Genomic DNA, 57,671 nt, shown 5'->3' with positions numbered 1-57,671 from the left:
TGGTGCCTTTGAAAGCACGAATACGGGGACGCGCAGCAGAACCATCGTCCTCACCGGTAACAGCGACCAGGCAGGCTCACGGACCTGCGCAGTTCGGGGCGACTCCCGACCTTCTCCCCTTCCGGCCACCTCGCGTCATCTCCCGGACAGGCTGGGCGGGACGAGAATGGTGCGGCTATAGGGTTCCGAGGCACGGAACAGCACCGTGTCGCCGTTTCGGCGGTGGAAGGCACGATCCGGACGATTTGCGAAAAGGCATGCGACGGTTTCTGCGTTCGCATCCACTACAGGAAGTGGAGGCCGCAGCTAGCATTGACTGCCCACGATCCGCGGATCTGGCACCGATGACCGACATCCTCGGCCGGGCGAAGCAGACTGGAGGCGGAGGATGCAAAGCGCAGCGGCGGCGCTACAGCCTTTTGTTGGGGGAACCGGGGTTGGCGGCGCAAGCCGCCGGGTTTTTCACTTCGCTGCCGATCAGCGTGAAAACAAGGACACGCCGAGGGCATTCAGATTGACCATTGCCGCGATGCCGATGAACAGCCCGGCGCTGCCGGAAAGCAAACTGAGCATCAGGCCGGGGTCGATGGCGTTCTTCGCTACGCCGTGGACGAGTGCATATCCGGCGATGACGGCCGGTACGGCAAAGACGGCGAGAGCGATCAGCCGCAGAGCCGGATTCCTGGCGAAGCCGAGAACTGCGATGACGAGGCCAATCGAAACCAACGCCGCGCCGATGGCGGCCAGTCCCGACAGGAGGATGCCGCCTCCGGCGCCCCAAGTATATTGGGCAGCGGACAGCCCAACCATGAACGGTAAAGCGTAGATCGCAAGGTTGTAGGCAAAGATTCAGAACGCGATCGTCAAAGAGATGGCGAGCAGGATGAGCGACATGGAAGCCTCCACATGATCGATTGAGGATCACGACAGGCTGCCCGTAGATACGCTCCGCCTGCGACTATGCTACTGTTCCGGTTCTGCAAGGATGTTTCATAAGAGCTATCAACCTCTCCGATAGTCAAGTATTGGCGGCTGGAACAGCCAGAGGCGGCGCTTACGCGCCGCCATCGAACTTCATGACCGGGATGCCGAGCTTGCGGGCCTTGTCCGCAAGATTCTCCTGAATGCCGGTGCCGGGGAAAACGAGGACGCCGACCGGCAGGACGTCGAGCATCGCGTCGTTGCGCTTGAAGGGCGCGGCCTTGCCGTGCTTCGTCCAGTCGGGCCGGAAGGCGACCTGAGCAACCTTGCGGCTATCTGCCCAGCGGGAGGCGATCAGTTCAGCGCCCTTCGGCGTGCCGCCGTGCATCAGCACCATGTCGGGGTGCTTCGCATGGACCTGATCGAGCTTTGCCCAGATCAGGCGGTGGTCGTTGAAGTCGGCGCCTCCGGTCAGGGCAACCTTGGGACCGGCGGGCATCATCACCTCGGTCTCGGCCCGGTGCTTCGCGGCGAGGAAATCCCGGCTGTCGATCATCGCGGCGGTGAGGTTGCGATGGTTGACCATCGAGCCGGTACGGGGCCGCCAGGCGCTGCCGGTGTGGTGCTCGAAAGCTTCGGAGGCGACGTCGCGGAAGAGTTCCATGCTGTTGCGCCGCTCGATCAGGGTCTGACCTTCTGCCGTGAGGCGCTCCAGCTCGACCGACTTCACCTCGCTGCCGTCCTGTTCACGCTGGAGGCGGCGCTGCGCCTGCTCGTTGTCGTCGAGATCGCGTTCGACCCGGCCCGCGGCGCGGTGAAAGAGATTGACGGTCCCCCAGAGCAATTCGTCGAGGTCGGGTTCGAGGCGGGTGTCGCCGAGCGTCGCGACGAGGGCGTCGAAGATATCTGCGACAGCGGCGGCGACGGCGTTGCCCTCCGGGAGCGGCCTCGGATCAGGTTCGTCCTGATATGGCCGCCAGCCATAGAGCTGGAGTTCGGTGAGGATATGATCGGTTGGGGACGAGGTGTGGTTCGGCTCGAAGCTCAAGTTTTCGTCTTCGTTCGTCATCGGAAGCGTCCTTTGTCTGGAGACCGCGCCCATCGCGGCCTTCGCAGGCGTCGAAAGCCCACGGGCGGACTGGACTGGCACCCTCGCGCTCTCGCGAGGGCTCCGATGGCCGGGTTCGGGCTATTTTGTTTCGCGCTGCAAAGGCGGCGCAGCCGCCGGCGGAAAATAGCCCAAACGCGGCCATTGCCTGTCCGGGCCGTTTGTGGGCCGATCGCCCTCTCAGAAGGCCGTGGGCGCCGCTCTCTCCAACTTCAAAGGATGCGTGCGATGATGAATGGAGACGGCGGGTGGAGACGCCTCGACCGCGCCTCGTCCCCGCCATCTCCTCACCCTTCCACGAAACGGTGGACGTCATCAGGATGAAGCTGCTCCATCAAGGTCGTCCGGAGGGCGTCGATGCCGCGCCAGCGCAGATCTTCATTGAAGTCCTCACGCGTAGGCGACACCGAAATCGCCTCGATCCCGACGCTCCTTGCTCTGGCGACCAGGCTGTCTCTTGCGCCGTCCCCGGCCGGGTCGCGATCTCTGAGGACATAGAGCCTGCGCAGCGTCGCCGGGAACAGGACGGCAGCGAGGTGAGCAGCGGAGAGCGCCGCCATCATCGGCATGTGGGGCAGAACCTGACGGGGCGACAGCACGGTCTCGATGCCTTCGCCGGCCGCGAGCACCTCACCGGCGACCCCGAAGCGGACCGCGTGCCCGAGAAGGTCGCCCATCGCCCGCCGTGGTGACTCGACCGGCGCCTTGCCCGAACCGTCCGGAGCGAGCCAGGTGCGGTGTGCGCCGGTCTGGTCGCCGTGAAGATCGGTGACGGAAGCGACGATCGCCGGCCAGATCTCGGTGGGCGAATGCTCATCGGGTTTATAGTAGCACCGCGGATGGTAACGCAGTGCGGCGGTTCCCGCGAGGGAGGTGATCGCCCGCCCGTTGAGGTAGATTTCCGCGAGTGTGCCGCCGATCGGCTGCGACATGGCGAAAAGCCGCCGCGACGCTTCGAGCGAACCGACAGCGATGTTCGACGTCCTGCCGATCGGAATCCTCGTTCTCCCTGGTTCGTGATGCGGGAGAGCGAGGAAGCGGCGCGCTTCCTCGGCCACGTCCTTGAAGTCAATGAGGCCGAGCGCTTCGCGGATGACGTCGAGCAGATCGCCATGTTCCCCCGTTGATGCGTCGGTCCATTTTCCGGCAGCTCCCTTGCCGCATTCCGGCCCGGTCAACCGCACAAACATCGAACGGCCGGGACTGTTCTGAACGTCGCCGACCACCCAGTATCGTCCGGCGCGGTGGCCGGACGACAGGTAGTGGCGGCATACCGCCTCGGCATTGCGGCCGAGACGGGATGCCAGTTCGGAAGCGTCGTGACGGGCCATCACGCTGCCTCCTTCTCGCCGATACGCTCCACCGGCCAGCGGTCGAGCACTCTTGCGAGAACCACGGGACCATTGGCATCGATTGGCACGAACATGCGCAGCTTCCATGAGATGATCTCGTGGAACAGGCCGTAGGCCGTGAGGCGCTCGCGCATCGTGTCGTCGAAGCCGGACAGCTCGATCCGGTTCGCGCCCATGACGCGGACGCGGCGAAGCTGAAGACCTTCGGCCAGATCGAGGATCGTGCGGCCGTCCATCAGGGCGGTGAACGCATCATCCGGCGTAATCGCGGCTGCGCCGGTCGCGGTCGCATTCGCGGCCCAGGCCGGCGAGACCTTGCGGCCGATGATACGCTCGCCCTCGTCGGTCTGAAGCCGATAGACGCGCGTCGAATCGTTCGGCAGCCGCTTCCAGATGGGCAGAAGCAAGCCCGTGACCATGTGAAGCGACGCATCGGTGAATTCCGGCACCTCGGCAATCTCGGCGTTCCATGCCGAGGCGAAGGTCTCCCGGTCAGCGTCGACCCAACGGGTCTCCCCCATCATCCTCACCGGGATATTGTGGGCCTCCGTCGGCCGGATCAGCCGGACGCGGCGCTCGATCTCGCCATCGTCGAGCATGATGCTGGTGGCCGGGATCTGAACGGCAGCGCGCCCCGAGCGCTCATTGACGAGCAGCTTGGCGCGCGGATCGCCGAGTTCGGCCAGAGCGGCGTCAAGCGTCACAGGACGGTTGCGCCTGCGCTCGTTGATCGTCAGCAGACTGGTTTCCGCACCGGTGCGCGGATGGGTGTAGATCGTCTGGCGATCGACGACGACGAAGCTTTCGGCGCGGAGCGTCTCCAGCCCCGCGTCATAGGTGCCCGACGCGATCGCGCCCTCGATGCGGGCGGTCAGAAGCTGTTCGAAGGCCGTGAAGAGGATGCCCTGAAGCTCGATGGTGAGCGCGAGCAGCCGATTGAGGAACGTCGTGATCGGCGGCAACTCGTCCTTGATGCCGGTCGAGTCCATCAGCTTCAGGCCGGTGGCTTCCTCGAAGCGCTGGAGCGAGCAGCCTTCGACCTTGCCGCGCACCAGCAGCATATAGAGCTGGCGGAGTGCGTCGCGGGCGTAGTGACTCTCCAGATTGTCCTCGGGGCGGAACAGCCCCTGGCCGCCGGTCTGGCGCTGGCCGCGCGTGATCGCGCCCAGCGTGTCGAGGCGGCGGGCAATGGTGCTGAGAAAGCGCTTCTCAGCCTTCACATTGGTCGAGATCGGCCGGAAGAGCGGCGGCTGCGCCTGGTTTGTGCGGTGCGTGCGGCCGAGGCCCTGAATGGCGGTGTCGGCTTTCCAGCCCGCCTCGAGCAGGTAGTGGACGCGGAGCCGCGTGTTCTTCGCCGACTTCTCCGCATGGTAGCTGCGGCCGGTGCCGCCGGCGTCCGAGAAGACGAGGACACGCTTCCGGTCGTCCATGAAGGCTTGCGTCTCGGACAGATTGGCAGCGCCGGCGCGCGTCTCGACCACAAGGCGGTCGATGGTGACGCTGTCGCCGCGCTTGCGGACGATGCGGCGCGACCGGCCCGTCACCTCGGCAACCATATCCGTCCCGAAATGCTGGACGAGCTGGTCGAGCGCGCCGGGAACCGGCGGCAGGCTGGCGAGCTTGGCGATCAGCGCATCGCGGCGCGCGACGGCCTCACGGCTTTCGACCGGCTGGCCGTCGCGATAGACCGGGCGCGACGACATATTGCTCTCCGAATCCGTGAACGGCTCGTAGAGCTGGACCGGGAAGGAATGGGCAAGATAGTCGAGAAGGTATTCGCGCGGCGTGATGTCGATGCGGACGTCGTTCCACTCCTCGGTCGGCAATTCGGCCAGCCGGCGTTCCATCAGCGCCTCGCCGGTCGAGACGATCTGGATGACGGCCGAATGGCCCGCCTCCAGATCGGCGGCGATCGAGCGAAGCAGGGTCGGTGTCTTCATGCTGGTCAGCAAATGGCCGAAGAAGCGCTGCTTGGCGCACTCGAAGGCCGAGCGGGCGGCGGATTTCGCCTGCTTGTTGAGCGTGCCCGAACCGCCCTCGCCGCCGCCGGTGATATTGGCGGCCTGCATCGCCGCATCCAGATTGTCATGGATGATGGCAAAGGCGCCGGCATAGGCATCGTAGATGCGAACCTGCTCGGGCGTCAGCTCATGCTCGACCAACTCATATTCGACGCCGGCGAAGGAGAGCGAGCGGGCGGTATAGAGGCCGAGCGCGCGAAGATCGCGGGCGAGCACCTCCATCGCCGCCACGCCGCCGGCCTCGATCGCCTCGACAAACTCGGCGCGCGTCGCGAACGGGAAATCCTCGCCGCCCCACAGGCCGAGCCGCTGCGCATAGGCGAGATTGTGGACGGTGGTCGCGCCGGTGGCGGAGACATAGACGACGCGGGCACTGGGAAGCGCGTGCTGAAGGCGCAGGCCGGCGCGGCCCTGCTGCGAGGCGGCGACGTCACCGCGTTCTCCCTTGCCGCCAGCGGCGTTCTGCATGGCATGCGCCTCGTCGAAAATGATCACTCCATCGAAGTCGGAGCCCAACCATTCGACGATTTGCTTGACCCGCGAAACCCTCTCTCCGCGGTCGTCGGAGCGCAGCGTGGCATAGGTTAAAAATAGGATGCCCTCGCTCAGCGTGATCGGCTTGCCCTGCGGAAACCGCGACAACGGCGAGACCAGCAGGCGCTCCATGCCGAGCGCGCCCCAGTCGCGCTGCGCGTCCTCGATCAACTTGTCCGACTTCGAGATCCAGACGGCTTTGCGCCGTCCCTGGAGCCAGTTATCGAGGATGATCGCAGCCGATTCCCGGCCCTTACCGACGCCGGTGCCGTCGCCGATCATGAAGCCCTGACGCAGCCGGACGGCGCCCTTGGCGTCCTCAGACGCAGCGGTCAGCTTGTCGAGGGTGTCGTCCACCGTCCACGCACCGGCGAGGAAATCCGAATGCGCCTCGCCGGCATAGATCACCGTTTCGAGCTGCGCGTCGGACAGGAGATCGAGGACGTTCCCCGGCAGCGTCGGGCGATAGCTCGGCTTCGGCGGGGCGACGCTCGCCATGGCCGCCGACTGCACGAGCTGGGTCGGATGCGCCTGAGCCCCGGAAATCCGGACGGTCTGGAGGGCGTATTCCTCATAGATCGCATCGGAAAGGCGACCGGCATCCGCCGGCCTCCAGTCAACGGTTTCGTAATCGAGCGGAGTGCCTTCCGGCTCGGCATGCGCCACGACGGGCGCGGCCCTTGCGGCCCGGTTGACATAGGCGCGGACGGTGCGAGGCGCGACCACAGGGGCCGAGACGGCCGGATCAATTGGCAGTCGTGGCGGGAGATGCTCGGTCAGCCATCCAAGCAAAGTGGCCACACCCGTCGCGACGCCCAGCGCGGTCGGGAATACGGACGGGTCGTCCGCCGGCACCTTGTCGATGATGGTCAGGCGGGTCGGAAAGGTCGTGCCGTGCTTCGCATAGACCGAGCCGTCGAGCGCGGCGGAGAAGACGACGCGGCCGCGTTCCTGCAGCCGGCCATAGGCTGCGGCCCAGGCCGAAGCGTCGGGAGCGAAGTTCGCGCCGGTGATGGTGACGAGACGGCCGCCGGGTGCGAGACGCGCCAGCGCCGAGGCAACGTGGCGGAAGGCGGCGTCTGCCATCCGCCCTTCAACATTGGCCATGACGGAGAACGGTGGGTTCATCAGCACGACGGATGGCAGAATGCCGGTGTCGAGATGATCGTCGATCTGCGCCGCGTCGAAGCGGGAGACGGACAGGGCCGGAAAGAGAAGAGACAGGAGACCGGCGCGGGTCTCCGCGAGTTCGTTGAGCACCAGCGAGCCTCCGGCGATCTCGGCCAGGATGGCGAGAAGCCCGGTGCCGGCTGACGGCTCCAGCACGCGGTCGGCGGGCGTGATCGCCGCCGCCGTCACGGCCGCGAGGCCGAGGGAGAGCGGAGTCGAAAATTGCTGGAAGGACTGGGATTCCTCTGAGCGGCGCGTATGCATCGGCAGGAGGCCGGCGATCTTGGCGAGCTGCGGCAGAACCGTCGCCGGAGAAGCGGATTTGCGGAAAAGCGCCTTGCCGTATTTGCGCAGGAAAAGCACGGTCGCCGCCTCGCAGGCGTCATAGGCCGTTTTCCAGCTCCACGCTCCGGTCGCGTCGGAGGCGTCGAAGGCAGACTCCATCGCGCTGCGCAGCATGGCGGCATCGACGCGCTGGCCGCGCTCGATATGAGGCAGGAGGATCTGCGCCGCGGCGAAGACGGCGGCAGGAGTGTCTGTGCAAGGGACAAGTGAAAGCGGCGCGGTGGCGGATGCCGCCGCGGATGCGGGGATCATGTTCATGGAAGAAGCCTCGGGAGAGCGGGACAGGATCGAGCCCGTGCAGCGCTCTCTCTCGACCGCACAGGCTCAAATCCGTCCCGGCCTCGCTCTCACTCTCACTCCATCGGCCAAAATCGCCGAAAGCCGCCGATCGCGGCCCCTGGCGGCCGAAGGGTGAGTGGCAACATGGCCGGCCTTGCTTGCCGACCAGACCATGGCAGACACAAAAAGAGCGCCCCGCCTGTAGAGGGGGCGCTCAAATGGCGTCAGCCGAACCGGCGACCTGTTTCGGTAAAGGTGTATTCATTGGCGATGATCGTCTCATCGACTGCCTCGTCCGAGGACAGGTATTCGTATTCGCGCTCCAATTGGCGATAGAGCCAGCGGGCCAGATCGCGCAGCGCCTCGAGGACGATCTCCTCGGCGTCGGCGGTCATGTCCTGATAGGTGGGGCTGTCACGTTCGACCGAAATGGACATGCAATACTCGTGATAGTAGTGCCCACGATGGCTAGTCTCGGCGCGAAGCTGGTAGAAGTTCCGGCGCTGGATCGCCAGCAACGCATCGGCAATCTCATGCAGCTTCTTGTCCTGCGGCGCATAGGATCGGATCTCGGCCGCGGCATTCCTCCGATACGAATAATAGCATTCGAACGATGCGCCATCGCCCTGCGACCAGAAGCCTGTAAAGGCGACACGAGGCTCCTGACGTGTGCCGTCGGCCATGAGGCGGACGGTGCGGGTCTTGAAGCGGATTCCGAGGATTTCCGCGATCTGCTGGAAATCCTCATAGACGGAATCGTACCAGTCATAGTCGAAGCCGCCTTCACGATATCAGGCGCGGGCCTTGTCCTTTGCGGCATCGGAAAGCTCGTCGAGCCGATAGACCGTGGTTTCGATGATCTCAGGCATCGGGATCACCTCCATCCAGCACTTCGGCAAGCCAGCCGTCGGTGTAGGTCCAGGCTACGGTTTCCCCTGTAGCGAGATCGAGCACATGAGCGCCGCCGCCGAAGCCGTCGACGCGCGGCTTCGAGCAGGCGTTGGCATACTGAAACCCCCAGCGGCCGGTCAGTCCGAATTCGGCGGCGCAACGCTTCACAAACTGAATCAGGCGCTCCGGGTCGCCCGTGACGTCATCGCGCATCCAGAGTTTGGTGCCGCCATGCTCGGGCTGGATTGACAGGAGGAAACTGTCGGACGGCGGCTCTTCCGAAGCGTTTTCCTCGGAAAGTTGATTGTAGAGATCGAGGGCGCGAGCGGCGTTGTCGGACGTCCCCACATCGAGCAGGCAGGAAAAATGGGTGAAGTAGTCGGCCATGTCAGGCTCCTGAAACGACAAAGCCCGGCGCGAAGCCGGGCTGATTGAAGGAAGGGAATGGAATCAGGCCGCCTGCGGTAGCCTGAGCAGCTCGGCGGCGGTCTCGCGCCAAAGCGGATCGACCAGCCGCGCTTCCAGCAACGCCGCTCCGAATCGCAGGACGCGGGCCGACACATGATCGCCTCGGCCGGAGGCAGCGAAGGCCAAGCCGCGCTTTCGGCTGGCTTCGATGATGATGCGGCGGGCCTCGCCGTCGCTGGCGACCGGCTGCCGCCAGAGAATGATCCCGGCTCGGATTTCGCCACCGAGAACCAAGCCGAGCGCGCTGTCCTGAATGACGATCAGGCGCGGCTCGAAGCGCAACCCGGTGTCGTCGCCGGGGCCGAGATCGCCGCGCGAAACGTGGAGCGCGGCAAGAGCAATGGCGTTTTCCGGCGATGCCGCCTCGCCAAGCGAGACGCTGCGGTCGCGGTAATCGGCATCGGTGGCGTCGGCATAGCTGATGGTGCCGAGGCAGGAGATGCGCAGCGGCAGCTTCTGCGTCCGCTGAAATCCGGACAGCACCCGCTCGGCGAGAATCCGCTCGATCGGGCCGAAGGTGGATTGGCTGGCATGGGTCATCGGGATCGCTCCACAACGGGCGCCGAGAGCCCTTCTCTCAGCATTCAACCCGTCATGGCCAAAGGCGCGACCTCTTCCTCTCCTCTGCCGAAGGCCTTGCCTCGGCGATGGACAGCTCCAGCGCAAGGCGGAAGGCCCGGACGCTCCTAGGCGTCCCGAGCCATCGGAATGAGGCGCCTGCGCGCCTCAGCTCCATGGGTCGATTTCCAGTTTCACCATCTCGTCGTCGCCATCGAATTCGTCGGCGGGCATGGCGCCGTGGGTTCCGTCTCCGGCCTGGAACACAACGATCGAGACCATCAGCGTGGTAGCGAGGCTGGCGGCAAAGGCGGTGGCATCTGCGTAGGACATGGGTTCGGCTCCTGTCTTGGGAGGCGGGGGACCATCCCCCGCGCGACAGGCGCCCGAAGTGTCTGAACGGGTCTGCAATCACCCTCGCGCGTTCGGGCATGTCCCGAATCCGCGAGGGCGGCACGCTCGCGTAAGCCGACCCCTCGTGGGTTGATTGACAAGGAAACGGCTCAGACCAAGGTCAGCGAATGGAAGCGGGGGTGGTGTTCTGCCTCTGACAGGATGCCGAAATCCCGTCGCAGATGCCGCGCCGCGCCAGCCCACCTTCATGCCGGTCTCACCCGGATCGATGTGCTCCAGGCCGGAGACGGAACCCCACACGGTTGCGCAAGGATGGCCGGTGCAGGCGAAATTGAAACTCGACCGGGATGACGGTCAGCTCCAATTCTCCTCGGCGATCTCGCAGATGATCAGGGCGCGGGCCTTCAGCAGCAGGTCATCGCCACAGGTATCGATATGGCCATAGAACCGGGCGCGCGCACCGCACCGGTTTCAGTCGGCATAGTAGCAATATTCGCGGGCATCGAGGCGGAAGGCCCGCAAATCATCGGCCCAATGCGGCTTGGGCTCGACGACGACGGTGATGCCGTCGCACGTCTCCTCCCAGGGCAGCGACCGCTCGGCCGGGGGACTTTTGCGGTCGGCCCGAAAGATGAAGTCGATGTCGATGTGATCAGCCATGACGGCTTCCATAAAAAATGCCCGGCGCGATGGCCGGGCGAGTTGAAAAACGGTACGGGGCGGCCTGCGCCGCCCTGTATGCGGTCATTCCGCAGCGACGAGGTGCTGCCGGTCTTCGTCTTCTTCAGCCGCTGCTTCCTCGTCGTCACCGTCACCGGCGAGGAAGTCGGGCAAAGCCTCGACCTCGCCATCGGTGTCGGCGGCCGCATCACCATCGAGATCGACCAGGCGCAGCGGTTCGGGCAGCCAGCCGGTATCGGCCAGCAGGCGCTCGGCTTCCTTGGCCATGTCACCCTTTTTCAGATGGTCGATAAGCTGCGCCGCCCGTTCGCCCGCGCCTTCACGCACCGCAGCGAGGATCTGGGTCTTGGTCACGCGACCCAGATAGTTCTCGACCGTTGGCCGCCATCCCGCATCGACCACCATATCGAAGCCGGTGGCGCGGGCGATCCGGTCGGCCCCGGCAAGGCGACGATCAAGGCCATGCTGCGAGATGCCGGAGGCGCTATGGGGGTTCGGACGCTCATAAAGCGCATTGACGCCATAGCTGACGCAATGGGCGAGAAGCGCCATGCGGCTTGCCTCGTCAAGTGCAGCGATCCAGTCCCAGAGCGCCGCTTCGTCGGAAGGCAGATCGGCCTTCCAGGCGTCGAAGCGCTCGCCGATCGCCTTGACCGACTGGCTGTCGGCGAGATCGGAGCCCTGCGAAGACAGATACCTGTGGCGAACGGAAACCTCCAGGCACCCGGTCGGCGCCGAGTAATGATAGCGCTCCATCACCATGCGGTGGAGCAGCGCCGTCATCGCGACGTGCGGGTTGCTGGCGAGCGCTTCCTGAAGCGCGACGGTGCGATGGGCGGTCAGCTCGATGACGAGCCGCTCCGGCAGCGGCTTGATCCCGTCGTCGTCATCGTCCTCTTCGGGTTCGGCCGGCTGGCCGCCGATGGTGATGACGGCACGCTGCACGTCGCGGTCATTTCCGCCGGCGACGATGGTGTTTTCGTTCTCGCCGTCCCCGGCATCGGCCACCGGCTCGTCCTCGGCCCGGACATAGCCGCGCTCGATGACAGGCTCGCCGTCGCGGTCGATGCTGATGAAGACACCGGCGCGGGCGATCTCGGCAGGATCATAGATGACGGGGCGCTTCTCGAAGTCCTCCAGAGCGGCCTCGATCTCGCCGAGGCGCCGATCGATCTCGTCGGGCAGCTCGTCGTGCTCGGAATATTCCGATTCAAGATCGTCGTACTCGTTGCGCAATGCCTCGCGCGCGGCGCGCTCCTCGTCGGTGAGATCGGCGAAGCTGCCGGTGATCTCGCGAAGGCCGTTGTCGTAACCGTAGGGATGGCTGGTATCGACAGCGATCCACTTCCAGCCCTCGGCCGCCACTTCATCGGCGATCGTCTTCAGCTTCTCCGAGACCAGGCGGTCGAGAAGCGCCACGTCTTCGAGCCAGCCGCCATCGTCCTCGGAGAAGAGGTCGCGCAGCATCGCGCCGCCGGCCTGCTCATAGGCGTCCACGCCGACGAAGCGCACGCGCTTGTCGTCGGTTGGAACGGTGGTCTCGGTCAGGAGCTGGCGGACCTGCCAGGGCTGGACATTGTAGGAGCGCTGGACAGCCTCCCAGACCTGTTCCTGGCGGGCATGGTCGGGATTGACGGTGAATGCCTCCAGCATCGCCAGTGGCATGCCGTTGCGTGCATAGACTTCCAGAAGAGCCGGCGAGACCGAAGCCAGGCGCATACGCTGCGTGATGTAGCGCGGCGTGGTGCGATAGGCGTCGGCGATCTCCTCCTTCGTCATGCCGTCGTCGAACATGCGCTTGAACGCCCGGAACTGGTCGAGCGGATGCAGGCCGAGCCGGAGCATATTTTCCGCGAGCGAGTCGTCGACGGCCGAGGTCTTGGCGTCGGCCTTCTTGACGAGGCAGGGAACGAGGCCATCGGCGGGAAAGCGTCCGGCCTCGACCAGCCGCGCGATCGCCCGGAACCGGCGGCCGCCGGCCGGGGTCTCGAAATCGCCGGTCTCGTTGCCGTCGGCATCGAGGATGGCGCGGACATTGATGCCCTGCACGATGTCCTCGCGCCGGTCGATGTCGTGGGTGAGATCGTCGAGACCGGCCTCGACGTCGGTTTCGCGGACATTGCTGTCCGAGAGGCGGATGCGATTGAAGGGAATGTCACGCGAACGCGAGAAGACGATCATCGCGACGGCAGGCTTCTTCGACTTCCTGGCAGCTTTGGCCATGGTGGTTTCTCCGTGACGGGCGGCCGAGACCCTCTCTCGACCTTCCAACCCGTCACGAAATCACCAGCCCCTCTCTCACTCTCGACCGGGCCGCGGGCGCGACGCTACCAGTCGAAGCGCTGCGGTCTCTCCTCATTCACCCGGTATTTCCGACGCAACGCCAGGATCGCCGCCTCCTGCCGGTCGATCTTGCGCCGGAGCCGGTCGAGGTCCGGCCCCACAACCACCAGGAGCCGATCGAGCACTCGCCGATACTCCGCCTCGTCCGCGCCGGTCCACCGGCTCATGCGCCGGTGGTAGTGCCGGTATTTCGGGCGAAGACGGATCGTCTCGCCCTCGGCGCAATTGCTGAGTGCGCGTTCGGCAAGTCCGAGATTGCGCCGTACATCTGCAAGCGCGTCCTCCATGCGCGCCAGCAGCGAGCGCACATGATCAGGAGGCATCATCGTGCGACCCTCCTTCGTCAGGCGGGCCGGGATCGAGCATGTCCTGAAGGAAGCGCGGCGGGATATTCTCCTCCGGTCCCTGCCAGGCGATGCGGCCGTTCCTCCAGATCGTGACGAAGTCGCCCCCGGTCGAGCGGACGGGGAGCGGCTTCGCCTCGAAGTTAAGGCATCCGAACTCGGCCGAGGTAGCCGAGAACACGGTGTTTTTGCGACCGGGCGGAAGCACGCGATCACAGGTGCCGGACGGGCGCTTCACGCGGCGGCGAGAAAGGCCGAGGTGGAACCATTCATAAGCGCGCTGTTCGTTTTCCGGCGGCGCGTCCCAGTGGATGCAGTGCTTGCACTGGCCGGAGCGCCGGTCGACGGGCTCGTCAAGCGGCGGCCCGCCATTGTGTCCGCGTTTCGTCGGCCCGATCATGACGGGCCTCCCATGACGACACGCTGGACCACGACGGGCCGCGTCTCGGTCGCCTGCGCCAGGCGCTCGATCAGCGCCAGCTCGGCATCTGAGCACGCGCCGCGCACCTCGATTTCGAGCCGCTGGGCGGCGTTGGCGTGATGACACGCGGCGATGTGGACGTTCCCGCCCGTTTCGACCGGGCGCAGCCGCGACTGGAGAAACAGGATGCCGGAGCCGAGATTGCCGCAGTAAAGCAACTCGTCCACGTCCGGCGCGCTCGAACCGATGCCGGCCTTGCGGCCGCCGATCCGGCGGAAGGCTTCGCCGAAGGTCGACGGATCGCGGGTGATCCGCGCAGTTCGCTCCGGATGGAACTGCCATGGCGGGCGCCAGGGATCGAGCTTGCCAACCGCGATCTGGTGCAGGTAATCGGCGAAGCTCGCCGGGTCGGCCGGATATGGGCAGGTCCGCCAGATCTCGCGGACACGGGCGCGCAGCCTGTCGGGCAGCGCGAAGAGCCGGGCGCGACCCTTCCGCCACCACGCGGCCCGCTGGCCGCGACGTTCACGTTCGGCCTCGTCCCACCAGACAGCGCGGCGGGCCATTTCCTCGTCGACGTCGTGCTGGCCGGCGGCGATCTCGTCGGCGAAGAGCGGCAGCGCCTCGCGTTCGAGGCGCTGCTTGCGGAGAAACGCCGCACGCTTGCGCGACGTGTCACCATAGGGTTCGGGTCTATGCCAGCGGCGGAAGCGCATCAGACGTTCTCCCGCCGCGCACGCGCCGCGGCATAGATGATCCGTTCGGCGCGGCGGATGCTGCCGGCTTCCCGTGCAGCCTCGGCCCAGACCGAAATCGGAAAGTCGCCGGAAAAGAGGACGTCGCGCTCGATGCCGAGTCCGAAAGGCAGGCGCACCGAAGCCATCTCCTCGAGCGAGAAATAGCCAAGCTCCGGCTCGCCGAGATCGGCCAGACCAAAGAGGATGTCGCCGTCGGCATCGAGTTCAGTCGCCAGCCAGACGCCGGCGCCGAGCGGGTTGAAGAATTTGACGACCGGCACATGATCGGTGTCGCGCTGGCGGCCATTGGCGAGAAGCTGCACACGCAGCTCGTCCGTCAGGAGGATCATGCTGCCCTCCTGTCGATAGCGGTCTCGGGCGTGGCAGGCCGCTGCTCGTCTTCTGGCAGGAAGGACAGCAGCCAGTCGGCCGCCTTGCTCGCCTGCGAGGCCGCGCGCATGATGGCGCGGGAATCCTCGCGCATGACCTCCAGCCAACTGCCAATGTAATCGGCGTGGCGCACCGTCGGCACGATGCCGAGAGCGGCGCAGCTAAAGGCCGAAATTTGTTCGGCAATTAGCTCCTCGAAGGCGTATTTCTTCGAGCCGAACGAGCCGGTCAGGTCGCGATTCAGCCGGCTGTGATGGCCGCTGGAGTGACCGAGTTCATGTAGCGCCGTCCGGTGCCAGTTGATCGGCTCGAAATACGCCTGGGGCGGCGGGACCATCACAAAGTCCTGCGACGGGACGTAGAAAGCCCGGTTGCCGCCGATGCGGAAATCGACGCCGGTCGCCTTGATGAGCGCCTCGACCCTCGGCTCGATCAGGCCGGGCGGTGGCGGCGGCGCCACGGTGGCGATGTCGTCGGGTAGCCCGTCGCATTGCGCCACGTTGAAGACCGTAAAGCGCTTCAGGAACGGGATGGCATGCGCTTCCTCGCCGGTTTCGCGTGCGCGGCGCTTCTCGTCCTCGGGTGTGAAGCGGTCGGCATAGACGACCGTGGTGCCGTGCTCGCCCTTGCGGACATGGCCGCCGAGCGAAAGCGCCTGCCGGAATGTGAGCCAGCCCTGGCAGGGAAAGCCTTTCTCGATGACAGCGCCCCAAAGGATGAGCACGTTGATGCCGCTGTAGCTGCGGGAGGTAGCGGCGTTTTTCGGCAGGCCGAGCGGCGCCTTGGCCGCCGACGTACCCCAGGGCTGCACCCAGGGCACGCGACCGGCCTCCAGCTCAGCTATGATTTTGGTGGTGATTTCGTCATAGAGGTTCGTCCGGTCCGAGCCGGTGCGAACGCTGCGATCATGTCTGGACATCGCGCTTCTCCGCGACGGGCGCCGGAAGACTCTCCTCCGGCCCTCAACCCGTCGCGGCAATACCCGTCCGCACTCTCACTCTAGGGGGGCGTTGCGGGGAGGCTCCCCGCAGAAGGGGGTGTGCCGGCGACCGCAGCGCCGGCCAGGGGGAAGGCGTTCCCCTCCCCAAATGCCGAGGAGATCAACGTCTAAGGGTGCTGCCCCGACTGACCGCTCGCCCAGTGGATTATCCGACGAAATGTCCGGTCAGGTGCCCCACGCATCAATCACGGTATCGAGGGGAAATGGCGTGCTACTCTTTGACCATTCATGGAACGGAGCTGCAGTCTGGCTGTACGGACCCGGATCAGGCCGGTCGAACTGTACGCGTGTAGGGATATGGAAGGCACTGCCGAAAACAATCGCCTCACCGGAGGCTAGGATGGTCACCTGATCCAACAGTCGCCGCGCTTGCATGGGGATGATCCGGCGGAAATGGTCGATATCGTCGGGGTTCTGAAGCCGGTGGCTGATGAAGTTCGCGCATTGGCTAATGATGGTCTGGCTGATCTCGCTCGGCCGCTGGCTGGCAATGATAAGCGAAAGACCGAATTTACGTCCTTCCTTTGCGATCCGTTCATAAGTAAGACGCGCAAGGCGATGTCCCCGATCCTCATCGGATCTGGCTGGACGAGCATAATTGTGTGCTTCCTCGAGCACCAGAACCCAGGGATTCCTGTAGCGCGAAGCCGCCGGCAGCCGCTCACGCGCCTCCAGCAACACACGGCCGATTATCGCACAGGCGTAGGGCAGAACCTCGTTGCTGAGCATGGAGAGGTCGAGAACTGAAACCTTTGGTCCCATTGCCGCACCAAGCCCGAAGCGCCGGAACCAGCCTGAAAGATTCTCAATTTTCGTGTCGGTATCCTCGTAGTTGAGAAAGACCCGCCACCGTTTATCATCCAAACGAGTCTTGAGGCGCAGTTTCAGCGTCGTCAGATGGGCGTCAACGCGAAACGTATCCTCCTTCGAGACCGCGCGGTTGATAAGGGAAGGATCGGTCAGGGTAGCCCGGCCAATTGGCAGCGGGGAGTCGGCTGTTCGCACTCCGGCTTCTGCAGTCGCGCTCCCTCCCACAATCTTACTGCGGATAGCGTCCTTGAGCTTTTCCGCCTCGGCCGCAATTGCGGCTTGGTTGTTCATGACCTCAGTGTTGAAGTCGTTGGCGAGGCGATGGCTCTGAAACAGCGCCTCGAAGGCTACGGTATCAATGCCGGTATCTGCCAGATGCCCTGTCACAGCATCACAATGAGAACCTGCTGCCTTTTTCTTGATCTTGGTCAGCTCGCTGAGAAGCTGATCGAGCGCGCTCATAGCGTTTTGGAGGGAGTTCATGTTGACAGCGGCCGCGGCATCGCCGCCCTTGGCGATCGCCCACCAATCTTTCAACACAGGCTCTTGGGTCTGCTCCGCAGCACTGAGCCAGGCACAGATTTCTTCGGCATTCATGAACCATAGAGGGAGACTGAACTCCTTGCCATTCAGATAGATACGGTCTGGCAAACGCGCAGCCGTTGCCGCCGTTGGGAAGGCTTTGCCGTATTCCCCATTTATATCCAGAATGAAGACGTGCGGTTCCTCGGCCGCGCCATCCAGCGCCTTCATGGCTTTCTGAATCAAGCTCGTTACGGAGAAGGACTTTCCCGAGCCGGTATTACCCACGATAGCTAGGGGCCGCGAAAACAGGTCATTGTAGGAAGCGCGCACGACGTTGCGGGCCTGACCAGTCGGAAAGCCTATTCTGAGGTCACAGTCGAAGTCCTTATCTTCGTAGTCTTCCGGCTTATTGCGGCGGGGAGGAATCTCGAAGACCGCCCGTAATATGTCGGGCGATCCGATCTCGGCCGGCGTATCGAGCGTCGGCAGAACGGAAATGCCTGGGCTGAAGGAGAGTTCATCGTCCGCATGCTCGATGGTGCCCAGCAATTGTACGCTGGCGACGCGGCGCGGCTTCATCAGTTCGAGACTGAGATCATCGCCGCTGTTCGGATCGAAGGCCTCGCGGGCCTCCAGATCGGTGATGATGCCGATGACGGTCTCCCCCGCTCCGAGCGAGAAGGTCAGGTAAGCATTGATCGCGATCGCGACCTGAACGCCATCCAGAGTGGCACGTAACGCCGAACGGGTTTCGGGGAGCAACTCCACCTTGACCCGAAAACCCTGGACCGAGACGATATGGCCGACAAGCCGAGGATTATCCATCTAAGCCCCCACGCCGGCGTTTGGATCGGTTGGCGTTTCAGAGGAGGCAATCTGTTTCTCGAAACGCCGCAGCCGCAGGAAGTCGTCGAGCCATTGCACGTCGGGCATCACCGAGGTCGCAAAGTCGTCGAACGTCGCTAGTGTGAAAGGCGCGGCGGCGAAAGCATCTGTCGTGGGGCAGAGAACGAAGGCGCGTTTGCCGAGATCCTTGTAGCGTCGGATGCGTTCGATGACCGGACTTTCTGGATTGGGTTCGATTACCAGCATCACCAGCGAAGGATTCATCAAGGCATTCTCGATGATCCGGCTGACATGCTCATCCCCGAACCCATAACCGAGGACGAGCAAAAAGGTTTGGGGAATACCGAGTCGAACCTGGAACGACCGGAACAGATGCGCGTAGGGCATGGTCAGCGTCTGCGCGAACTTGTTGGCGGTGGGCAGGATGCCTACCGAGGGCGTCTTGTCAGCCAGTGGCACGAGTGCCGCCGCCTTGTCCGCCGGACTCTTCGCTGCATAGGACTGGAAAGGCGTCAGGTCGGGATGACGGGCGCGCATTTCATCGCCCTGCTCGAACCAGTGGATCGAGCCGTGCAGCTTGTAGAAATGCAGAAACTTGTCGAAACGGCGGACACGGCCTTCCGCCACCTCGCCGGGATAATAGATGTCGAGCCCATAGACGGACGGATCGAAGCGCGCCGCCGCGCGCCCCGTGAACCCATCGAAGTACTGGACGCCCAGAAGTTCCAGCGCCTGTTCGAATAGGGTGTCGTAGTTCAAGGTGAAAAGATGGGTTCGCCCGAGATTGCTATCGCGGGCAACCAGTTTTGATAGAAACGCCAATTGGGGTGCGATCCCCTTCGCCGAAGTCGCGGACGTGGTGTCCGGCATTGATAGCGCACATTCCGCGAAGATGGCGATCCGCAGGCGGCGAACGAACCAACCCAAATCGGCGGTATTTGGGGCCGGCGTTTCTGGCCAAGTGACAGCAGAAAACGGTGCGCCTGCAGATTCGGCGACGACCAAGGCGTTGGCGACGAAGGACAGCCATGCCTCAAAACCGATTGGTGCACCGAGAATGTCCGCAAACGCCACTGCATTCTTCCGCGATTGTATGATGGGCGCGATCGAGGGCGGGAGGTCGGGCAGCGCTTCAATGGTTGCGAGAACGTCCTTCTCCAGGTTGGCCATGGTCTTGCCGCCTGCCGAGACCGAGGTGCCCGATCCCGTCAGGACGACGAGATTCTCCATACGCAGCCATTCCGAGATCAACGCCTGTAGACGAATGCGCCCTTGCTTCTGATCAAGCCCGGAAAGCAGATCGCCAACGCCGCCGCCCTCCGTAAGGCCAATGAGCTGGTATTCTATCGGCACAGGTGCCGCTGTTGTCATGTCTCCTCCCCCTCTGCTCCACGGCGCAAGGGGTTGACAATCTGAAGCCCCCTGAAATCCTTTTCGTTATCTGTGACGACTACGCAGTCGTGTGCTCCCGCGATCGCGGCGATAATCATATCGAGTCCGCTTCGTGGACGACCCGCCGCCTTCCCTTCCGCCATCAATCGCGCCCAGATGAGGGCAGCTTTTTCATCGAACGAGAGAATGCGACCGGCAAACAGTTCCTGTGGCCCTTCCGGTCCCGAGAACCAGGCATCGAGCGCATCGCGCTTTTTCCCACGCGGCTTTTCCAGAATGCCACGTCGGATCTCAGCGATGGTCAACGTAGTGACGAAAAGATCCTCGTCCTGCTGCGCAGCCATCCAATCCAGAAGGGTTTCGGATGGCTGCGGTTTGACGATGTTGCTAATGATGTTGGTGTCGAGAAGATAACGCGTCACAGATCGACCCGGCGCCCTTCTTCGCGTGGACGCGACAGATCGAGATCCGCGCCGACAAGGGGGGAACGGCGAAGGGCAGACAGGATGCCACCGGATTTTGGCGGCTCACCTGCAACAAGGGCCGCCTTGACCGCAGCCCGCGCCTTTTCCGCTTCCGGCCCCTCCTCCGCCAGTTGGCGAGCAAGCGACCGGATTAGCTCGCGGTCGGATTCCAGTGCTAAGACCTCGAAGCGCTTGAAGCCACGCTGCGTCAAGCGTGCCCGGTAATTTTCGATCGCTCTCTTCTGTGCCGCATTGCTCATGACGGGCCTCCGTGCTATATCCTGACATATAGCCGATATTGGCCTTGCAAACAAGGGATGTCAGCGATGCCTTGGGCCGCCCACCGCAGTGAGGTAATGCAGAAGAATACTGTGCATTTGCGCCAGTATTTTCCATATGCTGCGGTACGAGGGAATACGCCAGACTTCACCGAAGCCGCCGAGAACAGGCTATTTGCCGCCCAATATACGCGTGTTATGTCAATTGCTTACACTGATATTTGGGTGAATGCTTGGATGTATGACCTCACGATCAATCCAAGCGTCGGCGAAGATGACAAGGAACGAGCGCGAAGCGCTGCTCGAATCCCTGCTCATCGACGAGCCGGAACTGACCTTTACTCCAAGGGGCGATCCCGACCCGCGGCTTTTGCGTCTGGTCGACCTTCTGGCGCGGCAGGCGGCACGGGAATGTTACGCGGAAGAAGTCAAGATGACGAGGCGACGGGGAAAGCGCACCTCCTGATGCCGAAAGGAGAGGTGCATTGAAGGTCGCGATCTACGCCCGCTACTCGTCCGATAATCAACGCGACGCCTCGATCGCCGACCAGTTCCGCATGTGCCGCCTTCATGCGGTGAAGCAGGGCTGGCAGATCGTCGAGGAGTATTCCGATCACGCGATCTCTGGTTCGTCTCTGCTGCGCCCCGGCATCCAGGCCCTGATTTCCGACGCCACGCGCGGGCGTTTCGATCTGATCCTGGCCGAAGCCATGGATCGGCTTTCGCGCGATCAGGAGGACATAGCGGGCCTCTTCAAGCGCATGTCTTATTCCGACGTGAAAATGTTCACCCTCTCCGAGGGTGAAGTCTCGCATCTGCATGTCGGGCTGTGATTAGGCATGGAATAAGGACCCCGCAAATGGGGTGATCGGCGTCCAAACGGGACCCCCATCTGCGATGGGGTTACAACAGCCTCCGGTTTCATCGGAGGCTTTTTGTTTGGATGCTTATTGTGGAAACAATTCTGAAGATACGGCGGCTAGCCCATGTTCAGGGCAAGTCGATCAAGGCGATCTGCCGGGAGTTGGGTATATCGCGGAAAGTGGTGCGGAAGGTTCTGCGCACCGATGAGACGGAGTTCAAATACGAACGGACCCGTCAACCTCAGCCGAAGCTCGGCCCCTGGCGCGATCAGCTCGATAGAATGCTGCTCGCCAATGAGGCCAAATCCTCTCGCGAACGGCTGACACTGATCCGGATATTCGAGGACTTGCGCGACCTCGGCTACGAGGGCGGTTACGACACAGTCCGGCGTTACGCCCGAACCTGGGCGAAGGAGCGCGGGTCCGTGACGGCGCAAGCCTATGTGCCGCTCTATTACGCGCCGGGCGAGGCCTACCAGTTCGACTGGAGCCACGAGATTGTCGTGCTGAACGGCGTGACGACGACGGTGAAGGTTGCGCATATCCGGCTCTGCCACAGCCGGATGATGTATGTGAGAGCCTATCCGCGCGAGACGCAAGAGATGGTCTTCGACGCCCATGACAGGGCGTTCGCTTTCTTCGGCGGGGCCTGCACGCGCGGCATCTATGATAATATGAAGACCGCGGTGGAGACGGTCTTCGTCGGCAAGGAACGGCAATACAATCGCCGCTTCCTACAGATGTGCAGCCATTACCTGATCGAACCGGTGGCCTGCACGCCGGCGTCGGGGTGGGAGAAAGGCCAGGTCGAGAACCAGGTCAATCTGGTGCGCGAACGCTTCTTCACGCCGCGACTGCGCTTCAAATCCTACGATGAACTGAATGGCTGGTTGCTGGACAAGTGCATCAGTTACGCCCGCGCTCATAAGCACGTCGATCAGACGGAGCGCACGATCTGGGAGGTGTTCGATGCGGAGCGGCCGCACCTGGTCGGCTATCCCGGCAAATTCGACGGCTTCCACGCTGTGCAGGCCTCGATCGGCAAGACCTGCCTCGTGCGTTTCGACAACAACAAATACTCGGTACTGTCTACGGCAGTCGGCCGCCCTGCCGAGATACATGCCTATGCAGATCGCATCGTCATCCGGCAGGATGGCGTGGAAATCGGCCAACACGATCGCTGCTTCGGCCGTGGCGAGACGATCTATAATCCCTGGCATTACGTGCCGGTCCTGACCCGCAAACCGGGAGCACTGCGCAACGGTGCGCCGTTCCACGACTGGGTTTTGCCCGCCGCCATGGAGAAGGTGCGCCGCCGGCTGAAGGCAATGCATGACGGCGACCGGCAGATGGTGTCGATCCTCGAATGCGTGGGCCTGGACGGGCTCCCCGCCGTCGAAGCGGCCTGCCAGGAGGCGATCGATCAGGGCGTGTTCTCGGCCGCCGTCATCATCAACATTCTGGCCCGCAAGCGTGATCCGCAGCCGGCCGCCATCCTTTCCATCCCCGATGCGCTTCGCCTGACCCATGAGCCTCTGGCCGACTGCGCCCGTTACGACAGCCTGAGGAGGGCAAGCTGATATGGAACGATCCCAAATCCTCGACATGATGGGCACGCTGAAGCTGTTCGGCATGCGTAGCGCCTATGACGAGATCATGGCCTCCGGCATCAAGCGACAGCACGAACCGCCGCGCATCGTCGGTGACCTGCTTCAGTCGGAGATCGCCGAGAAGCAAGCGCGCTCCATCAAATACCAAATCACCGTCGCCAAACTGCCGCTGGCCAAGGACATCGACGACTTCGACTTCACCGACACGCCGGTCAACGAAGGCCTGGTGCGCCAACTCGCAACCGGGGCCTTCCTCGCCGAGCAGCACAATATCGTTCTGGTCGGCGGAACCGGCACGGGGAAGTCCCACCTGTCCATCGCGCTCGCACGCGCCCTAATCCGCAACGGCGCACGCGGACGCTTCTTCAACGTCGTCGACCTCGTCAATCGGCTCGAAACGGAGGCACGCAGCGGAAAGCAGGGGCGGCTGGCCGACTTCATCACCAGACTCGACTTCGTCATCATGGACGAACTGGGCTATCTCCCATTTGCTCAGGCCGGCGGCCAGCTCCTCTTCCATCTCATCAGCAGGCTCTATGAGCGGACATCGATCATCGTCACGACGAACCTGGCCTTCGGCGAGTGGCCAGCCGTATTCGGCGATGCCAAAATGACCGCCGCTCTGCTCGACAGGCTCACCCACCATTGCGAGATCGTGGAAACCGGGAACGAATCCTGGCGCTTTAAAAACCGCTCTCAAAGCTCACATGAGGATTTCGTCGTCAAGATCAATCATCGTTTCATAGCGTGCCCCTTCGATTTCGTATCGAACCCATGGTCTGAGCCACCTTGCTTGACGCGGCACGTTTCCTTCACCGGTTCAAACTCACATACGGTCGCCGTTTTGTCCGGCAGCACCATTATCCCGCTTGCGTAGCGGCAAGGCTCAGGAGAACGGGACCAATCTAAAGCGCGGCATTTGAAGCCCGACTTCGAGGCGGTTCGCTCACCTGGATCCGCCAGGAGTGATCAGTCCTGGAAGATTGTGTGTTCGGCAATTTTTTGGTTGTCAGGCGGTCTTCATGACAGCCCCCTCGATGAGAACACCCGCAGTGACAAATTTCCACAGTGCGATAAGGAGTTTGCGCGCCAAGGCAACTATCGCGGCTTTCTTTAAGCGTCCACCATTCGACTGAACCCGATCCACAAACCAACGGCTGAGCGCTGATGCTGGCTGATTGCGTAGCCACAGCCACGATAGTTGGATCATCGTAGTGCGCAGCCGAGGGTTCCCTGCCTTTGAGACACCCTGCTCGTGGTCGATGGTCCCGCTCATCCATGGGGTTGGTGTCAAACCGGCATAGGCGGCAATCTGCCGCCTATTATCAAAATGCCGGGACAGGGCTTCGGTCCAAAGAACGGCGGCAAATTCAGCGCCAACACCCTTCAAGGACAGCAGCATCGCTGCGGGCGAGGTTGCCTCAACCGCTGGCTGGTCCTCCATCGATAGAAGAGAATTACGCTCGCTCTCCACTGCAGCGATCTGCTCTAGCAGCAACTCGAGACGGTCGAGTTCCCGATTGATTTGAGCCTTCAAGTGTTTCGGTAACTCACGCCCATCTCCAGTCTGAAGCTCCTCCAGCCGCTGACGGCGATCTTTACGGAGCGGCTGATAGCCGCTGACGCCTTGAGTAAAGAGTAGCCCCTTCACGCGATTGACATGCCTGACCCGCTCAGCAATCAAAACTTTGCGTTCCCGGCAAATCCGACGCCGATCTTCGTCACTCGGATCTGGCGCTCTGACCATCGCACATACGCGTGGCTCGCCGCGCTTGAACGCGAGCAATGTGCGCGTCAGAGCCTCTCCATCGATCTTGTCGGTCTTAGCACGCCGACGTCGACGGGAAGTCGCGATCGAAGCTGCGTCGACGACGTAACTCTCGATGCCGTGAGCCTCCAGCACGCGGTGTATCCAGAAGCCGTCCAATCCTGCCTCCTGGATCGTTACGATGGGAAATAATTTCCCTGTTCTCAATCGCGCCTTCTGCTGTAGCTGCTCAAATCGTTCCAGCAACTCGGCTACATTGCCACCGGCCACTACATGCTTCGACATCTTCTCGCCGCTGCCTGGCGACAACGAAGTGATCAACCAGGTCGATCGGCTCAGTTCCAATGACACAAAAATTGCGCCAAGATCGATGCGGACAGCGGTCGGTTGAATGGATGCAGGTTCCATAAACTGCTCCTCCTGAGCGAGTGTTTAGATGCAACCTCACTCTGCCAGAGCGGCGGCCGCTGTTCACTCCTCATGGGATCTAAAGCCGAAAAGACAAACAACCCGCGCCCGCAGGCCCCTGCGCTAAATGGAGAGCTCCGGGCCTACGCGCGCTGACCCGATGCAACCAGAGGCAGGGGTCCCTTTTGGGAGCCGATAAGGGGTCCCGTTACGACGCCGATTGACATGTCGGGCTCAAGGGCACGATGAACGCGCTGTTCCTGAAGGATCTGGCCGACAAGACCCGGCGCGGACAACGCGGCCGGGTCGAGGCGGGCAAGTCGGGCGGCGGCAATTCCTACGGCTATGACGTGGTGAAGAAGCTGGACGCTAACGGCGAACCGATCCGCGGCGATCGCACGATCAACGAAGCACAAGCCGAGGTCGTGCGCCGCATCTTCCGCGACTATGCCGCCGGCAAGTCCGCCAAGACCATCGCCTTTGCCCTGAACAGGGACGGCATCGCAGCTCCTTCCGGCGGCGATTGGGGTTTCAGCACCATCAATGGCAATCCGAAGCGTGGCAACGGCATCCTCAACAACGAGATGTATGTCGGCAAGATCGTCTGGAACCGCCAGCGTTTCGTCAAAGACCCCGATACCGGCAAGCGACAAGCCCGCCCCAACCCGGAATCGGAATGGGTCATTCAGGAAGCGCCGGAACTTCGCATCCTCGACGACGATCTCTGGAACGCCGTGAAGGCGAGGCAGGGCGAGAACCGCACCGAGCGCAACGAAAGCGGCGTCGCCGACGTCCGAACGATGAACTATCGCCGCCGGCCCAAATATCTGTTTTCGGGCCTGACCAAATGCGCTTGCTGCGGCGGGGGCTATTCCGCGATCTCGGCCACCCTAATCGGCTGCTCGACGGCCCGCAACAAGGGTACCTGCTCCAACCGGGTGAACATCCGCCGAGACGAGCTGGAGACGCGCGTGCTGAACGCGCTGCGCACCAAGCTCGTCGATCCCGTCATGTTTGCCCGCTTCTGCGAGGTGTTCACGCAGGAGATGAACCGCCTGCGCATGGAAGGCCGCGCCGGCATCGCCTCGGCCGAGGCTGAGATCGAAAAGACCGACCGTGAACTGGCGAAGCTGTTGACCGCCATTAAGGCTGGCGGGCCGATCGAGGCCATAGTGGAGGATATGAAACAGCTGGAAGCTCGGAAAGCAGAGCTGAAGGCGTTTCTGGCCGAAGCCGAGGAGCCACCTCCTCTTTTGCATCCCTCGATGGCGGTGCAATACCGCAAGCGGGTCCAGCAGCTCTACGAAGCCTTGCAGCACGAGGAAGAAGAGAAGCGGGTCGAGGCGGCCGACATTCTGCGCTCGCTCGTGGACCTGATCGTGCTGACGCCGGTGGATGGTAAGGTTGAGATCGACGTTCAGGGCGATCTCGCTGGAATCCTTATGATTTCCGCACAAACGAAAAACCCCGCCTTGGGGGCGGGGTCGTCGCAAGTAAAGATGGTTGCGGGGGCCTGAATGCAGCGAGACTTGTAATTCATCGTACTTTTTCAGATCCGACTATAAACATGGCTTGCACCTATTTTTTTGTCGGATAGATTGTCACTCTATCTAAAATGGGGACAAAAATGGCGACGGCAGTTCAATTACAGCATCCGCAATCAGGAGTAAGCAAAACAGGCCTCTATGGATTTAGCTGGACCAGTTTTTTCTTTGGAGGGTTTCCCGCGCTCCTTCGAGGGGACGTCGGCATCGGTCTTGGTATGTTGGTCGTCGGTTTCATTGCAGGCTTATTGGGCGTCGGATTTGGGTGGTTTATCGTGAATCTGATTTGGGCGTTCATCTACAACAAGATCTATACGAATAAACTCCTCGAATCCGGCTACAAATTGGCAGATACACCGGAACGAAATCAGGCGGCGCGGCTGGCACTGGGAGCGGGCGAACAAGCAGTTCTGAACAGGTGATCAAACGGATAGCGGGTCAGTGTCCAATGAACCGCTATCGGCTTGATTTTTGCGGATGTCTTGCGAGACCCTTCCCCCCTTTTAGGGGGCACACACTTTAATTCAAGCGCCCACACGCAACGTAACTTTCGCTTGCAGCACGACAAGTGGATGATCTTCCCAAATTCGCCACGGCACGCCGAAGGTTTCGCAGGTCATCCTCGTTGACCTGGTAGGATGACGGTTGTGGCAGTTTGGCGTCGCGGCGGAATTCCGCCAATGCGGACATCACGCCATATGTGGCAGTGCTTTTGCCGGATGGCAGATAATCGAGTTGACGGAGATAATCCTTTGTTTCCGAAAGCGTCTGGGCGGGAATGATGGAACGCTGCTCTGAAAGAGCTAGTGGCCGGACCGGAGCCCATGGGCCGCTTGAAGGATCGCTGTTCGGTGTCACGATGCAACTGCGGCCTGAATAGATCATTGTATCGAGGCCGCTATCCAACTCTATTGTCAAACTGTAATCGCGGCAGAAATCGATGCAGCGATCGCAAATCTCGCCTGTAGCACGCGAGATCATAGGCCGCGGCACAACGGTTGCGGCCACGGAGCCCGAGACTGTCTCGCGAACAGCAACATTGGATCGTCCACCCTTCAGCGTACGGTCCACAAACGCCGCTACTCGCTGCCTGTCTGCTTCCATCACGAATTCCTGCGAGGCTGCGGAGTACGGCGCACCGAAACACAAGATAGTGAAGTAGATCAGAGCGAAACAGTGTTTCATCGATTGCACCTTATCTTCACCACTGCGGCTTCCACAGAACCTGAACTCCATTGGCGGGAATATCGCAGGATGCGGTTCGAGAATGCCGAAACAGACGAAGCCACGGTCCCCACTCCATTCGCGCTGAACCGACCTGTCAATATCGCAACCACAGAGCCGTTCTCGTCAACCACAGGCCCGCCTGACATACCTGCCGGCACGTTGCTACTGAGTGCGACCATACCCTTAACAGATGTTCTAAGTCGTTTGGTTCGATATACATTCGGAGCGCCGGCAGCGTCCGCCGCTGCCGTATACCCCATGATCTTCAAGTGGCTGGATGCACCGCTATCGGCGAAACCAAGAAAGTTACGGGAGTTTGCGCCATCCACCAACAGAACAGCGGCATCACGGTTTCTATCGAGGCTGCCAAGCCTGACTGTAGTCAATTCGTCAACATACGGATTTTCGACCAGGAAAGACCTGCACCCCGCGATAACATGGCCGCTAGTCAGAACCGCTGACGGTGAAATGAAAGCTCCGGAACCGACCGCTATACTCCCTTCGGGAAGTTTTTCCCTTTCCGAGCGCCGGTAGACGTCTTCAAATATGCTGTCTGCCTTCGCGTTGGTGGGCAAAAATATCGTGCAAGACAGCACGAACATCAGCAAAATACGGCCGCCGGAAAAACTCCGGCGGTCTATAACATTTTTGGTCCTCAAAGCTTGCATCCTGATCAGGAGCAGACTGTCGATTCAGCGCTGATCGGCTCGCCATTCTTGACATAGCTCTCACGAATGACGCGGCAATTCTGTCCGTTCTGCACTACAGCTCGCAACGGCGTAATTGTGCCGCTATTGCCAGTCTGCGGATTACGCCAACTTACGCGCTTCGATTGCGAACGTGCCTGACGTAGCGCCGCTTCGCGACGCTCGCGGTCGCGTGCATCGATCTGCGCACCTATGCCACCACCAATAAGAGCGCCAACACCTGCCAGTGCGACGCAGGCTCCAGCTTTACCACCGGCAGCGGCACAACCCAAACCGCCGACCATAGCGCCAAGACCAGCACCGATTGCCGTGTTCTGGCCTACAGCGCCGCTCTGGCAGGACGCAAGCGTAACCGCGATCATCGTGCAGAACGCTGACGTGCGAAAAAATTTCCCAAATTTCATTTCTCTCTCCAGATCTAGGATTTGTTCAAACCGGTGGTGGTGGTGGTGGTGGTGGTGCGGCAACTTTTGGCAAAAGCGCCGAAAGAGCAACGACATCATTGACGCTGAGCCAGGTCTGGCTGCCTTCCGGGCATACCTTCATGTCAGCTCGCAGTTGTCCCAATTGCGCGAGCATCTGGAATGCCGGAATATCGTGTGGGCCGACAACCTGACCATCCTGACTGTATAACCAGAAACGCTGTGCAGGCGTGGCCGGGCTGCCAGGAGCCGACGCAAATGGTGCCGGGGGGGGCGAGGCAAAATGAACAGGTGCGGCCGCAGCAACCGTCGATATCTGCTCAGGCTCCCCGCTGATAATCCTCAGGAGCTCAGCGTCCGAAAAGCTCGGCCAGTTGATTGCTCGCTTGTCGGTTGCGCGCAGTTCGACCGGATCCTCAAGATCGCGACCGACCTCGCTGTCATCCACATCGTCCAAAGTACCGGTGAGGATATTCGTCCATTGATGGATAGCTTCGATCAAGCGATCCTTAGCGTCGGCGATGGACAACCCTGCCGGAAGGTTACCCCCAATTCGCTGGGCATGTGTAGTAAAGATATGCTCCAGTTCTCGGCATGTGTGATATCCAATACCGCCTTTTCTGACGAGCGCTCCTCGCTCCTGCTGCTGATAGGGCTTAGGCGTATAAACTCTCCGGCTGTACCATTGCGCCAGAGCTGCCAACGCCACATATTGAACGAAGGACAGCTTGTCTTCCGTCCGCTTGATCTGTTCGGACAGCATCGCGCGTTGGCTCGGTTGAAAGCCGCGCCTTCTCAGATATTTTTCGTCGCCGATACGGTCCCAATGGTGTCGTGTCGCCTCGATCTCATAAACCTTACGAGTGGCATTGAACCTCAGCGCACCGACAATGATCCCCTGAAGGAAGAGTTTGATGCGCTCGCGCAACTCCTCCAATTCAGCATTGCTAGGCACTATCGGATCGGGGAAACGCAGGTCATCTCGATGGTTGTGCAGCGGCAGGCCATCGGGCTTGCCCTGCTCTCGCTGATATGAAGGCCGCCATTCCGACTTGATGGACGCAATGGCATCAAGCGGAAGACCTGAAATTTCGCAATAGCAGACGATTTGCCCGGGGACACCGGACTCCTCATAGGAAAGAGAAGAGAGCCCAGATTGGCCCGGTAGACGGGAGCGCAGCATCTCGTCATACTCGGAGCGGAACGACTTGGCGCCATCCACCGCGATGAACATCTTGTAGTTTTCGTTGTCCGGTTTGAAGCCTTTGCTGAAATCCGTGTAGATCCAGGGCATGGCGCGAACAACGAGCAGCTCCATCAAGCGCTGCTGCTCTCCGACGGGTAACTGTCGAAGTGCGTCTGTGACCGAGGGGATACGCTGGCGATAGCTACCCAAGCGGCGGCTTGTTACGCCGCGTAGCAAGCCCAGTATTTCCAGACGTCCTTCCTCGTTATCGAGTTGTGCGAAAATCTCCTTCGATCCGCCAATGCTGGCGAAAGCCTCACGAGCCCACGCCAGATGAATCTCAGCATCTTCCTGCGGCAGGTCGACGCCCTTGTCCTTGATGACGAAGAACGTTCCACCATCACCCCTCAGCAATGCATCCTGAAGTCTCGCCGTATCGGCGTCGATGATTGACAGCAGGGATCTGACGCGCTTTCTGCCACCTTGGAATTCGCCGATGAGACCATTCCAAAGTGGTTCTCCGCGCTGATCGAGCCCCTGAGCCGTACCGAGGAACTGAGCAGTACGCTGAAGGAAGGCGATTGCTTCCTTGCAGGCGATGGCGCGAAGACGGGCTTGTAGCGAAGCAACAAGATCATCACGAACCTGATTGATATATTTTTCGCTTGCCTTGCGTCCACCGCCTGAAAGGAAACCACCCTGCGCCGCTTGGCCCAGGCGGTCGATAGAGGCGGACAATTGTTCCGCGTTGAGGCGATTCGCACGCTTTGCATAGGCCTCTTCAGCTTCTGCAAGACGGGCAATGATGCCGCTGCCGGAGTCGTCGAGACGGGACTGGATCTTGGTGATCAGGTCAATCGTGTATTCCAGTCCGCCGCGTTCCTGATCATCGAGAATACGATAGAAATCACCGCGAAGGCTACCTTCGTCGCTGCTCCGGCTAAGAAGCATGGCTTCGAAACGTTCACGCGACTGCGCGATTTCCGTTCCTTTTGGACCATATGTCGTGCCGGCACCAACCCGGCCATCGATATCCCTCTGCCGCATCTCAACGACACGGCGCACTTCGCCTTCCCAGGCCTTATGGTCCGGAATTCGCGCCTGAATGCCAGCAATATCCTGCTCGATTTCAGTAGCCAGCGTCACCGCAATAGAACTTTTATCCTCACGGAGAAGCAAATATTCAATCAACGCGTAGTCTGTAATGGGGTCCTGTTGAAAGCGACCGCGTTCGTCATATTCATCGCTGAAAGCTTTAGCCGTCAACCGAAGCCGTTCCTGCATGAAAGCGTCACGTTCTTCCGTCGTAGCAATCTTCGTTTGGCTGTCGAGCGCCATGCCAAAGAAGGCACGCACCATCGCGGAATTGTTTCGCGAAAGATGTTCCTCGACCTGCATGCTGGCCTTGGAGATCAGCGTCGTCTGGCCTATCGCGGAATAACCGCGCGAATAAAAGAGACCGTCCTTCAGCCATTCGGGAAGATTGGGAATATACCGGCCGAGCTTATGGCGCTGCTGATTAACCGCAACGGAACGCTTGCGACGCGCGAAATCGCTTGATCCAAAATCCTCAAAGAGGATGTCGGCTACCATGTCGAATATGTCTTCCTTCTGACCGGTCTGTTGACCGGCGATGTTCTGCCGGTCGAATAAGAAGACGTCGCTGTAAGGCGAACGGACGTCCGGCTCGGGCTTGTCGTATTCCGTCCAGCGAGATGTGTAAGGCGGATTGCGGCTGCCTAGCATCGCAAACTCGAGTTCGGAAAGTGCCGCGTAGGTGTTTGCAAAGACACGCTCCTTATTCGCATCGCGATATCCACCCGGCAGCATAAGAAATAAATCGACCTGATCCGCGCGAGGAGCGCGCATGGAACGCAGAGCATAACCTGCGTCGATGAACGAGCCTGACCCGGTTCCACCGGCGGAAGAGCCGACAACAACGATACGTAGACGCTCACTGGTCGTAAGCCCCAGATTCAGCAATCTCGATTCATTCGTCACATTCTGCATAACGCGATCAGATTGTGTTCGCACCATATTCATGAAATTCGAGTACTCGTCAAAGAACAGCAGGCGGGAAATGCTTCGCACCTGTCCTGCGCCCTTTTCGGTATCGATCTTGTCGAGGTCGCCTTGAGGCAACCATTCGCGAATGATCGGAAAATTCTCGATCTCGGCCATATAATGGCCGGTATCGACCTTTTTCTGGATCGTTTCCCCTTTGGAAAAGGCGACTCGTGAAGCGAGGATATCAGTTGTTGCGGCCCGCCCACTCTCGCGTGCTTCGGCTGTATCCGTGTCGAAATAGACAAACCTCGCCGGGGGGAATTCGTCGAGGCTCATGATACTTTTGCCGTTCCAGTTGTGCTGGAGAATACGGCGGCGCAACCTGAGAAGAACCTCCATACCCGTGCCGCCGAGAGCGACAAACACTGTTGGCATAACGTCTTGCAGAACGTCTGCGCCCTGCTGAACCGAATCGCTCACTTTATTATCTGCCATGATCAGCATCCTTTCGCGTCTAGCGGCGTGTCTTCAGCGCCTGACTGCGCATGGCCAGAAAAATGATAAGCAAAACCAAACAAATAATGCCACCTGGACCTACTATAAGAAGTTGAGCCCAAAAACTGCCAACATAAGCGACGATCAGAAATAGCGCCGTGTATGCTAGCCAAGTAAAGAACATCCAACCCGCTCCTGAGGCTGCCCCAGGCGCTGCAAGACGCGTCTGTAGACCGCGCGTTACTGCCATCTTGGCGAAGAAGAACGGGATAAGGAGAACGAGGAAGACTGCCGTTGCAATCGCAATTTCGGTGGATGAGACCGGTTTCCCAAGATTGAACCCGACGTTTGTGTTCGGCACAGAAGTGCCGGACTGAGTTTGTGGCGGTGCTTCTGCCGGTTTCGGCGATGTCTCCGGCTGGTTCGGCGCACTGGTTTTTGGAGCCGGAATCTTGAAGTCTGACTGGGCGAGCATGATAGATTGGCTGGACATTGATTGCTTTCAAAAAGACGGACGTTTCAATAGGACAGATTTCACATCAACTGATGCTTGCAACGGAAGGGGCGCCAAATATCCGGCCTCGTACAAGGTGACGGCTGCCGTCAGGCCCGGACACTTCCAACTGTTGGCCGGGCTTAAGAAACAACTTGTGCGAAGTTCCACCCGCCTGCACAACATGCATGCGGGCCTTAAAAAGAAGGATCGGCAGGGCGACCAAAGCCGCGATGAGGAGCGCTATGGCAAAGCCTCCGACATAAAGCGGCCATGCGGGGAAGCGAATGATCAAACGGACAGGCACCCGCGTGATGCTTGTGTCAACTGAGCGGAAATCGAAAAAAATCGAAGGAAGCTGTTGCTCGAGGAAAGTGCGCTGCCCTTCCCCCATCATGTCGCCGCCGAATACGGCCGATGCCTTCTGCACGAACCTGTCGTCGAGATCGAAAGACAGCTTCTCAAGCGTTATATCGAGATAACCGTCAACCATAGCTTCGGTCTGAAGAAGACCTGCTACTCCCGGCTCTTTTGTGACTGGTGGAATAGCGAGGGTCAAACTGAGGGGGTCAGACGTGGCGCCCGTCGCGAGATCACGGATGGCGGGCACAGCGCCAGCCGTCACGTTCTGGGTCGCATCATAACCATTCCAGCTCGTTCGTACTTCGGCGGAAACGATCTTCTTGGGATAAGCCACGTTGCGGACGCGAGCGACAAATGCGGCATTTGTCTGCCTTCCACCTTCCAACCCATCGATAACGACGACTCCGTTTTGCATCGATATGGCTGCACCGTCCGCGAAGGCCTGCGGGTTGAGTTCGAGATCGAGCGTCTGCGGCTCAAGCGGTTTCAGGAAAACCGGAGGATCAGCAAATAGCGCCCGCAAAGGGGTATCGCGCGCCGTAATGACGTCAAGCGCCTGCGCTGCACTTTCACCATAGGCAATGCCATAGACGATGAAACCCTTCTCGGAAAAATTTGGACCACTCACCGACATCCGCAGAGGAAACGCGACAATTCGGGTGATGAAATCGGAACCTCTCAGCAACTCATAGAAGCCACGGGTATTGGCAGCGATGTTTTGGTCGTTATTCGGTGAATTCTTGTTGTTGCTCAGCATCCAGATGATGCCTTCGTCTCCCTTGAGCAGATCGCTGATCGTAACGCTGAGTGCTCCAAGAAAATCGGCATCAGCATAACGCCCGTTGGGCCGGCGCGGCAAATCGATCTTCGCTACACCATTTCGCACGAGTTCTTCCGAATAAGCGCCTGCATAGACAACGTCAGGAGAGGTTCGGTTTGGGATTTGTCCGTTCTGATTGAATGACGCAAGCGTAATATCCACACCCTCGAGCTGTGTCGCCGAAATCAGGCTTTCCGCAAGCGCCACGAATTGCGATGCGGGATCGAGATAGTAGGGCTCCATCCAACCCGAGTTCTGCACCAGATATACCTGACGAACTGTTTGGCTTTGAGCATTCGAGCATGACAAGGTCAAAACCAGAAGAGAAAACGATGCTAGAATCTTTGTAATCATTGCTCGAGCCTGTAAAAGTCATTCGTCAAGCTGCTCCCCACAATGAGTGCGTTCTCTTCGAGCAGCAGCATAATGTCGAAACGAGAGCGGAGGCGAAGCGATATCTGCAGCGGATACAACTGAGACCCGCTATGCCAATAAAGTCGACTATTGAACCAGCTCTCCCCCGATTTAGAGAAAAGGGCATCAATCTCATGGACGCCGTCGACCAGCAGCACAAGTGCGCTTTCTGTTGCCCCTTTAGCATTGGTGGTGAATGCCAGCGGCAACAGGATCTTGCCCGTGCCAGCTTCAATCTGGAAGGTCACAACCTCGTCGCTCCATAGGGAGGGATAAAAGTCTCGTCCGATGTAGCGCCCTCGCCCCGCAGCAACGTGTGGACCGCTCAAGATGACCGTTCTGCTGTTCGGCGATAGGCTCACATAGCAATAATGCTCGGCAGTTCGGGCGAGTGCATAGATTGTGTCCTGCTCATCTCTTAAAGGTGGAACACCGGCCACTGTCTTCACTGTCGCAGGAAAGGCATATGTCTCAGCTCGACGCGTACCAAGTTCCGAGGTTAGCGTCAGATAGCCGTTTGAGCCGATCCAGAAGACGTCCGGTGTATAAGAGCTACCATGCGATGCCGTCGGGAAACCGTCACCCCAATCGATCGACTGGCCCTTGGCCACGATTTCATCCAACCATCTCCGCGCCTCCGTGTCGTACATAGCGACACTCAACTGACCATCGCGTTGGACTGGAAAGGCTATGACGCCATTCTCGATAAGCGAAGGCGGCGCGCAAAAACTTCCGCCAGCCAGACGCAGCGTTTGCTTTGATATCTCAGGAAACCCATCCACAAATTCGCAGACAAGCGCTGTACTCGACAGAACCGTAGCAAATCCGCTATGGAAACTGACGACCCCGAAGGACACCGGGTTTCCGGTTGGCTTGGCCAGTCGCTCTGCAAAAATCCATTGATCATCACCGGCACTGAAGTAGAGATCACCAGCAGCCGTAATACAAAAATGATGCACCGGATCACCGGCAGCAAACAGGCACTGCACACCGGTGGGCACATTCATCAATCGCGTCTTTTTATCCGTATCATAGCGCGAATTTGGCGGCAGTACCGAAAAGCCCGAAGTCGATAGCATTGGAAAATTCGTTGCCGAAATTCTCGTGTTTACCCTAGTGAGGCGACTCCCATCCTCAGGATCAAATACAAACTCCGGCGGAAAGGCGCGGCCCGACGCAGAAATGGGCATATTGAAAAGGCGTAAACGAGGATCAGAGGCTGCACTTACCTTCTGTCCACATCGCACTTCGACTGGCCTACTGTTTTCAAATAGCCATTCAACGGCCTGGCCTTCCTCAAGCGAGGAAGGGAAAACCCAAATATCCTGCTCAGGATTATCCATTATTCATCCCCAAGAGCGCCGAGCGAGTGATTTTCACGTCTGTATTTCCGTCTACCGCCCGCAACTCGATAAAACTTGCTGTTCCAAAGTTGATTTCAGGACTAGAGCTTGCGGCGACGAGATAAAGCTCGCCATTCACCCGAATCCTGAATGGCCTCTTTGCCCAAAGCGCGATCAACGGCCTATCTGGATCGGCTGCAATGTTAAATTTTCGCCATTCGCCAGAGAGGCTCACCGTTGTTAATTGGTCCTCGATCTTTGCAATGTCTCGAGGAGACTTTGCCGTTGGCGCTACAGGTTTCATCTGAGGCGCAGCCTCATCAACTGGGCTTCTGTTGCTAGACACAAAAATGACAGCACCCGCGACCAGGATGAGCGCAGCCAGTAAAGCCACCAGCTTTACCTTGTTGCCGACGCGCTGGCTGGCATTTTTTTCAGGGAGCTTATCGCCTGATTGAGGCTGGCCAGCATCACCAAGACCGTCGGCATTTTCCAAATTCACTGCAGCAACGGCATCGCCATCTATTGTTGGCTTGTCAGCTCTGACAGGCTCCAATTGAAGCGGAACATCACCCAGACCATCATCGAATTTACGTGGATTTGGCTGAGAAGTAAAAACCTTAAGTGAATCGGTATGATTTATTGACGAAACACAATTTTCTGCTTCCAAATTGCCTTCAAAAGGCTGCGAAAGCTCCTGATTTTTCACCCCACAAAATGGGCAAAAAAATACTCTCGCGCGAATATCTTTACCGCACGACAAACAGCCAATCTTATATGATTGTGTACTTGCCCCTTCGACCAAACCGCTCGCCCTTTACAACCCCTAATGCATATAACTCCAAGTCTGTTATTTTTAAAAGAGAAAAAACGAAAGTGAATTTGTAATCGCCCCGGCAAATAACGGGCTTCAAAAGTAGAATTTTATCGTGCTTTATGATCGAGGAGATTTTAATGAAGACGAGCAGATTCAGCGAACCGCAAATCCTTGCCATCCTGCGCCAGACAGAAGGCGGCGTCCCCGTGACTGATTTGTGCAGAGAGCACGGGATGAGCACCGCGTCGTTTTACAAACCGCAGCCAAATACGGCTGCATGGATGCGTTGAACCGGCCCCATATAGTGAGTGAGGCCCAACCTGATGCTGCGGGAATATTTCATCATCCCGTGTGGGTGCCAGATCGCAAATTCATCACGTGGATTTCTAATCTGCCTGTCAGAGAAATGAGATCCTCACGGATAGTAGACCGTGAATTTCTGCTCGGCGCGATACAGCTTTGCACCGATGACGCAGAAAGGTTTTCGTCGAAATTCACGGTAAGGAGCGGCACGCGGTGCTTCTGTGCCCACCTGACAATCGTGCGATGGTGCTCGGCGGGCTTCCAGCCACGCATCAGCTCACAAAAATCAGATTGCAGGGCACTGCGATCATCCTTTGGTCGAGTAAGATCGAGCAAGTCCCGGTTAATACCATTCCCAACAAGTAACTCAGGCCTGACACCAGCCGACAGAATTTTTGTGAACTCTTTGGAATGATCGACCATTTTCAATTCGCCGCGTGATCGCCTCGAAGTGACAAGCGAGCTCCCTGCGGGTGGTAGGTATAGTTGCTTATGCTGCCATCCTTGATCCTCTCCACGACCTCATCCACCACGAACAGCGGCACCAAAAACCATTCTCTCGGCACAACGGGATTGCCGAAACGATCCTTGATCTTGATTTCCAGTTTTGCAGGCTCGAACACCCGATGGATCAGGTTTTCGAGTTTCGCCCGGTTGATGTTGTAAAGCTCGTAGGTCGCAACAATTTCCACGTCCGCCAGCAAGAAGGTGGCATCGAGCTTGGCATTGGCAATGCGCTTTTCGACGCTGCCGCTGGTCACTCCGATTTTGTGCACGATGTCGCGGTTCTTGGCCACGAGAGGATGGTTCGATTTGCTGCGCAGAACATAGATCGTTCCGCTGGCGGTATCATCCTCATCGGTTTCATCGGCAAAAAGCGGCCCGGCGCTTGGCTCGGTGATACGGCGGCCCGCCTCGTCTTTATAAAGGGCGCGCTGAAGTGATCGCAGCAGCAGATTGCTTTCCGTCCCGTTGGAATAGATCACACGCAAACGGGCGTCTGTCTCGCCATTCGGAGCCTTGATCGGTTCGCCGACTTCCGCGACATAGGCAGTCTGCCCGCCCAGAATGAAAAACTGGCCTGCCGTGATTTCGGCTTTCAGGAAACCTGCGTCCTTCACGAATTTCCGTGTCGTACGGACGCCGCTTTTCAGATCGGTCTGGACCTGATCGAACAGTGGCTTCAAATTCTCGAAATCCTCGCAGCGCTCGCGGTTGGCAATCTCTTCGGCGGCCCGTTTTTCTGCCGTTGAGCGAACGTGTTTCAGTGTGGTGATCTCTGGCGCTTCCGCTTCGATGCCGAGCTCGGCCAGAAGCGCGTCATCGTCCATTTCCTCAATATCGGGCTGAGCGGCAGCGATCTCATCGCCAAGAAAGCCCTGATGATCGAGCGGTTCGACCAGCGCGCGGCACTCTTCCAGCGAACGGATACGATCCAGCCGAACGGCATAAAGCCGCTCGAGAATGTCGCGGTCTTCGCCATGGAGCGGTGCGCGGCCATGCTCTTCGACAAAGCGCTGAATTTCCTCAAAGCCTGCAATAATCCGCTCTTCGCGCGGGGTGCGGCTGCCAGCCTTCTTGGTTTCGACCTCAACCCCTAATTCAGCAAGCAGAGCATCATCTTCATCGGTGAAATCAGCCATTTGCGGCCTCCGCTTTCATGCGCGCGAGGAAAGCCACACCTTCCGCCATTTTCTTTTCCCAGGCATCGGAAGCGGTGATGGACGGCAAACGTCCGCGCTCCTGCTTGAATTTAACGGCCCGGCGCGCCAGATCGCGGGCCTCTTCGGGTGTCAACTTGACGTTCTTGCCGGAGATGACGGCAGCGACCTGCTTGAGGCTCTCCTCGTTCATCGTCTTGGCAAGGATTGCATATGCTTCCCCGAACGGATTGATGCGGTCGATCAGGTCAATATCGAGTTCTCGCACATCCATGGCGATCTTCCGTATACCGTCAAGCAAGGCTGTATTGCCGGATTTAGGAGCTTCCCCGTCTGGATTCAGTGCGGCCTTAGCCTGTTGGGTCAGGTTCAGCGCTGCAATGGCATGCTGGCGCACAGCCTCCTGATCCTCGTCGTCCAATTCCGGATATTTATCCTTGATGATCTTGCCAAGGCGGACCTGGGTCAGCTCTTCCGGCACCAATTCCTCATCGAACAGGCCCCGTTCAATGGACCTCTTGTCCTGAACGAAAGCTGTAATGACCTCGTTCAGGTCTTCCTGGCAAATGCGCTGCGCCTCTTTGTTTTCGGCTCGGCAAGCCCCTTGATCTCGATCTGGAATTCACCGCTCTCTTCGTTGAAACCGACATTGCATTTGTTCGGATCATAACCGCCTTCGCCATAGTCGAAGCCGGGCGTTGGCTCGTTTTCGGGGCGCTTGGGCGTGAAATTGAAACGGGGCGCGAGCACCTGTTCCATGAGCAAGCTCGCTGCAATCGCTTTCAGCGTATCGTTGATCGCTTCCGTTACGGCCTCCTCGGATGCATCCGGTTCGGCGATGAGATTGGTAAAACGCGCGCGGGTTTTGCCAGGGGCATCACGTGTCGCGCGGCCAATGATCTGAACAACCTCCGTCAGGCTGGAGCGATAGCCAACGGTGAGGGCATGCTCGCACCAAATCCAGTCAAAGCCTTCTTTGGCCATGCCAAGGGCGATGATGATGTCCACATAGTCGCGGTTCGTCTTCATTTCGGGCGAACGGAGGCTTGCCTGGATTGTCGCCTGATGATCGGGATCGACCAGATCGGCGATTTTCAGGATACGACCATCGGGACGTTTCACCAGTTGAAAGCCAGTTGCTGGATCAGAGCCCTGCCAGCTACCCAGCTCTTCAATGATGTGCTCCACTTCCCTGATCTTGTCCTTGGTGCTCTCGCGCGAATTGACAGACGGGATATGAATGATGGTTTTTTCATCCGGGTCGAGCACTTTCAAAATGTCGTCCGAATAGGCTCCGGCGTAGAAGAAGTAGCCGATGTCGAGTGACTTCAGATATTTATAGCCGTTGAGCTGCTGATAGTAGGTGTAGGTAACGGGCTCGAACTTGGTTTCGTCCTCGGGCATCAGCACCGGTTCGGCGTCCCCACGGAAGTATGAGCCGGTCATGGCAACGATATGCGTCTTCCCGCGCCCGATGAGCTGACCAAGATGCGAACCAAGCTTGTTATCCGGATTGGCGGAAACGTGGTGAAACTCATCCACCGCGATCAGCCTGTCATCGAAAACCTCGATGCCGAATTTATCGACAGCAAAGCGGAAAGTCGCGTGGGTGCAGACCAGAACCTTGTCGTCGCTTTCCAGAAATGCCTTCACGGAATTGACTTTGCCGCCATCGCCGCCCGGCGCATTGCAAAGGTTCCATTTTGGCGAGACATGCCAATCCCAATAGAAGCCGTGCTTCGACAGCGGCTCATCGGCAAAGCTGCAGCCGATGGACTTTTCCGGCACCACGACAATCGCCTGTTTGCAGCCCTGATTGTTGAGCTTGTCCAGCGCAACAAACATCAGCGCCCGGCTCTTGCCCGAAGCGGGAGGCGATTTGATCAGCAAATATTGCTCGCCCCGCTTCTCGTATACCGCCTCCTGCATAGGCCGCATGCCAAGCTCGTTCGCCTTGGTAGAACTGCCATTTTGGGCATAAGTGACGGAAACGGATGGGACGTGTTTTTCGCTGGTCATGGGGTTATGCTTTCATCTTCAAATTGCTTGTCTTCGAATCCTTCGAGGTCGTCATCTTCGTATAAAGCTCGAAGAGCTTTTCGAGGCGTTCGGTGTCATTGCGGAAACGGCGACCGATATAGATGCGCTCTAAAGTTTCGTCGTTGCGGTCGTGAGCGGCGCGCAGATCGGCGGGCATTTTTTCGGGGTCGTAAAGATCGCCAATGGTCGAGGGGAAATGGGCTTCGCGCGCCAAAAGGATATCCTTTGCGCATCGCGTCAAATCGGACTTGTTCTTTTCGGTGAAATGCGGAATTGGAAACGTGTTCCAGGTAAGCGTGTTAGAGTAATTTAGGCGCGTTTCTAATTTTCCGCTTGTCGCCTCACACCAAAGGTAATGTAGTTTTGACGAGATTAGCGAGACATACCATTCAGGAACGCCATATGCGCCAAAGCATCGGTTAGATATAATGTAATTCGGAGGTCTTGAAGCGCACGAGGTCGGCCATTTCCATGGCGAGAGCGGGCGGAGCGTCTATCACGCCGGAGACGAGGTCGGGATCCTCGATCCATGTATCCTCATAATTCGCGGGCACGGCGATCTTACCGTCACGCGGTGCGCGGCCACCATAGGATACGCCAGGAAAACGAATAGCGTAACGTTGCTTGGCCGCGGCCGCCTGGAATTTTCGGTAGTCTGTCGAGCCGCTGACGATCACGCGGCGCACCCATTCCAGGATTTCCTCTCGCTTGGCGAAAGGCAAATCGTTGAAATCATCTGGCAGATGCCAGGCGATCCGTCGGCGTTCAGCAGGCTCGATACCCGAAAGATTGAACCCCGACGCCGACCGTGACTGATGCGGAAGTTTCGCCTTGAAGTATCCCTCCGGAAGTCGGTAGCGGCGCTCGATCCGGCCGAGCACCTCAAAACTATCGGTGCTGCGAGGGATGCGTGTCCCCTCAACCCAGGTCAGGAGTGTTTTCCGGTCCATCGTTTCGTCGGCGCGGACGACAGATCGATGGAGGACCCAATATGTCTCGCCATGCCGACGCATGTGAAGTTGAAGCGCTTCCGCGAAGCCGGGCGGGTCGACCCATTCCTGAAACAATGGGTCCGGAAACTCGATGATTGGCGCGGGTTTCCGGGTCACCCAATCACGGCCAGACAGGTTAGCGTCGGCTGCAGCAGCTTTGGGGCCGGTATTCGAGCGGTCGGCCTTTACCACCTTCTTCTTGATCTGCGCGGGTTTCCGCGAACTGGCCTCAACACCTTTTGCGACGGTATCGCCCTTGCTCCATCGGATGATGGCATCGAAGGCCGGATCGATTGCGCGATGATGCACGGCAAGCATGGCGGCATCCACTCCAGTCAACTGGGCAACCACTTCCCAATCGGTGAGACCTCCAGATCTTTGGGGGCCACATCGTCGCTCAATGAGGCGACGCATATAGGCGTTGAGGACGTCGGCATCTTGCGTCGAGAAAATTGGACGCAGTCGCATTTCACAATACACGTCGATCTTGCGCTGGAATGCTTTGATTGCGGTTAGCTTGGTCATTTCACTTCATGCTCATTGTTGCTACCCCTCGGAGTGAGGGGCGGTCGAGCTAGGCGAAGCGCATTAACGAAGGGTTGGGACCGTCAGCATCATCTGGAAAACCGATTCAGAATCAAACGGCGTTTTATGAAGTAATGGGGGGAGAACCTACGAAATAACCAAACGCCGTTAGGCGCAAGACGATGCTGACAACAATAGCCAGCCGACATAGGCAGAACGAGTGAATGACTGCTCAGGTGTCCTGATCGGCCCCCTCCGGATATAGAAGATGAAGCTTCCTGCGGAACGGGAGGCCACCCGACCGATACTTCGAGACGAGGTCATCGAAGACGACATCGCATTCGCGCTCATCGAAACCCTGTTCGTTCAGCATCGAGACGATGACGTCCTGGAACTTCTCAAGCTCGACCTCCTGACCCTTTTCGACCGCGCGCCGGATCAGCCAGAACAGCGCCACCCTCGCCACGTCGTCCCGATCGGGCCGCCGTGCTTTCCTGTTCGCATCACGAAGCGCCTTCTGCCGCTGCCTTGCCGCTTTCAAGTTCATTGCCCGTCCTCCTGCTCCTCGGCCTCCTTTATGGTCAAAGGACCGGCCGACCGGCGCAAGCGCCGTTTGGCGGAATCGGAAATATCGAAAAGAGAATCGGTGGCTCAGAGTTTGGAATCAAATAACCGCAATTTGTTTTGAATTGCGGGTACGTCATGTCGCTTCAACATAGGTCGCTCTGCCGCGAACGGCGTTGCTGAATCATTTTCTTCGTGTCCTGAATCAAAAATCCCGAACCCGGAATCAAATGATCGCAATTTGTCTCAGGTCACGCACAACTTGAGGTGCGTTGTCCGCAATCTGCTTCAGGTCAAATAAGATTACGGCACGCCGGATCTACGGTGCCCGAGGATCCATCCCTCCCATTGTTGCACAGCCTCGATATCCGGGGAGCCTTCGTCACGTCTCCCATCGACGACGTCGAGCATGCCAAGCAATCCCACGACCGCATCGAAACGGTCCTCCCCCGCCTTGTCGTTGCCGAAGCCGTCATCGACCATTGGGGACAATGCGCCAGCATCTATGCCCTGCCGACTTGCAAGCCATGACAGCATCTCACGTCCCCTACGCTGTCGATCGATCTGCCGCCGCTTGCTCCATCCGCCGCGAAGCATCCCAAGCTGTCGGTAGACGTCGCCGGGATAGGTCTCGGCGATGACACAGGGTTTTGTAGCAAGCAGATCTGCCAGTCGTCCGTCGAATGGCCAAAGACCGATGCCGCTGAGATTCGGGACGATGACTTCCTGCCAACCGCTGATCGCGCCTTTGCCGACCTGGTTTCCACCGAGGGTCCAAAACAGCATGCAGGCGGCCTGCCGTTCTGCTGTCGCGCGCTCGCAAACACGAAGCAGCGATAGCGGGTCCACAATGCCAAGAGCTTCGAAGAGGTGAGACCGCTGGGTGCCGCCCGGTCGTGCCGGATAGAAAGGGCGGTGGACGGAAATGCGATTTCGATGGTCCGCGACGCTGTACCAATCCGACCATACCCCGGATCCGAACATTGCAAGAGCGTCGCGGAATGAGCCAAGCTCCGTGGCGCGGGCATAAGCTTGCGGAAGACCGATCGGGAAATCGAAGCCCAACAATAGCGAACCATTCTCGACTGATCGGCCTTGAAGCCGATCGATCAAAGTCAACGTGTCGCCAACCAACTCCGGGGCATGGACTTTCCATCGCAACCCATCCCGGATGGCAACGGCCATCCAGCGCTTCTTCTTGTCCATGCTCCAGTCGCAATGCGCGACGACGGCGACATTCATACGATCGATCCTCCTGATCCACTCGAAGGCTATCAGTTTCCTCCTTCACGATCACCGTGTCTGAGAAGCGGCTTTACCGCCTCGCCATCCAACGCCTGCGCATCGAACAATGCCTTGGTGAGCGCATCGAGCTTATCCCTGTTCTCTCCCAGAACTTCGACCGCCCTTGCGAGCGCCATTTCCAACCGCGCATGGATGCGCGCCGCCAGATCCGGATTTCCATCGAGCACGGCGGTCGGATCCTTGTCGTCACGATAGAGCAGCGGCTGGACCGCACCGAATCCAAGGCTGCGTTCCATGGCGAGCGCCATCTTCGTGGCCCGCGCCAGATCGCTATCGTCGGAGCCAGCCGAACCGGAAGACACCTTGCCGACGACGATCTGCTCGGCGGCCCTGCCCGCCATGAGCATCACCAGCATGTCTTCCCGAAAGCCGAGCGTATCGCTCCCGGACGCCGTGAAGCCAAGCTGGCTATAGCCACCACCTCCGGGCGTGTCGATGTTGAGACCATGGATCGGGCCAAGCCTCAGCGCATGATGGACGACTGCATGGCCCGACTCATGGATGGCATAACGCCACCTGAGATCGTATGGCAACTGCGGCCGATCCATGCGGATGCCTTCTTCGAGATCCTCGTAACGGATCGTCCGCTTCTCGCGCCGGGCCTTCAGCCGAGCCTGGCGAACAATCCGCTCGACATCTGCGCCTGTCAGTCCCATGGCCCGCGTCGCCAATTTCTTCAGAGCAGTATAGATGGCTTCAGCCATGGCGTGGTCAGTGTCGTTCGATGCCGTTGTCATTGCGCGGCTCCTTTTCCGGCCATGTCGTCGGCCTCATCATTCATCTCAGTGACCTCGACGTTGTCGGAGCGAGTTTCACTGAACAGCAACGCAGCATCGTCACCGAGATGATGCATGAAGATTGCCGCAAGCGTTGCGACATCGGGCATCGGGATCTCGATATGCGTTTCCAGCCGCCCGGAGCGTTTGATCGCATCATCGATCTGGTCCGGCCTGTTCGTAGCGCCGACGATGATCAGCCCCTCGCTTCTGACAGCACCATCCAGCAGTTCGAGCGCCTTGTTGACGATCGTGTTCCAATAGTCGGCATATTCCCGCTCGGCCGGCTGCCGCTTGCCGATGCCGTCGATCTCATCGATGAACAGGATGGAGGGGGCGATTGCCCGCGCCTCGGCAAACGTCTTGTCCATCTTGGCGATGACATCATTGAGATGTCCGCCCTGCAGCCAGGTCGAAACAGACGTCACGACCAGCGGAATCTGCAGCGAATTGCAAAGCGCACGTGCAAAGCTCGTCTTGCCGGTCCCGGGCGGGCCATAGAGCAACAGCTTGCTGCTCATGTCCGACCACGCCAGCGAGCCTGCGATGTAGTCAGCAAGGTCCGCCTTCAGATCAAGCGCCCAAGTCTTGGCCTTGCCGTATCCGGACAGGGTTTCGACGATGAGCGTGGGGCGATCGGCCTCGCCCTCCCCCCATGGCTCCGGCTGAACGACCTCCGCACCCGACGGCTTGTCACGCTTCCACCCACCGCCGCCGTCTTTTCCGGATGCTGCCTTTTCCTCCGTGTCCTTCTTCGACTTCGGCGTTTTGGTGGCATCCGTCTTACCGGGTTCGTCATCATCGCCATCTAGCGCGGCGATGCGATTGCGCTCGGTGAGCGATGCCAGCACGGCAATGACCTGCGATGCGCTGCGCCCCGGCCTGAAGGCCAGTACGACATCATCGATCGTGAGGTAATGCGCGTCGTAAACCTTCGGCCACTGCTCCAAGGCGGCTAGGCCGGATGCTCCATGGGTCGCTTCAATCATCCGGCTGATGAAGGGGTAGTCGAGCCAGCCGGCAGCCAGATTGATGTCGGCGGCAATGCTGATCTCGGACGGAATGGCATCTGCCTTCTCCGCGATCGCGACGACAGGGCAATCCCGTGTCAGGGCATTCACCAGACGCCGCTGCAATGCCGCACTCGTGACCCGCCGCATGCTCTGTCCGATGAACTGGATGTAGGTTCTACCGCCTCCTTCGGATCCGGCAAAACTCGCGTGGTCGTGGACATACTCGCCATCGATCCCGCTCAAGGAACCGCCCGGCACAAAGCCCGACGTCTCGATCAAACGCCGCATCGCCTGCTCGAAGCCGGCGATCGGCGCATGCAAAGACACGACGGGCGCCGACATGGTAGCAGCACTGACGATCGAGGCAAGCGGCACCCGACCCACCTCAATGGCACGGGCAAGAACCAGGGCGGCAACAATGTTGCTTACCAACGGTCCCCTGCCCGCCCGGCCGACAAGACCGACGGCATAGGCACGCCGTGCGTGATCGATCGATGCCGCGCTGTCTCCAGCATTCCGTCGCGCCTCTCCAGAGCCAACGGTCAGGATCGATGCGACGGGCCTGTCTTCGGTGACCACGATGTCGGAGGGCTTTGGTGGCGGGAGAAGATACGCGGCAAAGTTCCGACCCAGCCACGCCAGGTCACGATCCGCATTGCCGGTCATTCGGCGGATATCGAAGGCCGGTGCGTATCGCCGCAACAGATAGCCATCGACCTCAACGACCTTCATCGCCAGAAGACCGTTGGCATGGGCATTGCGCTGCGCCTCCCGGCGCGCGATCCGTTCCAGCCGACGAATGAACAGACGCGACAGTTTATTCATCACCCTGGCCCTCCACCTTCGCGGCAATAATTGCCGTTTTGGGATCACGTGACCCTGCCTTCGTCGATCCACGCTTCTTCAAGCTGCCCGGCCCCGCCTGTCGGCGCTCCGGGATCATGCGACGACCAGAGCGCTGCCGGCTTGAGACCGGCTTGACCGGACCCCGCAAAGACAGGGTGACAAGATCAGCGTTGCGCCGATCCAGCCAATCAAGCAGCAAACGGCAGGCCGGGTTGCCGGTATCGGCATGCACCTGCAGTCGGGCTACAAGCGTATCCGGCACGATGCCGGTGAGGCCGTCGTTCTGCCGGACATGGCCGAGCGCCAGTCCGATCAGGAAAGCCGGATCGTCGGCCGACGTCTTAGTCCGGCCAGTTCCGGGATAGAGGAGGACGGCGCCATGCGGACGATGGCAGATGGCATCAGGTGACGTCGAGGACGAGATCGCCTCGCAGCGGATGCGCGGTGACACATCCGGATGGATATCGGAAGACATGGGAACTCCCTGGCCGGACAGCCTCGGCGTCCAGCATCGATGAGAAGAGCGGGATGGGGGAGCCGCGGCCTTGAAGACCACGGCGATAGCAACACGGCACCTGACGGCAAGCGTCAGGGCGCGGCGTTCAAACCAACAGGGTGAGAAGGATCAATGGGCGGCGTGGCGCCGGGCAAAGCCAACCCGGATGAAGGCCGGTGCCGGTACCGGTTCATTCTGATCGGCATCTACGCAACCAAGGTCGCCCCCATCATTCAGGCTCGACCCATCAACGCCGATCCGCGCGCCAGCGGCCCCCGACACAACGACAGCCTCAACCGTGGTAATGGCAGGCGCAGTCATCACACCGATCGCCTTGCGCGCCTCAGCTTCGAGAAGCTGCTGCACCTTGACGCTGAAGCGTCGGCGCAGTTCGGCCATGCACGCGGCGACACCATCGATCTCCAGCAGGTCGTCGATTTCCGACAACGCCCAAACACCGTGGGCATGATCGCTCGGACGGCTGGCGCCATCAACGATCGCCACCTCGACCGCATCGACCATCAGGCGCTTCTGGTTCTTGTAGAGCCAGTCCGGCAGAACCATGGCCGACGCCATCATCTTCAGCTTCAGCTCTTCGAGACGGCTCGTGTCGCCATAGGACGCAAGCGAACGCTTCAAGTCGAGGATGTAGGCGGTGTGCCGGGCGCGGTTCACAACGATCAGGTCAGGGGTGTAGCTGCCCTTGGCCGGTGCCTCGCAATCGAGCTTCACGCCATCAAGCGAAGTCCAGTCATTGCCGGACACCGCTTCCATGGCTGCTTTCACCAGCGGCAGTTTCAGCGACTGTGTCAGGACGAGGATGTTGGGGTTGGCTTTTGCAAGGCGTTCGACCGCCTGCTCCAACAGCTTGCCTTCGCGGAACGAGACGGCCCGCACCAGCGAGGCAATGTGGACGTAGTGGCCGAGGATCTCGTCGTCGGTCGGTTCGCCGTCGGCAATGGCGGCAATGGCGCGATCGATCAGCAAATCGAGATCGGCTTCGACATCGGCGAAGCGCACCAGATGAGGATGGCGGCGCAGCACCGCCGGTTCGCGAACCGCAGTCGGAGCCGCGTTGCGGCCAAGGCCGAACGGGCGCGGTCGGGATCCGGAAGCCGAGGCCGCGTTGGTCGCGTTGACGATAGAACGGAGAACTTCCCCAGCGGGGATCGTAGAGGTAAACGTAGTCATAGCCCGATTCCTTTCGCAAGAAGGCTGAGGGTCAGGCCCTTGTCGATGTTGGTAGCATCGGCTTGGGCCGCTTGTTCCGACCATCCGGAACAGCCGCAACCTGGCAGGACCGGCGGTCGGGCTCAAGGTCCCGGACAAGAAAAAGAGAACAAAGCCGGTACAAGGTTAACGCCGGGCTCACGACCGCACTGGCACCGCAGCCACCGAACCTTGCCACAAGCGCCGTGACCACGAAGCCCCAGACCGGAACCCCGGACAAGACAAAGGGCCGACAAGCGGCCCTTTCAGAATGCGACTGGGTGGCCGGTCACCCCGGCCATCCGAACTGTCGAGGCAAATTACGCCGTGACGGTTTCTGCCGGTGAGGCTTCATCCAGCCCATCGCGTTCGGCCTCGACGTTGTTCGCCAGCGGCGGCACCACTTCGAGCGCCTGGCGGGCCGGCGGCGCTTCGTCGTTCTCGACCCTCACGTCACCGGTTGCCATCTCAGCTCCGCCTTCGACGACGATCGGAGCAACGGTCGCCGCATCGTTCGGCGGGGCCAGCGGCCATTTCGGCTTACGATCCTTCGAGATCGACCATTCGAGGGCAGGCACCACCTCGTCGCGAAGCCAGCCCGGAAGGTCCTTGGACTTCGGCCAGGAATCGACGAGACCGAGTTTCTGCAGCGTTTCGTTGACGACCGCCCATTCGGTCTTCTTCGGGAACTGCGTCGAGCGCGGATGACGACGCAGGTCGCTATCGGGCTCAACGAACTGCGCCAGACTTTCAAGCTCCATGCGCGCGACACGCGCGAGATCCTCGACCTCCCTCGCCAGGGCCTCCTTGATCACCCGCTTCTGGTCCAGCGCCGTCTTGATCGCCTGAACGATCACGTCGATATGCACGACAAACATCTTCAGGCCGTCGCGGGCTTTGATCGCAATCAACGCCTTGAGGCCGGTCACCCCGCCTGCACCATAGAAGTCGCGCTGGACTTTCTTGTCCTCTACCTCCTCCCCATTGGTCAGGATGGTTTTCACGTCAAAGACGCGAAGCTGGCCATGCTCCTCGGCATGGGCGATCGCTTCGCGGATCTTTTCGTGCGGCGCGTGCGCCAGGTGGAAGAGAGCTGTCGTCCCGACCGACAGGTCGACAAGCTCATCCCGGAAGTCAGCGAGATTGCGGAACACGGACATATAGCCCCGTGCCGTGCGGGGGGCGATGCCGCAGCGGAGCTTCACCCACTTGTCAAAAACCCCATCGTCCAGCAGCACGGCAGCTTCATCCAGATGGTCGCCGAGCTCAAAGGTCTGCTCGGTCGTGCGACGGCCAAGATCGAAGATCTTGGAAGCACTGGTTTCGAGCCGTTTGCGAAGTTTGCTGTCTATGTTGAGCTTTTCGTAGTGACGGGCGAAGGCGGCAGGCAGGGTGGTGGTGTTTTCTTTGGATACGGTCACGATAGAACTCCATTGGTTACTGACACGATACGTTCGACAACAAAACAATCGAACACACATATTGTCAGCGCAATCGTAGTAACTGTCAAACAATGACCAAAAAAACACTCAAGAATAGACGCCATATAAACTTAAATTTATACGATTATTATTTATATATCCATGCAAATTAACCAAATTTACGCGTCGTAAAATAATTTTTTACTTATCAATATACTGCAGAGTAAATCCAGCAGAATTTGAGCCTCGATACGCCGTTTCCGGGCGGTGAACCAACTCTGCTGGTAAGGGCCTGAAGAGATGCGGCCATCGAGAACGGGAAGCACGACATGGCGTCCAATTACACGCTGCTTGATACAGCGAGGCGATTTGGCCGAGATTACCGCACATTGCCGGTGCGCCATCTAAAATTGCCCACACGTCGAGACAAATTGCGTATCGTTGATTCCCAGTTCCGGATTTCTGATTCAGAACACCGGAGTTTTGATTCCGCAGCCGCCGTTTGGGTGCCGCACGTCATCTCGACCTTGTTCAACGTGCCCGCAATTCATTTCAAATTGCGTATCCGTGATTCCGAGCCTTGGATTTCCGATTCATGAGCCAAGATTACTGATTCCGGCACAAGCGGCGTTGCCGGTAAGGCGCCCGTCTGGCAAGGAGGCCGCAAGGCGTATGGGAGTGGCATCATGGCCAGAAAGTCAGAAGAGGTCCGCAATCGCGAGCAGCGCGAACGCCAGCAGAAGCTGCGTGATGCCGATCGCAACACAAGGCGTCCGAACCGGGACGATATTGCCCGCACGGCGCTCTTCATGACGATTTCCAGCATGGCGGCCAGGGACGCGAAAGAGGTGCTGGAGGATTTTCAGGATCGGGTTGTCAGGATGCTTGTGGAGCAGGGATTTGACGAGCGGGAGTCCGACATCGTCTTCGAGGAACTCGTCGAGAAGTATCGCAAGGGCGACAGGCCTTTCCGCCGCAAGGTCCACCTTCTCCATCCCGACGATTCCGATCAGGAGGCTTGAGGCGGCATCCGCTTCCTGTGCGTCGACTGACCCATTCCATCAACAGGTGCCCGTCAACGCCTCACGGCGTTTGCAAATTCTGACACGTTTCCCCCCGTTACTTCATAAAACGCCGTTCGAGTCTGAATCGGACTTCCAGAGGTGTTTCACGCGAGGCCGCAAGCTGGCGGGCGGGTTCAGGCTCCGCACACTGTTCAGGCGCGCTCGCAAAAACTGTTGCATCGGCGCCACAACAAACACCCAATCGGCATGATTGTGCTGTCTCGCCACATGAGCATTCATGGTTACTAGTTCGTTACCGGCCAGTCGCAAGCCTGGAATTCGCCCGAATTTCTCGGTGCCAGGCCATGTCCCATTTTGAGAACGTCACGTAATTCACTCAATCGTCCCGAATAACTTCAACGGGTTACACCCACTTGCGGCGAGCGAACGCCTGTGTTTTTTGGCGGACAGCGATGTTCAACCCAGGCCAGTCCAGGAAAACGGAAGGAGGCGCCCATGTTCGATTACAGTCATGTTGATGGCGCCATTATGCCGCCGTCAGGAGACCTTGAGTGCCAGACACCCATTTTGGGGTTCTGCACCGGCCGCATGCGCGATCGTGCCCTTCGCGCAGATCTTCGTCGACGACGACGAAGATCTGCTCACGAAAGGAGCCACCATGTCGCATACCCCTACTTCGCAGGAAGAGTCCTGCAAGCACGCGCTCTCTAAGGACGATCGCCAGAACAACGTTCTGATGTTCCCCTTGGAGGCGGTGAACGCTGCACTCCGCAATCGTGCGGAACGTGTTCAGCGCGCAATCGCTCCGGTCAAACCCGCGGCGATGAAGCCCGTGCCCGGCGTCGGATCGATCAGGACCCGCTACCTGTATGACGTAGTCAAGGATACCAGGTCTCGCCTGTATTCCGGGACCGTCGTCATCGCCTCCGTCGCTGGCGTGACCGTCTCTCAGGCGGCCGATGCCATCCGTCAGGTGCGCTATGGCGCGGGCTGGCTCGACTTCTCCTACACCCCGCCGATCAGACATACGCGGGGTGACGAGATCGAGCAGGCTTTGCGCCTCCTCGGATATGTTGGACACTGGCGCTGGCTTCACCATAAGCCGACGCTGGCCGCCTATTTGAAGAGCCGCACCGGCGTGGAGCGCGACCATCCCAGCGTCGTGTTTCTCAGCACGCACGCTGTGGCGGTGAACGGCGGCGTCTTCTGTGATGTTCTTAGCGGTGGTGTCGTCATCGATATCGACGACGCGAAGGGTCGCCGCAAGAAGGTCAACCGCGTCTTCGTGGTGACCGACCGCATCGCGCCTTCGAAGATCGCCTCCAGAACTCCGGCACCCAAGAAGGGTGCGAGTTCCAAGCTCGACCGGCTTTTCCACGAGGCGATCAAGGCCGAGACCAACGCGGCGCGCGTGAAGATCACGCCGCACGAGGTGTTCGTGATCCGGCCCAGGGAGACGGGTTGGTATTGGCTTGGCAGCCGCGAGAACATCGAGGATCAGATCCTGATGCCACGTTCGGACAACCGTCTTGCCGGCAACAGTGATGCGGCCGCCGCCTATCGCGAGGCAAAGGGGTACTAACGACCTCCGCACGGCGAGCGTGATCGCGGCAATTATTGCCGCGCACGATCCCGTCGCCCCCAAATCCCGACCCAAGGGCAGCGCGCTCGACGCTGCTCCATCACGCACTACCGCCAGGACATGATGACCTGGCGGCTGTCGCGGGCTCCCAAGCGATCCGCGCCAGGCTACGATGTCCCCCAAGCCACTTCTAACACCAAGAGAGTACCATGCCGAAGAAAGTACTGGCTTACCTCCGCGATCCCCGCAGCACGCTGAACACAGCCTGCGCCGACTCGCAGCTCTTCCATGTGAAGGCCTTCATCAAGAAGAACGGCTGGAACCTGGAACTGACCTGCCGTGATGAAGACATCGGCGAAGCCGTCTTCACCGCCCAGCCCGGTGTCCACAAGCTTATGGACGCGATGAAGCATGGAACGGTCGACGTCGTTCTCTGCCATACGCTGGACCGTATGTGCTCGCGTTTCAGCGTTGCAGTGCGGTTGCTGCAGGATCTCAGAGCGAAGGGCGTCGAACTCTGGGCCGCTGATCCGGGCATCAAGATCAAGACCAACGACCTGATCGACTTCTATTGCACCGATCCGGTTAAGCCACTCGGAGCAACTCGCCCTCTCACGGCGATGCCTGATAACCTCTACGACGTGGAACACCTCGTAGCCCTTCCCTACGGCTATCGCTATACCGGTGCCTACAATCCCGATGGGGATTATGTGTTCGGGTTCAAGGCAATTGATAAAGAGCCGGCCGAGGTGATCTTGCGGGTTTTCCAGATGTATGCCGACGGCGTGTCGCCGGCAAAGATCGCGGAAGCCCTGAACGCTGAAGGCATCCCCGGACCTCGTGGCGGCAAGTGGCGTGACACCATCATCCGCGGTGACCGCGCGCGTCACACCGGCATCCTCAACGACGAGGTCTATATCGGCCGCTCTTGGGTGCCGGGCCGTAATTACGACAGCGCCTATGCGCTGCGGATCGTCAGCGATGAACTCTGGACCCGCGTGAAGCAGCGGCAGAATTTTGCGGCGCGGGGGCCGGTGGGAACGCCGTAGCCTTTGCCTGAACGACACACTGGCCGGCAAAGCCGGCCAGTGCTCACAACAACAGTGTTTCAGATGGAATTCAGTATGACAAAAACCGTCCTATTCTATGCCCGCTACTCCACCGACCGCCAGAACGAGGTGTCGATCGAGACACAGGTCGAACTCGGCGAGGCTTTCGTCGCCAGCAAGGGTTGGAAGCTGATCGAGACCTATGCCGATTCCGCTATCAGCGGGACCTCTTTCGCATCGCGCCCGGGCATTCAGCAGGTTTTGGCTCATGTAAAGCGCGAGCGGATCGACGTGGTCCTCTGCGTCACGGCTGATCGCCTGTCGCGCGACGTGGAGCATAGTTCGAAGATCCTCAAGGAACTCAACTACCACGACACGGCAATCTGGACGGTTCAGGCTGGCCAGGAGATCAGCCATATGGAGCTGCATATGCGCTCCACGCTCAGTCATGAACTGGTCGAGCAGATCCGGTACCGGACACGCGAAGGGATGAAGACGGCAGTGAAGAAGGGCAAGGCATCGACCTGCCTTGCATACGGTTACCGGCTCTCCCAGGAGCGCGACGCTAACGGCGACCGTATCAAGGGCTTGCGCGAGATCGATCCCGAGAAGGCAGGCATCGTCCGCCGCATCTACCAGCTCTATGCCGACGGCATGTCGCCGCGCGATATCGCACTCCTGTTGAACGAAGAGAAGGTCACCGGCCCACGCGGCCGCAAATGGCGCGACACTGCAATCCGCGGCCATGTCGGCCGTGGCACCGGCATTCTCAACAACGAGAGCTATATCGGCCGCATGGTCTGGAACCGCCGCCAGTACCGCAAAAACCCTCAGACGGAGAAGCGTACTGCCCGCGCCAATGACGCGAGCGAATGGGTTCTGGCGGAGGTGCCGCAGATGCGCATCGTCTCGGACGAGTTGTGGAGCCGCGTCAAGGACCGGCAGAAGGAGATTGGGGAGCTGTTCGATTTCGGGCAGAGTAACCGGCTCAATGCCACGCACCGGCCGGAATATCTTTTGAGCCAGCTCCTCGAATGCGAGGAATGCGGCGGCCCCTACGCGATTTCCGGCAAGGATCGCTATAGCTGCACCAACCGCAAGAAACGCCTGCCGATCGACGAGCTTGGCGGCGCATGCTGCAGCAACAGCAAGACGATCATTCGTCAGGAGCTGGAGAGCCGCGTGTTGGACTGCTTGCCGGCGGCATTTTTCGCCGAAGGCATCTTCGACACACTGTCCGAACAGAGCATCGCTTACGAGACGGCAAAACTCAAACGTCCGCTTGCCGAACGCGACCTGATGAAGCGCAAGCTCGTGGAAGTCGAGGGCAAGCAGCAGAACATCATCCAGCAGATCAGTGACCGTGCGGCCGAGGGCCGCCCTCGCCTACCGGCGCTCGATGACACGCTCGACCGGCTCGAAACCGAACGACAGGCGCTTGAACAGGATATTGCCAGTTTCACGGAAAGCGGCCCGGACATGGTCGCCAAGATCGAGGAATTGCGCCAGCGCCATAATCCAACACAGACGGAGAGGTCGATGCGGCAGTTCATGCGGCTGGCGCGCAAGGGCAAGAATGAGGATGCAAAGCGCGCTCTGATGCCGATCGTGCGTCAGCTCGTCCAGAAAGTGGTGATCGGCAAGACACCGGGCCACCAGCCGGCAAGCCTGCAGGTGCATGGCTTGATTGCCGCAATTCTCGCCCAGATGGACGTGATCGACTACATGAGCAGCCGCCTGATTTCGGAGATCCACGAGGATTTCATGGATCGGATCGAAGCCGGCGAACTCGACAGCGAGGAGAAGAGAGAGATCATGCTCGACATTTACCGCGAGGAGTTTCTCGATCGGCTTCCCGAGTGGGAGAATTTGCAAATGTCGGTGGTTGCGGGGGCAGGATTTGAACCTGCGGCCTTCAGGTTATGAGCCTGACGAGCTACCGGGCTGCTCCACCCCGCGGAATGCGTTATCATAGCATAAAGGCCGCTTTATGCGGCCTTTTGATCGGGGCTTGAAGCCCTTTATTTGTGATTGAGAAGATGTTTGTTGCGTTTTGCAGACCTGGCAGCGACCTACTCTCCCGCGTCTTGAGACGAAGTACCATTGGCGCTGGGGCGTTTCACGGCCGTGTTCGGAAAGGGAACGGGTGCAGCCGCCCCGCGATAACCACCAGGTCGGCAAAACGCAACATTGAACATGTTTTCACATGCGTGTTGTTTCGAGAAGCTGGGAAGCTTGCGCTTCGTTTTAATTTACACGTCTTTCTGTGACTGGTCCGCTTGCCTGCCTTGCTCGATGTTGAGTTTGGCAGCCATACAGGACGCTAGTCCGTCGCCAATCGTTTGGCGCGCCGTCCGCAGGGCCTTTGGCCCGTGAGGACAGAAGATGATGTCATCAAGCTTTGCTTGATGAACATGAACAATGGGAACGAAGAAGTCGATCGAGCTATTAGTAACGGTAAGCTTCACATGTTGCCATGCTTCCACACCCGTCCTATCAACGTGGTCGTCTTCCACGGCTCTGATAGGGAACACTCGTTTTCAGGTTGGTTTCCCGCTTAGATGCCTTCAGCGGTTATCCATTCCGTATATAGCTACTCTGCTATGCCCTTGGCAGGACAACAGATCCACCAGAGATACGTCCATCCCGGTCCTCTCGTACTAGGGACAGATCCTGTCAATATTCCTACACCCACGGCAGATAGGGACCGAACTGTCTCACGACGTTCTGAACCCAACTCACGTACCGCTTTAAATGGCGAACAGCCATACCCTTGGGACCTGCTCCAGCCCCAGGATGCGATGAGTCGACATCGAGGTGCCAAACAACCCCGTCGATATGGACTCTTGGGGGTCATCAGCCTGTTATCCCCGGCGTACCTTTTATCCGTTGAGCGATGGCCCTTCCACACGGGACCACCGGATCACTATGACCGACTTTCGTCTCTGCTCGACTTGTCAGTCTCGCAGTCAGGCGGGCTTATGCCATTGCACTCGACGACCGATTTCCGACCGGTCTGAGCCCACCATCGCGCGCCTCCGTTACTCTTTCGGAGGCGACCGCCCCAGTCAAACTACCCACCATACACTGTCCCGGATCCGGATAACGGACCGCGGTTAGACATCCACGAAGATAAGGGTGGTATTTCAAGGATGGCTCCACAAAGACTGGCGTCCCTGCTTCAAAGCCTACCACCTATCCTACACATGCCTTGGCGAATGCCAGTGTAAAGCTATAGTAAAGGTGCACGGGGTCTTTCCGTCTGACCGCAGGAACCCCGCATCTTCACGGGGAATTCAATTTCACTGAGTCTATGTTGGAGACAGCGGGGAAGTCGTTACGCCATTCGTGCAGGTCGGAACTTACCCGACAAGGAATTTCGCTACCTTAGGACCGTTATAGTTACGGCCGCCGTTTACTGGGGCTTCAGTTCAGAGCTTGCACCCCTCCCTTTAACCTTCCAGCACCGGGCAGGCGTCAGACCCTATACGTCGTATTGCTACTTCGCAGAGCCCTGTGTTTTTGATAAACAGTCGCTACCCCCTGGTCTGTGCCACCCCATCATAGTTGCCTAAAATGGGGTCACGCTTCTTCCGAAGTTACGCGTGCAATTTGCCGAGTTCCTTCAACATAGTTCTCTCAAGCGCCTTGGTATACTCTACCTGACCACCTGTGTCGGTTTCGGGTACGGTCTATACGGTGGAGCTATTTCCTGGAACCTCTTCGCCGCACATTCAATCCAATAAGAATGTACAACACACGAGATCCGTCACTACCACCAGGCCCACGAATATTAACGTGGTTCCCATCGACTACGCGTGTCCGCCTCGTCTTAGGGGCCGGCTAACCCTGCTCAGATTAACTTTAAGCAGGAACCCTTGGTCTTTCGGCGAGGGAGTCTCTCACTCCCTTTATCGTTACTCATGTCAACATTCGCACTTCCGATATCTCCAGCAGCCCTCACGGGTCCGCCTTCACAGACTTACGGAACGCTCCGCTACCACATGCCTTACGGCATATCCTCAGCTTCGGTGCATGGCTTTAGCCCCGTTACATTTTCGGCGCAAAGACCCTTATTTAGACCAGTGAGCTGTTACGCTTTCTTTAAATGATGGCTGCTTCTAAGCCAACATCCTGGTTGTTTT

46 protein-coding genes, 1 tRNA gene, 2 rRNA genes and 7 pseudogenes (1 of these 56 running past the window's edge) are annotated in these 57,671 nt (G+C 59.6%); 12 read left to right on the top strand and 44 right to left on the bottom strand.

Annotated elements, in window-relative coordinates; translation table 11 throughout:
• Positions 1 to 477 precede the first annotated feature (477 nt).
• The 19 genes and pseudogenes from JZY08_RS20390 to JZY08_RS20300 form a co-directional block, all read right to left on the bottom strand.
• The gene (locus JZY08_RS20390) at positions 478 to 849 is read right to left on the bottom strand and encodes a hypothetical protein (RefSeq protein WP_253204170.1); all 372 of its coding nucleotides are present in this window, start codon (positions 847 to 849) and stop codon (positions 478 to 480) included.
• A gap of 205 nt (positions 850 to 1,054) precedes the next feature.
• Positions 1,055 to 1,990, bottom strand: coding sequence for a DUF2493 domain-containing protein (locus JZY08_RS20385; RefSeq protein WP_112585934.1), 936 nt, complete (start codon positions 1,988 to 1,990; stop codon positions 1,055 to 1,057).
• 326 nt (positions 1,991 to 2,316) lie between these two features.
• A complete protein-coding gene (locus JZY08_RS20380; protein ID WP_112585163.1) occupies positions 2,317 to 3,360 on the bottom strand; it encodes a toprim domain-containing protein in 1,044 nt (347 codons plus the stop codon).
• Entirely contained in the window at positions 3,360 to 7,709 is a 4,350-nt protein-coding gene (locus tag JZY08_RS20375; RefSeq protein ID WP_112585161.1) for a strawberry notch-like NTP hydrolase domain-containing protein, read from the bottom strand. Before JZY08_RS20375 ends, JZY08_RS20380 begins: the two co-directional genes overlap by 1 nt.
• A 245-nt stretch (positions 7,710 to 7,954) precedes the next feature.
• Positions 7,955 to 8,599 (bottom strand): annotated as a pseudogene (locus JZY08_RS20370) (antitoxin of toxin-antitoxin stability system).
• Positions 8,592 to 9,008 (bottom strand): hypothetical protein, encoded by a 417-nt coding sequence (locus tag JZY08_RS20365; protein ID WP_112585159.1) that lies wholly within the window; start codon positions 9,006 to 9,008, stop codon positions 8,592 to 8,594. Before JZY08_RS20365 ends, JZY08_RS20370 begins: the two are co-directional and overlap by 8 nt.
• 63 nt (positions 9,009 to 9,071) lie before the next feature.
• On the bottom strand, positions 9,072 to 9,629 hold the full coding sequence (locus JZY08_RS20360) for a hypothetical protein (protein ID WP_112585157.1): 558 nt from the start codon (positions 9,627 to 9,629) through the stop codon (positions 9,072 to 9,074).
• Positions 9,630 to 9,815: 186 nt separating this feature from the next.
• Positions 9,816 to 9,980: a hypothetical protein gene (locus JZY08_RS20355; protein WP_216333405.1), complete on the bottom strand. Its 165-nt coding sequence runs from the start codon at positions 9,978 to 9,980 to the stop codon at positions 9,816 to 9,818.
• A gap of 492 nt (positions 9,981 to 10,472) precedes the next feature.
• Positions 10,473 to 10,661 (bottom strand): hypothetical protein, encoded by a 189-nt coding sequence (locus JZY08_RS27785; RefSeq protein ID WP_312196767.1) that lies wholly within the window; start codon positions 10,659 to 10,661, stop codon positions 10,473 to 10,475.
• An 84-nt stretch (positions 10,662 to 10,745) separates the two neighbouring features.
• Entirely contained in the window at positions 10,746 to 12,905 is a 2,160-nt protein-coding gene (locus JZY08_RS20345; protein ID WP_112585155.1) for a chromosome partitioning protein ParB, read from the bottom strand.
• 104 nt (positions 12,906 to 13,009) lie between these two features.
• Positions 13,010 to 13,351, bottom strand: a complete 342-nt coding sequence (locus JZY08_RS20340; RefSeq protein ID WP_112585153.1) for a hypothetical protein — start codon at positions 13,349 to 13,351, stop codon at positions 13,010 to 13,012.
• The gene (locus JZY08_RS20335; RefSeq protein WP_216333403.1) at positions 13,338 to 13,769 is read right to left on the bottom strand and encodes a hypothetical protein; all 432 of its coding nucleotides are present in this window, start codon (positions 13,767 to 13,769) and stop codon (positions 13,338 to 13,340) included. The genes JZY08_RS20340 and JZY08_RS20335 overlap by 14 nt, the downstream gene beginning before the upstream one ends.
• A complete protein-coding gene (locus JZY08_RS20330) occupies positions 13,766 to 14,506 on the bottom strand; it encodes a hypothetical protein (RefSeq protein WP_216333401.1) in 741 nt (246 codons plus the stop codon). The genes JZY08_RS20335 and JZY08_RS20330 overlap by 4 nt, the downstream gene beginning before the upstream one ends.
• Positions 14,506 to 14,877 carry a DUF2958 domain-containing protein gene (locus JZY08_RS20325; protein ID WP_112585147.1) on the bottom strand — a complete coding sequence of 124 codons (372 nt, stop codon included), beginning with the start codon at positions 14,875 to 14,877 and terminating at the stop codon, positions 14,506 to 14,508. Before JZY08_RS20325 ends, JZY08_RS20330 begins: the two co-directional genes overlap by 1 nt.
• Complete coding sequence (locus JZY08_RS20320; RefSeq protein ID WP_216333398.1) at positions 14,874 to 15,836, bottom strand: ArdC family protein; 963 nt, start codon at positions 15,834 to 15,836, stop codon at positions 14,874 to 14,876. Before JZY08_RS20320 ends, JZY08_RS20325 begins: the two co-directional genes overlap by 4 nt.
• Positions 15,837 to 16,082: 246 nt before the next feature.
• Positions 16,083 to 18,077 (bottom strand): ATP-binding protein, encoded by a 1,995-nt coding sequence (locus tag JZY08_RS20315; protein WP_151562772.1) that lies wholly within the window; start codon positions 18,075 to 18,077, stop codon positions 16,083 to 16,085.
• Positions 18,078 to 19,469, bottom strand: a complete 1,392-nt coding sequence (locus tag JZY08_RS20310) for an SIR2 family protein (protein ID WP_151562774.1) — start codon at positions 19,467 to 19,469, stop codon at positions 18,078 to 18,080.
• Positions 19,466 to 19,912 carry a type II toxin-antitoxin system VapC family toxin gene (locus JZY08_RS20305; protein ID WP_151562776.1) on the bottom strand — a complete coding sequence of 149 codons (447 nt, stop codon included), beginning with the start codon at positions 19,910 to 19,912 and terminating at the stop codon, positions 19,466 to 19,468. Before JZY08_RS20305 ends, JZY08_RS20310 begins: the two co-directional genes overlap by 4 nt.
• Positions 19,909 to 20,214 (bottom strand): hypothetical protein, encoded by a 306-nt coding sequence (locus JZY08_RS20300; protein WP_075657396.1) that lies wholly within the window; start codon positions 20,212 to 20,214, stop codon positions 19,909 to 19,911. Before JZY08_RS20300 ends, JZY08_RS20305 begins: the two co-directional genes overlap by 4 nt.
• Before the next feature lie 292 nt (positions 20,215 to 20,506).
• Here JZY08_RS20300 and JZY08_RS20295 point away from each other — a divergent pair, with 292 nt between their 5' ends.
• The 4 genes and pseudogenes from JZY08_RS20295 (at position 20,507) to istB (ending at position 23,582) form a co-directional block, all read left to right on the top strand.
• Positions 20,507 to 20,698 (top strand): hypothetical protein, encoded by a 192-nt coding sequence (locus JZY08_RS20295; protein ID WP_245293675.1) that lies wholly within the window; start codon positions 20,507 to 20,509, stop codon positions 20,696 to 20,698.
• A gap of 19 nt (positions 20,699 to 20,717) precedes the next feature.
• A pseudogene (locus JZY08_RS20290) lies at positions 20,718 to 21,062 on the top strand (recombinase family protein); the annotation flags it as partial.
• A 113-nt stretch (positions 21,063 to 21,175) separates the two neighbouring features.
• Positions 21,176 to 22,735 (top strand): annotated as a pseudogene (gene istA / locus JZY08_RS20285) (IS21 family transposase).
• A complete protein-coding gene (istB, locus tag JZY08_RS20280; protein ID WP_246669768.1) occupies positions 22,677 to 23,582 on the top strand; it encodes an IS21-like element helper ATPase IstB in 906 nt (301 codons plus the stop codon). Before istA ends, istB begins: the two are co-directional and overlap by 59 nt.
• A gap of 132 nt (positions 23,583 to 23,714) precedes the next feature.
• On the opposite strand, the gene JZY08_RS20275 is transcribed toward istB, so the two are convergent.
• Entirely contained in the window at positions 23,715 to 24,881 is a 1,167-nt protein-coding gene (locus tag JZY08_RS20275) for an IS110 family transposase (protein WP_072495381.1), read from the bottom strand.
• A 245-nt stretch (positions 24,882 to 25,126) separates the two neighbouring features.
• On the opposite strand from JZY08_RS20275, the gene JZY08_RS20270 reads away from it, so the two are divergent.
• Together JZY08_RS20270 and JZY08_RS20265 are read left to right on the top strand one after the other, a co-directional pair.
• Positions 25,127 to 26,398 carry a recombinase family protein gene (locus JZY08_RS20270; protein ID WP_253204159.1) on the top strand — a complete coding sequence of 424 codons (1,272 nt, stop codon included), beginning with the start codon at positions 25,127 to 25,129 and terminating at the stop codon, positions 26,396 to 26,398.
• 110 nt (positions 26,399 to 26,508) lie between these two features.
• Positions 26,509 to 26,847: a hypothetical protein gene (locus tag JZY08_RS20265; RefSeq protein WP_216333395.1), complete on the top strand. Its 339-nt coding sequence runs from the start codon at positions 26,509 to 26,511 to the stop codon at positions 26,845 to 26,847.
• Positions 26,848 to 26,944: 97 nt separating this feature from the next.
• On the opposite strand, the gene JZY08_RS20260 is transcribed toward JZY08_RS20265, so the two are convergent.
• From JZY08_RS20260 to JZY08_RS20225, 8 genes are read right to left on the bottom strand one after another with little or no spacing between them, the layout of a single operon-like run.
• Positions 26,945 to 27,610, bottom strand: a complete 666-nt coding sequence (locus JZY08_RS20260; protein ID WP_216333393.1) for a hypothetical protein — start codon at positions 27,608 to 27,610, stop codon at positions 26,945 to 26,947.
• The gene (locus JZY08_RS20255; protein WP_216333391.1) at positions 27,607 to 28,311 is read right to left on the bottom strand and encodes a serine protease; all 705 of its coding nucleotides are present in this window, start codon (positions 28,309 to 28,311) and stop codon (positions 27,607 to 27,609) included. The genes JZY08_RS20260 and JZY08_RS20255 overlap by 4 nt, the downstream gene beginning before the upstream one ends.
• A gap of 14 nt (positions 28,312 to 28,325) precedes the next feature.
• On the bottom strand, positions 28,326 to 28,763 hold the full coding sequence (locus tag JZY08_RS20250) for an RT0821/Lpp0805 family surface protein (protein ID WP_216333389.1): 438 nt from the start codon (positions 28,761 to 28,763) through the stop codon (positions 28,326 to 28,328).
• 25 nt (positions 28,764 to 28,788) lie between these two features.
• Positions 28,789 to 32,469: a tubulin-like doman-containing protein gene (locus tag JZY08_RS20245; protein WP_216333387.1), complete on the bottom strand. Its 3,681-nt coding sequence runs from the start codon at positions 32,467 to 32,469 to the stop codon at positions 28,789 to 28,791.
• 19 nt (positions 32,470 to 32,488) lie between these two features.
• Entirely contained in the window at positions 32,489 to 32,962 is a 474-nt protein-coding gene (locus tag JZY08_RS20240) for a hypothetical protein (protein ID WP_216333385.1), read from the bottom strand.
• A gap of 46 nt (positions 32,963 to 33,008) precedes the next feature.
• Positions 33,009 to 34,499, bottom strand: a complete 1,491-nt coding sequence (locus JZY08_RS20235; protein ID WP_216333383.1) for a hypothetical protein — start codon at positions 34,497 to 34,499, stop codon at positions 33,009 to 33,011.
• Positions 34,496 to 35,902, bottom strand: coding sequence for a hypothetical protein (locus tag JZY08_RS20230; RefSeq protein ID WP_216333381.1), 1,407 nt, complete (start codon positions 35,900 to 35,902; stop codon positions 34,496 to 34,498). The genes JZY08_RS20235 and JZY08_RS20230 overlap by 4 nt, the downstream gene beginning before the upstream one ends.
• Entirely contained in the window at positions 35,895 to 36,707 is an 813-nt protein-coding gene (locus JZY08_RS20225) for a hypothetical protein (RefSeq protein ID WP_216333379.1), read from the bottom strand. The genes JZY08_RS20230 and JZY08_RS20225 overlap by 8 nt, the downstream gene beginning before the upstream one ends.
• Positions 36,708 to 36,856: 149 nt before the next feature.
• On the opposite strand from JZY08_RS20225, the pseudogene JZY08_RS20220 reads away from it, so the two are divergent.
• Positions 36,857 to 37,002: pseudogene (locus JZY08_RS20220) on the top strand (transposase); the annotation flags it as partial.
• 59 nt (positions 37,003 to 37,061) lie between these two features.
• Here the strand turns inward: JZY08_RS20220 and JZY08_RS20215 are convergent.
• The 12 genes and pseudogenes from JZY08_RS20215 to JZY08_RS20160 all read right to left on the bottom strand — a co-directional run bounded on the left by JZY08_RS20215 (position 37,062) and on the right by JZY08_RS20160 (position 49,870).
• Positions 37,062 to 37,445 (bottom strand): hypothetical protein, encoded by a 384-nt coding sequence (locus tag JZY08_RS20215; RefSeq protein ID WP_216333377.1) that lies wholly within the window; start codon positions 37,443 to 37,445, stop codon positions 37,062 to 37,064.
• Between the two features lie 2 nt (positions 37,446 to 37,447).
• On the bottom strand, positions 37,448 to 38,665 hold the full coding sequence (locus JZY08_RS20210) for a GIY-YIG nuclease family protein (protein WP_216333376.1): 1,218 nt from the start codon (positions 38,663 to 38,665) through the stop codon (positions 37,448 to 37,450).
• Positions 38,658 to 40,702, bottom strand: a pseudogene (locus tag JZY08_RS20205) (pseudomurein-binding repeat-containing protein). Before JZY08_RS20205 ends, JZY08_RS20210 begins: the two are co-directional and overlap by 8 nt.
• A gap of 4 nt (positions 40,703 to 40,706) precedes the next feature.
• Positions 40,707 to 41,120, bottom strand: a pseudogene (locus tag JZY08_RS20200) (type IIL restriction-modification enzyme MmeI); the annotation flags it as partial.
• A 22-nt stretch (positions 41,121 to 41,142) separates the two neighbouring features.
• Entirely contained in the window at positions 41,143 to 42,240 is a 1,098-nt protein-coding gene (locus JZY08_RS20195; protein WP_253204158.1) for a hypothetical protein, read from the bottom strand.
• A gap of 232 nt (positions 42,241 to 42,472) precedes the next feature.
• Positions 42,473 to 42,787 carry a hypothetical protein gene (locus tag JZY08_RS20190; RefSeq protein WP_216333374.1) on the bottom strand — a complete coding sequence of 105 codons (315 nt, stop codon included), beginning with the start codon at positions 42,785 to 42,787 and terminating at the stop codon, positions 42,473 to 42,475.
• A 320-nt stretch (positions 42,788 to 43,107) separates the two neighbouring features.
• Complete coding sequence (locus JZY08_RS20185; protein WP_216333372.1) at positions 43,108 to 44,046, bottom strand: DUF429 domain-containing protein; 939 nt, start codon at positions 44,044 to 44,046, stop codon at positions 43,108 to 43,110.
• 32 nt (positions 44,047 to 44,078) lie between these two features.
• Positions 44,079 to 44,846: an ATP-dependent Zn protease gene (locus JZY08_RS20180; protein ID WP_216333370.1), complete on the bottom strand. Its 768-nt coding sequence runs from the start codon at positions 44,844 to 44,846 to the stop codon at positions 44,079 to 44,081.
• Entirely contained in the window at positions 44,843 to 46,723 is a 1,881-nt protein-coding gene (locus JZY08_RS20175) for an ATP-binding protein (RefSeq protein ID WP_216333369.1), read from the bottom strand. Before JZY08_RS20175 ends, JZY08_RS20180 begins: the two co-directional genes overlap by 4 nt.
• The gene (locus tag JZY08_RS20170) at positions 46,716 to 47,219 is read right to left on the bottom strand and encodes a hypothetical protein (protein WP_216333368.1); all 504 of its coding nucleotides are present in this window, start codon (positions 47,217 to 47,219) and stop codon (positions 46,716 to 46,718) included. The genes JZY08_RS20175 and JZY08_RS20170 overlap by 8 nt, the downstream gene beginning before the upstream one ends.
• 150 nt (positions 47,220 to 47,369) lie before the next feature.
• Positions 47,370 to 48,431, bottom strand: coding sequence for a hypothetical protein (locus JZY08_RS20165; RefSeq protein WP_216333367.1), 1,062 nt, complete (start codon positions 48,429 to 48,431; stop codon positions 47,370 to 47,372).
• A gap of 338 nt (positions 48,432 to 48,769) precedes the next feature.
• On the bottom strand, positions 48,770 to 49,870 hold the full coding sequence (locus tag JZY08_RS20160; RefSeq protein WP_216333366.1) for a hypothetical protein: 1,101 nt from the start codon (positions 49,868 to 49,870) through the stop codon (positions 48,770 to 48,772).
• 329 nt (positions 49,871 to 50,199) lie between these two features.
• On the opposite strand from JZY08_RS20160, the gene JZY08_RS20155 reads away from it, so the two are divergent.
• The 5 genes and pseudogenes from JZY08_RS20155 to JZY08_RS27605 all read left to right on the top strand — a co-directional run.
• Positions 50,200 to 50,469 carry a hypothetical protein gene (locus JZY08_RS20155; protein ID WP_156316112.1) on the top strand — a complete coding sequence of 90 codons (270 nt, stop codon included), beginning with the start codon at positions 50,200 to 50,202 and terminating at the stop codon, positions 50,467 to 50,469.
• A gap of 87 nt (positions 50,470 to 50,556) precedes the next feature.
• Entirely contained in the window at positions 50,557 to 50,892 is a 336-nt protein-coding gene (locus tag JZY08_RS20150; protein WP_216333365.1) for a hypothetical protein, read from the top strand.
• 550 nt (positions 50,893 to 51,442) lie between these two features.
• A complete protein-coding gene (locus tag JZY08_RS20145) occupies positions 51,443 to 52,477 on the top strand; it encodes a hypothetical protein (RefSeq protein ID WP_253204156.1) in 1,035 nt (344 codons plus the stop codon).
• Between the two features lie 209 nt (positions 52,478 to 52,686).
• Entirely contained in the window at positions 52,687 to 53,526 is an 840-nt protein-coding gene (locus JZY08_RS20140; protein WP_052821431.1) for a recombinase family protein, read from the top strand.
• 63 nt (positions 53,527 to 53,589) lie between these two features.
• A pseudogene (locus tag JZY08_RS27605) lies at positions 53,590 to 54,414 on the top strand (recombinase family protein); the annotation flags it as partial.
• 498 nt (positions 54,415 to 54,912) lie between these two features.
• Here the strand turns inward: JZY08_RS27605 and JZY08_RS27600 are convergent.
• The 4 genes from JZY08_RS27600 to JZY08_RS20120 all read right to left on the bottom strand — a co-directional run.
• On the bottom strand, positions 54,913 to 55,401 hold the full coding sequence (locus JZY08_RS27600; protein ID WP_052821429.1) for a hypothetical protein: 489 nt from the start codon (positions 55,399 to 55,401) through the stop codon (positions 54,913 to 54,915).
• Between the two features lie 7 nt (positions 55,402 to 55,408).
• Positions 55,409 to 55,485: transfer RNA gene (locus JZY08_RS20130), tRNA-Met, on the bottom strand.
• Between the two features lie 100 nt (positions 55,486 to 55,585).
• Positions 55,586 to 55,700, bottom strand: a 5S ribosomal RNA gene (gene rrf, locus JZY08_RS20125).
• Positions 55,701 to 55,953: 253 nt separating this feature from the next.
• A 23S ribosomal RNA gene (locus JZY08_RS20120) occupies positions 55,954 to 57,671 on the bottom strand; it runs 1,078 nt beyond the window's last position.

This window comes from Rhizobium sp. X9 (genome assembly GCF_018873185.1).
GTDB classification, from domain to species: domain Bacteria; phylum Pseudomonadota; class Alphaproteobacteria; order Rhizobiales; family Rhizobiaceae; genus Agrobacterium; species Agrobacterium oryzihabitans.
This window is presented reverse-complemented; position numbering and strand designations above follow the sequence as displayed.

Bases quoted from the DNA above. Each gene is read 5' to 3' on its own strand.
- JZY08_RS20260 (WP_216333393.1), bottom strand. From the start codon at position 27,610: ATGAAACACTGTTTCGCTCTGATCTACTTCACTATCTTGTGTTTCGGT.
- JZY08_RS20185 (WP_216333372.1), bottom strand. From the start codon at position 44,046: ATGAATGTCGCCGTCGTCGCGCATTGCGACTGGAGCATGGACAAGAAG.
- JZY08_RS20170 (WP_216333368.1), bottom strand. From the start codon at position 47,219: ATGTCTTCCGATATCCATCCGGATGTGTCACCGCGCATCCGCTGCGAG.
- JZY08_RS27785 (WP_312196767.1), bottom strand. From the start codon at position 10,661: ATGGCTGATCACATCGACATCGACTTCATCTTTCGGGCCGACCGCAAA.
- JZY08_RS20345 (WP_112585155.1), bottom strand. From the start codon at position 12,905: ATGGCCAAAGCTGCCAGGAAGTCGAAGAAGCCTGCCGTCGCGATGATC.
- JZY08_RS20360 (WP_112585157.1), bottom strand. From the start codon at position 9,629: ATGACCCATGCCAGCCAATCCACCTTCGGCCCGATCGAGCGGATTCTC.
- JZY08_RS20250 (WP_216333389.1), bottom strand. From the start codon at position 28,763: ATGAAATTTGGGAAATTTTTTCGCACGTCAGCGTTCTGCACGATGATC.
- JZY08_RS20210 (WP_216333376.1), bottom strand. From the start codon at position 38,665: ATGGCTGATTTCACCGATGAAGATGATGCTCTGCTTGCTGAATTAGGG.
- JZY08_RS20180 (WP_216333370.1), bottom strand. From the start codon at position 44,846: ATGACAACGGCATCGAACGACACTGACCACGCCATGGCTGAAGCCATC.
- JZY08_RS20140 (WP_052821431.1), top strand. From the start codon at position 52,687: ATGCCGAAGAAAGTACTGGCTTACCTCCGCGATCCCCGCAGCACGCTG.
- JZY08_RS20150 (WP_216333365.1), top strand. From the start codon at position 50,557: ATGGCCAGAAAGTCAGAAGAGGTCCGCAATCGCGAGCAGCGCGAACGC.
- JZY08_RS20275 (WP_072495381.1), bottom strand. From the start codon at position 24,881: ATGGAACCTGCATCCATTCAACCGACCGCTGTCCGCATCGATCTTGGC.
- JZY08_RS20175 (WP_216333369.1), bottom strand. From the start codon at position 46,723: ATGAATAAACTGTCGCGTCTGTTCATTCGTCGGCTGGAACGGATCGCG.
- JZY08_RS20215 (WP_216333377.1), bottom strand. From the start codon at position 37,445: ATGGTCGATCATTCCAAAGAGTTCACAAAAATTCTGTCGGCTGGTGTC.
- JZY08_RS20325 (WP_112585147.1), bottom strand. From the start codon at position 14,877: ATGATCCTCCTGACGGACGAGCTGCGTGTGCAGCTTCTCGCCAATGGC.
- JZY08_RS20300 (WP_075657396.1), bottom strand. From the start codon at position 20,214: ATGAGCAATGCGGCACAGAAGAGAGCGATCGAAAATTACCGGGCACGC.
- JZY08_RS20310 (WP_151562774.1), bottom strand. From the start codon at position 19,469: ATGACAACAGCGGCACCTGTGCCGATAGAATACCAGCTCATTGGCCTT.
- JZY08_RS20385 (WP_112585934.1), bottom strand. From the start codon at position 1,990: ATGACGAACGAAGACGAAAACTTGAGCTTCGAGCCGAACCACACCTCG.
- istB (WP_246669768.1), top strand. From the start codon at position 22,677: ATGGAACGATCCCAAATCCTCGACATGATGGGCACGCTGAAGCTGTTC.
- JZY08_RS20190 (WP_216333374.1), bottom strand. From the start codon at position 42,787: ATGAACTTGAAAGCGGCAAGGCAGCGGCAGAAGGCGCTTCGTGATGCG.
- JZY08_RS20320 (WP_216333398.1), bottom strand. From the start codon at position 15,836: ATGTCCAGACATGATCGCAGCGTTCGCACCGGCTCGGACCGGACGAAC.
- JZY08_RS20340 (WP_112585153.1), bottom strand. From the start codon at position 13,351: ATGATGCCTCCTGATCATGTGCGCTCGCTGCTGGCGCGCATGGAGGAC.
- JZY08_RS20230 (WP_216333381.1), bottom strand. From the start codon at position 35,902: ATGGATAATCCTGAGCAGGATATTTGGGTTTTCCCTTCCTCGCTTGAG.
- JZY08_RS20335 (WP_216333403.1), bottom strand. From the start codon at position 13,769: ATGATCGGGCCGACGAAACGCGGACACAATGGCGGGCCGCCGCTTGAC.
- JZY08_RS20240 (WP_216333385.1), bottom strand. From the start codon at position 32,962: ATGTCCAGCCAATCTATCATGCTCGCCCAGTCAGACTTCAAGATTCCG.
- JZY08_RS20315 (WP_151562772.1), bottom strand. From the start codon at position 18,077: ATGGATAATCCTCGGCTTGTCGGCCATATCGTCTCGGTCCAGGGTTTT.
- JZY08_RS20295 (WP_245293675.1), top strand. From the start codon at position 20,507: ATGACAAGGAACGAGCGCGAAGCGCTGCTCGAATCCCTGCTCATCGAC.
- JZY08_RS20375 (WP_112585161.1), bottom strand. From the start codon at position 7,709: ATGAACATGATCCCCGCATCCGCGGCGGCATCCGCCACCGCGCCGCTT.
- JZY08_RS20355 (WP_216333405.1), bottom strand. From the start codon at position 9,980: ATGTCCTACGCAGATGCCACCGCCTTTGCCGCCAGCCTCGCTACCACG.
- JZY08_RS20195 (WP_253204158.1), bottom strand. From the start codon at position 42,240: ATGACCAAGCTAACCGCAATCAAAGCATTCCAGCGCAAGATCGACGTG.
- JZY08_RS20245 (WP_216333387.1), bottom strand. From the start codon at position 32,469: ATGGCAGATAATAAAGTGAGCGATTCGGTTCAGCAGGGCGCAGACGTT.
- JZY08_RS20155 (WP_156316112.1), top strand. From the start codon at position 50,200: ATGGCGTCCAATTACACGCTGCTTGATACAGCGAGGCGATTTGGCCGA.
- JZY08_RS20270 (WP_253204159.1), top strand. From the start codon at position 25,127: ATGAACGCGCTGTTCCTGAAGGATCTGGCCGACAAGACCCGGCGCGGA.
- JZY08_RS20265 (WP_216333395.1), top strand. From the start codon at position 26,509: ATGGCGACGGCAGTTCAATTACAGCATCCGCAATCAGGAGTAAGCAAA.
- JZY08_RS20365 (WP_112585159.1), bottom strand. From the start codon at position 9,008: ATGGCCGACTACTTCACCCATTTTTCCTGCCTGCTCGATGTGGGGACG.
- JZY08_RS20380 (WP_112585163.1), bottom strand. From the start codon at position 3,360: ATGGCCCGTCACGACGCTTCCGAACTGGCATCCCGTCTCGGCCGCAAT.
- JZY08_RS20165 (WP_216333367.1), bottom strand. From the start codon at position 48,431: ATGACTACGTTTACCTCTACGATCCCCGCTGGGGAAGTTCTCCGTTCT.
- JZY08_RS20235 (WP_216333383.1), bottom strand. From the start codon at position 34,499: ATGATTACAAAGATTCTAGCATCGTTTTCTCTTCTGGTTTTGACCTTG.
- JZY08_RS20330 (WP_216333401.1), bottom strand. From the start codon at position 14,506: ATGCGCTTCCGCCGCTGGCATAGACCCGAACCCTATGGTGACACGTCG.